The sequence below is a fragment of the Paraburkholderia elongata genome (genome assembly GCF_013177735.1).
Taxonomy (GTDB): domain Bacteria; phylum Pseudomonadota; class Gammaproteobacteria; order Burkholderiales; family Burkholderiaceae; genus Paraburkholderia; species Paraburkholderia elongata.
In genome coordinates this window covers 115343-168462 of the sequence record NZ_WOEZ01000040.1, presented here as the reverse complement: position 1 = coordinate 168462, position 53120 = coordinate 115343, and the positions used below count along the sequence as shown (strand labels likewise).

Here is a 53120-nt window from a genome sequence, read left to right as displayed (position 1 = left end):
GACCGGACCAGATGCAGATATCTTACTTGGCGTGGCTGCTGAGGCGGCCTTCACTTCGTCACGGCTGCTGCGCAATGCCCAATGACCGGCGAAGGCAACAGCCAGCACGCCGACGACAACGAAGACTCCATTACGCAAGGTACTACCCATTTCTGATACTCCGTTGCCAGTGTGTTGCCAGTATTCGTAAGAGCCAAACAAAATGAAAGCTACCCACGCCAAAGCCGCTAGCAAAAGGATGACTAGATAGGGCCTCATCCGCGGCCGAGTTGATTTCGCGAGCATCATCATTGGCGCTTCTCGCGATCCCGATATGTTTCTGCATCCACCAACTTCGGCGGCCTTTGAGAGATCAACGCAGTGGGGAATACTCCCGCTGAGTAATACCTTGCGTTCGCTTCCACGAGTTTCTGCGCCTTATTACTGAGACTTTGGAATTTGGGGTTGTTCTGAATTTTTTTCAGTCCCTCTGCGTCTGTTTTCCAATCAGCGATCGCAATGAGCAGCACTCGCCAGTCTTTATCGTCCAGTGCTTTGGCCTGCCCTATTGCCACATCCATTGCAGCAACCCTTCGCAAATTGTCTGAATCACGAAGAATCGCTGAATGGTAGGAGTTCTCATCCCAAGATTTTTTGTCGGTTCCCATGCGTTGCCGTGCTTCGTTCGGCGTTTCCTCACGATAGTAGATAAGCCCACGACCGTCAGCAACGCGAACGGCGTTCGTGTGATTCTCTGGATCTGGGGAACGTGCGTTGAACCACGCCATCATTCCTGAGGAATTGCCACGTAAGTTTGCAGGCATATCCGGGGGAAACGGCTTCCACTGCAACCCGGCATCCGGATTGCCCAAAACAAGATCTCGAGAAACATCGTCTGGCTTGTCCTTGCCAGCCTTTTTTGGCGAACCTTTGATTGCTTCGCCGCCGTACAGATTCGGTGCATACGGAGGTGTGATTGGTTCACCATTGATGAATCGCCGCTCGTCGTCTATCACAGTTAAGTATGCTGGCGGCGCACCGACCAGCCTTGGCTTACCGTCCCAAGAGTCAGGTTTTTTTGTCCATAGTCGTTGTTGAAATCGAATTTTCTTAAGCGCGTTCATTGCGTCGAGCGACACTTCCGATTTCCACGGCATACCAAGCACCTTCTTTGAACCCTGCCACTTCTCCACTATGGTGTCGGGCACGCCGTGTGTGCCGATACCCTGTACGTTCGGCAAATCGACTGTTGTGTCCTCCGTGCAGAAATACAGATATACCTTACCGCGATTATCCCGTTCCGCGAACACGACATTCGTACCATCCTTGTCCAGCCTATGCGCTTGATTGGGGGACCAGCCGGGACCGGTACGACCACCGTGGAGTGGATCAGTCGTCTGCAATTCAGTCAGTGCCGGAACGCAATGCTGCGGAGCTTTCGTCACTTGGTTGACAATGTTGATCAGCGTATTAAGTTTTCCACGCGTTGTGTACGGGATGGCGCTCGGCTGTGCGATGTCTGCTGCAATGGGCTCGCCGAGACTATACGGTGTATCAACCATGATCACGCAATCGGCACACCGGTCGCCGCTTTCTGCCAACAGCGCTTGGGCCAACAGCGTGATGACGGTACCTTGGCTGTGCCCCATGATGGAGACGGTCTCGTTGGAATCAATGGCTCGAATCTCTCGCACTAGCATCGCCAACCTTTCGGCTGCCAGAACGAAATAGTGTCGATGTGGACTTTGTCCACTGTACTGATAGTCGCTCATTTTCAAACTGGCAATCGAATTCGCCGTGTTCGCCATCCAGCCCGGGTCGTAGACAGCCGGTATATTAGTCGTGGCATTGTTGAACATGCCGCCGCCTTTGGCGAAATGCTTACTTAGTCGGTTGCCTGCTTTGTCCTGGTACTGTCCGCGTAAAGTCACAGGACTTTGTTCGCCGCCTTGAATCTCGCCTGGCGCGGCACGATAGCCCCAGTAGAAAGGGATGAACATGCTGTGAGTCGCCGTCGCCTGATCTTCGGGCACTTCCGTGCGCTGATAGAGGTAAGTGTCGGGGTCATACTTGATCTTGTTCCATTGATCAAAGTCTGGATCGCCAGCCTTGTACTTTTGTGCTTTTTTGTAATCAACGCCATACAATCCGGGACGCAAATCCTTGCGGCTCAAGCGCTCGTTAAGCCCGTCACAAAACCCTTGTTCGATGACGTCGTAATTTGCGCCAGGGTCATTGACGCCGTGCAGAAATATCACGACGCCCGGCCGATCAGGAGGCACCAAGGCAGGTCTATCCGCAGCGCGATTCGACATAGTAGTTGCCGCGGCACTGCTGACTACGTGGTGAGTTTGGTCGGTTTCAGCCATGAATTTCCCCGCTACATCCCATCAAAGCTTCGGTTTGAGAATGTCGATCTTTAGGACGCGCATCGCATCATCTTTGACCAGTTCAGTCATGCCGTTCGCATCGCTCTTTCCTTCAATTACGCGACCGTCGTCCGTCGTAATGCGGTAACTCTGGTTTGCTGCCGGAGCAGGCGAATTCGGCGAGTCGCCTGGATAGTGCAAACGGAAGCGCTGGTCTGTCGGCGCGTTCGTGAAGGAAGTCTTTGTTGCCTCTTGCGTGGATGGTCCGCCCCACTGGTGAGATGCCGCGAGAATTTTCGCGTCACCTTTCGTGCCTAGCGTCACACCGCCGCCGATCTTAAGAAAGCTGCCGTCTTCGGCAACGATTCGTATCGACGGTCCGGTGATCAACACTTCGTCGTCGTTTGTGCTCATCCGGATACCTTTCTGCGCGTTAGCTGTCAGCGCGTCGGCTTGGGCCTGCAGCACGAATGGTCCTTCGTTGGCGATAGCTGTGATGCCCTGCGCACGACCGAACATTTGTATACCGTGCCCCGCCGTCACGTTGAAACGCTGACCACTGACCAACTGCATATGCTGCTGGGCGACTTTGTCGATGTTCACGCCGGCGTAGGTGACGTGGGTTTTCGGCGTCACGTTGATGGATCCCGCCGCCGATCCGAAGGCCATGATCGCTTGGGAATTGGCCGCGCCAGACGCAGATGTCTCAGTAGCTCCGCTGCCTGAGTCATCCCAAGTCTTTAGCGCAGCGGCGAGCTCGCTTTGAGAAGTCGCATCTGCTGCCTGTCCGCCGTGCTGACCAACATACTCGCCGAGCGCTTTAAAGAGTTCCGTGCACTCGCCAAGCAGTTGATTTAGCTCGTCGCGATCAAGCTGCTTGCCCGTCGCCTTGCTTCGCGCATAGGTGGTGAGCAAAATACCCTTGGCAGCACGCAGTGATGCCGCAGCGTCCGTGCGCAACTCCGCGCCCTCGCCTCGCGCCTGCCCCGTGCCGTTATTCCTGGGCTGCGTCAGAAACCCGAGGTTGAGTTCAGTCGCTGCGTGTTCACTAGCCAACTGGCTACTGATCTCTCCAGCCGTATCGTCAAAGCGCAACTGGTTATACCGGCTGCCTTTAATCTCCTTCGTCTTCACCCCAGACAGAAACCGATTCCCCGGCAACGCCCCGGTATGACTGAACGTCGCCGGCATATTCGGCCCGTTGTGCAGCACACCGGTCACGAACATCTTGTCCGGATCCCCATTCAGGAAATCCAGCGCAACCTCCATCCCGATACGCGGCAACGTATCGTGCCCATAGTTCGTACCGGCCCAGCTGCTGCTCACCCGCACGAACGCGCTGTCCTTATCCGTCCCGCTAGTACCCGCCCCTTGCGCATGCGCATGATCATCCGGATCCAGGCCCTGAAGCTGCACCTTGATCCGCCCAAGCGAATCGCAATACACCTCCTCGCCCTCCGGCCCAACCACCAGCGCGGTAATCGGATAAACCCGCGGCAAATCGATCCGCGGATCGTAGGCCGGCGTGAGCGGCACGCCGCGTCGCACGCAACTGAAGGTGTTTTCATAGCGGCTCTCTTCCTCATCCGCACTACTCGCCGCCCTTCCCCGCCCAGCCGACGGTGAAGACGAAGCACCCGTTGAAGGCCCCTCCACCCTCCACCGATTCGCCTCAAACAACGCCTGCGCGCGTTCATTCAACGTTTTGGGAAGACTATTCTCCCCACGATGATGCAGCGTGGTGACGATAAACTGCCGCTCCTCCTGCGGATGCGTGTCCACCTCCGGATGCCCGGTCAATTCGAACCATCTGCCCACAGCCAGATCCCGCACCCCGCTCACCGCATCGACATTCGCCGAGCGCAACTCATGGGCGAGCATGCGCGCCTTGCTGACGCGCTCATAGTCCGACCACGAATCGCCCGCGTGCGGCACGTCGATGACCGCATCGCGCAGCAGCTGCGCGAGGTCATTGCCGGCTTCGCCCTGATCGACGATGCTCGTCTCCGACGCCTGCGCCACCGTCGCGCTCTTGTAGTCCCAGCTCGCGCGCTGCACGTTGCCCGGCACGAGTTGACGCGAGGCCGACCACAGCGTGATCGAGTCGCGCGCTTCGGTGGCCGCGTCGCGGTGATAGCGCACCGTGCCGGCCGACGACTTCGGCAGTTTCATCGGGTCGTCCAGCAGCACCAGCGTGTGCACCGGCGACTCACCGGCGCCGTCGGCCGACGGCGCCGCGCCGCGCTCACCCGCCGCCGTGAACCACGCGATGCCCTCGCGACGGCACAGCCGTCGGATGAAATCCGCGTCCGACTCGTGAAACTGCAACAGCGTCTCGCGCACCGGATACTTCGCGCGATCCAGCGACGACAGGTCGAAATCGAACGCGCGCGCGAGCGCCGGACTCTTTTTCTGCCATTCGCCCAGCAGCTTCTCAATCACATCGGGCACACTCAGCGTGCGAAAGATGCGCGTATTGGTTCGCCCCTCCAGCACCGATAACGCATCGCGCATGGTCAACTGGTAGGTCGCCAGCGACCCGTCCGACTGGCCCGCGCGCGCGTCGGTGACGATCGCGCAGATCGGGTGCAAGGCGCCACGGTCGGTGACCATCTGCACTGACAGCGGCAAGCCGATGAACGCATTGAGCGGCAAGTCCGCGCGCGTCGACAGACACGTCACGTGACCCACAATGCCTGAGCACAGGCCCTCGCTGATATCGATGCGATGCGCGATCAGCACTTGCTCAAGGCTCGACTGGGCGGAGCCCCAGTGCAGGCGAAAGGCGCGATTGGCTTGCGTCAGGGACGGGGAGGCAAAGGCGCGCAACAGGTCGGCGGAATTCACGGTAGTCTCTTTTGATGTCGCTGGGTCGCTATGGTTTGTTCGGCTCGCGGGTTCTTCTGGCGGTTTGTTTTTTGGTTTGCTTTTGCGTTATTGATCGGTTTTATTTTCCGATTCAAACGGAAAAATTTTCCGGTTAATGCGTTTGGCTTGAAGCCCTTGAGATTGACAATTAATGACGGCAATGAGTGGATCGAGCATGCGGGCTTCGCCGATAGCGCGGCTTCCGATTAGCCAATTGCTCAATGGACTCAGCGGCCCACGGCCCTGCTGACGCCGCGCGCCAAGGTGTGACAGACGCTCTCCCCGCGCGGGTCCGCCATTAACGCTGCCGATTATGTGACGCATTCCTATACCGCCTCTTTTAGTTTGCGTTGCTTTCACGCGCCCCCGCGTAATCGCGCGATTCTACAAAACATTTACGGGATAAGGCAAATCGATTTATTGGAGAATGTTAAATGCCTCTTATATTGGTCATCTAGTATGCATTGGGCATTGTTGGCGGGTTTTATTGAGGCGTTGCTGGGGCGGCTTTGTGTGGAAAGTTGGGCGATGCGGGGCGTCGGTCGGGCTTCGACATGCTCGATCTCATGCGACGTCTGTGGACAAATAAGCGAGACGCGTGGCCTCGATGGCAATAGGTGGGCAACTCTTATTTGGCCACTACAACGGCGATAGACCAACTGCGCTATTAGGCAAAATTGCTAGTTTCTTGCGCGGCAGGTTGTTTCCCTAGGCCGTTTTGGAGCGTTAGACGCATTGAGGTATTCGGCGCCCCCTGTGCAACAACAACCTGCCCACGTCCTTGAGCCAATACAGCTTGCTCGCGCATTGCGTCATCTGCGACGCGAAGCCTCGCGCCAGCGTAGCCAGCTAAATAACGCACGCATCAAACCCGCCCCCTCTTATATCATCACCTCTTATCGAGATAAGGTCGACGCGGCCCACTCGAGCAGGCGCGCCTCTAGAGCCCTATTTCACCCGGCAAGACCGATCCGATTAGTTATCCCCAGCCGTCTGGGGAGCCATCACCCGAAGAGATTTTGAGATGCAAAGTGACCTTGCTAGCTTGCGCGACCTTGTTCGCCAGTTCGCGGATGAGCGGGACTGGGACAAGTTTCACACGCCAAAGAATCTCGCGACGGCTTTAAGCGTCGAGGCAAGTGAGCTACTGGAGCCGTTTCAGTGGCTGACCTCGGGAGATAAGAGCGAACTGGACGACGGCAAGCAAGTCGCCATTCGTCACGAAATGGCGGACGTATTGCTATACCTCGTCCGCCTTGCAGACAAGCTTGATGTCGACCTCTATCAAGCCTGTTTGGAAAAAATGGATGTCAATCGGACGAAATATCCCGCCGAAAAAGTCCGGGGAGATTCGCGCAAGTACTCCGATTACCAGGACTAAGAATCAAACTTTCGCGCGCCGGGTTGACCAACCAGGGCGTCATGCTGGAATTTCAACTGCCGACGAACTCGAAGCGTATCGACTGCTTGCTATGTGGCTTCGCGAAAGATGGAACGCCCACGACCGTAGCGATCGAGCTGAAGCAATGGCAGACATGCGAGGAGTCGGCGGGGAACAACGAAGTCTCAACGTTCATCATCAATGGTTGCGTGCGCGACGTACTGCATCCCTCTGCTCAGGTAGCACGATACGCGTCCTATCTTCGGGACAATCATGAGGCTTGCTACGCGGACGAGACTCCGATTGAAGTCGCTGCTTGCGCCTATTTACACAACTACCATTCGCACCCAGCTGATCCGCTCCGGGCGCCTAAATTCTCGACGTTGCTGGAGATGGCACCGACGTTCAGCGCCGACGACATAGACGAGTTCGTCAAGTTTCTGGTGGAGCGGGTTGGAGGCGGCGACGGTCTGGAAGTGCTGCGTCGCATGGAAGAAAATCGCTATCGCCCTAGCAAGAAGCTGATGGACTATGTGGCGTCCGTGATCAGGAACGACCCGGAGTACACGCTGCTTGACGAGCAGCAGGTGGCATTCGACGCCGTGATGACCGCTGCGCGTCGCGGGGTGCATGAGCGTCAGAAGCAGATCATCATCATCATCATCAAAGGCGGCCCAGGCACCGGCAAGTCTGTGCTGGCGGTCAACCTCGTAGCGAGTTTGTTATCAAGTCACTACTCGACGCACTATGTGACCGGCGCCAAAGCGTTCACCGAAACGCTGCGGAAGATAATTGGTTCACGAGGTCAGGAGCTGTTTACGTACACGAACGGTTACGTAGGCGCGCAGGCTGATTCGGTCGACGTACTGGTCACTGACGAAGCACATCGTATCCGAGACGTGAGCAGAAACCGCTTCACGCCGGCGAACAAGAAATCTGGTCTGAAGCAACTGGAGGAATTGATCGCGGCCGCACGTGTTTCGGTATTTTGCATTGACGATCATCAGGTCGTACGCCCGGGGGAAATCGGCTCCGTCGCCTACATTCGGGAGTACGCGGACAAGCACAAGTGTGCGGTGTACGAATCTGAACTCGAGACACAGTTCCGCTGCAACTGCTCAGATGCGTTTGTTCGCTGGATAAACACGATGTTGGGCATCGATGACCGTCCGCGCTTCGAATGGAACGATCACGACGCTTTCGATTTCCGGATTTTTCAGTCTCCGGAAGCGTTGGAGAACGCGATCAAGGATAAGGTGCAAGCGGGCGCGACTGGGCGGCTGGCGGCCGGCTTCTGTTGGCCTTGGTCCGATCCTAACAAGGACGGTACGCTTCAGGCCGACGTCGTGCTCGGAAACTTCAGCCGTCCGTGGAACGCAAGGCCCGATTCGGGGCGGCTTGCTGCAGGCATTCCGAAATCGTCGCTTTGGGCGTATCACCCGAACGGGATTAACCAGGTCGGATGCGTGTATACCGCCCAAGGTTTTGAGTTCGACTACGCCGGGATCATCTTCGGACAGGACCTGCGCTTCGATCCATCTCAAGACGCGTGGGTCGGAGATAAAACAAAGTCGCACGACACGACTGTGAAAAAGTCGAAGGACGACTTTACACGGTTGGTCAAGAACACATATCGCGTCCTGCTCTCTCGCGGCATGAAGGGCTGTTACGTCTGCTTTGCGGACGCTGAAACCGAGGCCTCCCACGGCGTCCCATTCCTTACGGCAAAGCTGCTCTGCGACGGAAAGATCGACATTGATGGAGCTCCGCGTTTGGCAGACGATAAAGCCGACAAGCTTCGTCTGGGCTTTGTGCAACCAGGTGATGTTCTTCTTTCTCACAATGCAACTATCGGACGTGTGGCAATAGTGCCGCCCTTTAGCGCATTGACGACCCAGGCCTGGATGCCGGCGCGCTCGAGATGGGCATAGATGCTTTTCCAGTAGATGCCCGTGCTTTCCATGACGACCAGTTCGACATTCAGATCAAGAAGCCAGCTCGTCAGGGCATGGCAATCGCGTTTGAAACCGCCGAATTGACGGCTTTGCTGTTCGATGGTGCCGTCAGGATGTTCAATGACGGCGGTGACAACGTGCAGCATCTTATGGACATCGATGCCGGCAACGCGTCGGTAGAGTGGAGACAGTCCTTCCATGTCACTCTCCTATGGCTAAAATAAAGGTGGCGCACAGGGCATCGATGAACTGGAAAACGCCTCAGACTCAATCAGCCTGGGTCTCTTTACCGTTCGTGCTGCGGCGACAAGCCGCGCAACTGTTGGGGGTGCGGGCCAGTTCGGGTAGGCCTGGTTATACACGGGGTCGGGCCACCATTGAGATTGCGGTCTTTGGTGTCCTGTGCACCATCGCTGATTCTCTGCCTTGCGGAGCTTTCATGCTTGGGGGCGATGCCGATCTGAATCATCATTTCGTCAAACATGTACCGGGCAGAAAAACGGACATGAACGATTCGCAGTGGCTGGCCGTGCTGGCGCGCTTCGGGTTGGTGCGCGGCAGCTTCATCCCACCTCAGGATTTGCGCGAACTGCGCCTGCTGTCCCGCTACCGGCGCAAGCTTGCTGCCATGCGCGCCAGTGAAATTAACCGGCTACACAAAATCCTCGACGATGGCGGAATCAAACTTGGCGGCGTCGTCAGTGACATCAACGGCTTGTCGGCACGCGCGATGGTCACCGGCCTGATAGAGGGCAAATCGATCGCCGCGCTGCTCGATATGGCACGCGGCAGACTCAAACTCAGACGCGAGGACCTGCAAGCCGCACTCGATGGCGATCTGAGCGCGCGGCACCGGTACATTCTCGAACACATTCATGAGCACATCGAAATACTCGAGCGTAGCCTGGCCAAACTCGATACCTATATCCTTGCCGCCATGGCCCCCTACCAATGGGCGCATCGCCTGCTCCAAACCATACCTGGCATCGACCAGATTGCGAGCGCCCTGATTCTGATCGAAATTGGTGACGACATGACGCGCTTTGGTAATGCAGACCGTATCGCGGCCTGGGCGGCACTTTGCCCCGCCAACAACCAATCCGCTGGCAAACGCAAATCGGGCCGAATCGGAAAAGGCAGTTCGGTCATCCGCTACATCATGTGTGAATGCGCCAACTCGGCATGGAAGACCAGGAGTTCGCTGGCGTCCAAATACAAAAGTCTGATGGTGCGCAAGACACACAAAAAAGCGATCATCGCCCTGGCTCACAAGATGATACGGTTGATCTTCCTGCTCCTGACCCGCAAAGTTGCCTATCACGACCCGCAGATTGACTATGAGGCCATCAGTGCGAAGAAAAACGCGCCGCGCTGGATCAAACAACTGAAAGTCATAGGCCAATGGCCCGATAACGCATCGACGTCTGCTGCCACGTAACGATCGCCACAACGAGGGGTCGGGCCTGGCGACATTCTTAAACTCGCGGCAACGCGAGCGGAAAACGCTTGCGCCCGCGCCAGCCAGCTTTCACGGTAACCGAATGCCTTTAGCGGACGACTGTTGATAGGAACTTCGCTGACCTATTTCCGCCTCGACGAATCGAAATTACTTCCACGCTACTTGGCGGCGTATTTCAGGGGCTCAGATTTCCAAAACCAGTTGAAAGCGGTGATGAGCCAAACCACTAGGAATCAAGTGCCAATCACTGCACAGAGATCTCTACGGGTGGTGATACCCCCCATGGCGATTCAGAAGTCTAATGCAGCGATACTCGGCGCTCTTGACGACCGCATCCGCCGTCCTCCGAGAAACCAACGCCACCTTGGAAGCTATCGCGCAAGCGCTGTTCAAGTCGTGGTTCGTCGATTTCGACCCGGTGCGGGCGAAGTTGGAAGGACGGGAGCCGGAGGGACTCGATGCTGAGACGGCGGGGCTGTTCCCGGGAAAGTTTGAACAGTCGGAACTGGGGGCAATACCGAGGGGCTGGAGCATTAGCTCGCTTGATGCAGTGGCGGACTATCTTAGCGGATTAGCCTTGCAGAAGTTTCCACCCGAAGAAGATAGCTGGCTGCCCGTCATCAAAATCGCGCAGCTGCGCAAAGGCGACACGTATGGCGCCGATCGGGCCGGACGAAACCTGAAACCTGAATACATCGTTGGTGATGGCGATGTACTGTTTTCGTGGTCTGGCAGTCTGGAGGTTGCTATCTGGTGCGGTGGAAAGGGCGCATTGAATCAGCATTTGTTCAAGGTTACGTCTCGCGACTTTCCGAAATGGTTTTACTACTTTTGGACGAAACATCATCTTGCGAGCTTCCGGCAAATTGCTGCGAGTAAGGCAACCACGATGGGACATAGCGTTCCGATCTGTTCATTCGAAGGCGTGCGCGCCCTGCAGCCTTCTCACGTCTATGTAACGGATTTTTCATCGGCATCGATCCAATCCATGACCTTCAATACCTTCGCTGCGATCGCAACGCGAAACTTCGCGCTGCGACGGTCTGAATCAAGGTGTTCAGAAAACAGCATCAACCTTGAAACAGGGACATCGAACATGAACCGAGGGTACCGACGTTTCGCATTCTATCCTTAGTCATACTAAGGAGGCCGCTCAGGCCCAACGTTCAGCAAATCCGGTGCATCGTGGTTAAGATGAGTCCGGAAAACTAAAAGGGTTACAAGCGAATCGCTTGTAACCCTTTCTACTTCTTGGTGGGGCACGGATGACTGGGACAGTCGTGCTAGGAATTAACAGACCGCCGCTCTTGTTTGACCTTTCGCCCCGTCCGCCAGTCGCAATAACTGACGTCCGCGCGTGCGGCCACTCAGCTCGATCAAAGTCTTGAGCGGTGAGTACCAAGGCTCACGAAAACTTGTCCGATTTTTTCACTTACTTGGCACAGTTTTCACTTTCTGCGGCACCCGACAACAGCCTCAAACATCAATATTCCCCGCCCTCAACGCATTCGACTCGATGAAAGCCCGACGCGGCTCCACATCATCTCCCATGAGCGTCGTAAAGATGCCATCAGCCGCAATAGCATCCTCAATCTGCACACGAAGCAAACGACGCACGGCCGGATCCATCGTAGTCTCCCAAAGCTGCCCAGGATTCATCTCACCGAGGCCTTTGTATCGCTGCTTCGAGATGTTGCGTTCAGCATCAGCCAGCAACCACTTCATAGCGGTCTTGAAGTCGGTAACAGCCATACTCCGCTCACCCCGCTTGATCACCGCACCCGTCCCAATCAACCCCTTAAACGTATTAGCGGTATTGATCAGCTGTTGGTAATCAGCGGTCAACTGAAAATCCTGATCCAGCACAGAAATCTTCTGATTGCCGTGATGAGTCCGCGCAACGCGCAGCGAGCGCAACTCACGCACCGGGTCATACATCGTCGTGACCTTAACCTCAGGCTTCAACGCATCGTCACGCAACTTGGCTTCGAGAGCCGCCGCCGACACTTCAGCCGCTTCCTCACTAGACAGGTCAATCACAACCCCATCCATCACAGCCTCAAGCGCCCCAGCGTCATACAACCGGCTCAACCGATTAACCACAGCCTGCGCCAACAAATAAGCCCGAGCCAACTCACCCAACGCATCCCCAGTAATTGGCGTAGAACCTTCAGAAGCCAACAGCTCCGACCCCTGCAACGCCAGCTTCAGGATGTGAGCATTAACCTCAGCCTCATCCTTCAAATACCGCTCATCCTTACCCGCCTTGATCTTGAACAGCGGCGGCTGCGCGATATAGATATACCCACGCTCGATCATGTCCGGCATCTGACGATAGAAGAACGTCAGCAGCAGCGTCCGGATGTGCGCGCCGTCCACGTCAGCATCGGTCATGATGATGATGCGGTGATAACGCAGCTTGTCGAGGTTGTAGTCTTCCTTGCCGATCCCGCAACCCAGCGCCGTAATCAGCGTCACAATCTGCTCCGAAGAAAGCAGCTTGTCATAGCGCGCCTTCTCCACGTTGAGCACCTTGCCGCGCAGCGGCAAGATCGCCTGAAACTTCCGGTCACGCCCCTGCTTCGCCGAGCCGCCTGCCGAGTCGCCCTCGACGATATAAATTTCCGACTTCGCCGGGTCTTTCTCCTGGCAATCCGCCAGCTTCCCAGGCAAACCAACGCCATCCAGCACGCCCTTACGACGCGTCATTTCACGCGCCTTCCGAGCCGCATCGCGCGCCCGCGCCGCATCCACAATCTTGCCGCAAATGATCTTCGCGTCGTTCGGCGTTTCCAGCAGGAATTCTTCGAGCGCCTTCGCGACCACATCCTCCACCGGCGCGCGCACTTCCGACGACACCAGCTTGTCCTTGGTCTGCGCGCTGAACTTCGGCTCCGGCACCTTCACCGACAGCACGCACGAGAGCCCTTCGCGCATGTCGTCGCCGGCCGTCTCAACCTTCGCTTTCTTCGCGACTTCGTGATCGGTGATGTACTTGTTCAACACGCGCGTCATCGCCGCACGCAAACCGGTCAAGTGCGAGCCGCCGTCGCGCTGCGGAATGTTGTTCGTGAAGCACAGCACGTTTTCGTTGTAGCTGTCGTTCCACTGCATCGCGACTTCGACGGCAATGCCGTCCTTCTCGCCGCTGACGTGGAAAATGTTCGGGTGCAGGACGGCCTTGTTCTTGTTGATGTACTCAACAAAACCCTTCACACCGCCCACAAACGCGAAATCTTCCTCCTTGCCGCTGCGCAAGTCGTGCAGGCGAATCCGCACGCCGTTATTCAGGAACGACAGTTCGCGAATCCGCTTGGCCAGAATGTCGTAGTGATATTCGACATTGCCGAAGATCGTCTCGTCGGCCATGAAGTGCACTTCGGTGCCGCGGTTTTCGGTGTCGCCAATCACCGGAATCGGCGACACAGCCACGCCGTCGATCTCTTCGATCACGCGGTTCTGCGGTACGCCACGGTGGAATTCCATGAAGTGCTTCTTACCGTCACGGCGCACCACAAGGCGCAGCCACGACGACAGCGCGTTCACGCACGACACACCCACGCCGTGCAGGCCACCGGACACCTTGTAGCTGTTCTGGTCGAACTTGCCGCCGGCGTGCAGTTCGGTCATCACGATTTCAGCGGCACTGCGCTTCGGATCGTGCTTGTCGTCCATCTTGAGACCGGTCGGCACACCGCGGCCGTTGTCGGTGATCGAAATCGAGTTGTCCGCGTGGATGGTCACCTGGATGTCGTTACAGTACCCGGCCAACGCTTCGTCGATCGAGTTGTCCAGCACTTCGAACACGAGGTGATGCAGGCCGGTGCCGTCCGATGTATCGCCGATATACATCCCGGGCCGCTTGCGCACAGCCTCCAGACCTTCGAGGATCTGAATGGACGAGGCGCCGTAGCCGCTGTTATCGGGTTGCGAATTGTTCGTTTCAGTCATGGATTTTTTCCGGTTCTGCGTTACTGCAAGGTTGCTGCTCGGGACTTTTCAAAACACCATAAAAACGCCAAAGGGGCGCTGCGCCCCTTGGTGTGTTCTTGGTTTTTGGACGCGTTAGATGCGCATCGGCATCACGACGTATTTGAATTCGTCGTTCTCGGGAATCGTGATCAACGCGCTGGAGCTGGCGTCGCCAAGGCTCACTTGCAACATGTCGACCTTCAGGTTCGCGAGCACGTCGAGCAGATACGTGACGTTGAACCCGATATCGACGCTGTCGCCGTCGTACGCGATTTCCAGTTCTTCCTGCGCCTCTTCCTGATCGGCGTTGGTCGACATGATCTTCAACTGGCCCGGCTCGATGATGCAGCGCACGCCCTTGAACTTGTCCGACGTCAGAATCGCGGCGCGTTGCAGCGAACGCTGCAGTTCTTCACGGCCGATCAAGAACTGATTCTTGTGCGACTTCGGAATCACGCGCTGGAAGTCGGGGAATTTGCCTTCCACCAGCTTCGACACCAGTTCGACCTGGCCGAACGTGAACTTCACCTGCGTCGGCGCGATGTCGATCTTCAGCGTGTCGTCGATGTCTTCCAGCAGACGCTGCAATTCCAGAATCGTCTTGCGCGGAATGATCACTTCCTGACGCGCGAACGAGCCTTCGATCTTCATCGACGAGAACGCCAGACGGTGGCCGTCCGTTGCGACCGCCATCAGCTGGTCGCCGTCCACCACCAGCAGCATGCCGTTCAGGTAGTAGCGGATGTCCTGCTGGGCCATCGAGAAATGGACCATGCCGAGCAGCTGACGGAACGTCTTCTGGGGAACCACCAGGTTCGCGCCGTAGTCTTTAGCCTGAGCGACGGTCGGGAACTCGTCGGCCGCCAGCGTTTGCAGCGCAAAGCGGCTCTTGCCGGATTGCACGGTCAAACGCTTGTCGTTCAGCGTGAGCGTGACCTGCCCGTCGGGCATGGCGCGCAGAATGTCGAGGAGCTTTCTTGCTGCCACCGTGGTCGCGACCGAATCGCCGCCCACGCCGAAATCGGCACGCGTGGCGATCTGCAACTCGAGGTCGGTCGACAGGAACGACACGTCAGGGCCGTTCTTGGTAATCAGCAAATTGGCGAGGATCGGCAACGTATGGCGGCGTTCGACGATGCCGCTCACGGTTTGCAGCGGCCTGAGGAGGTTATCGCGTTCGGTCTTGACCAGTTGCATAGAGTTCCTTCGTTGATATAACGGCCTGCGCGCCTGACTTGCCAGCCTTACAGCGCGCAACCGCGGCTCCCCGCCGGCGCCACGCAGCGCCTGTCACGGCGTGAATTCCGCCCGCGGCCGCCGGGCGGTTAAACCTGTATTGTGCCTGAAAACGGAACCGCTCCCCTAAAATGGGGGCGAGTTTGGAAATAAACAGGTCGAATTTCCCATCCGACCTGCTTAACCTTTCAGCGTTTGCTCCAGCACGTGTAGTTCGTGGTTCAGTTGCGCGTCCGTGCCACGCTCGGCGGCAATCTTGCGCACCGCGTGCAGCACGGTGGTGTGATCACGCCCGCCAAACAGCTCGCCGATTTCCGGCAAACTTTTCTGCGTCAGCTCCTTCGCCAGATACATCGCGATCTGCCGCGGCCGCGCAATGTTCGCCGGACGCTTCTTCGAATACATGTCCGCGACCTTGATGCTGTAGAAGTCAGCCACCGTCTTCTGGATGTTTTCCACCGAAATCTGCCGGTTCTGCACCGTCAGCAGGTCTTTCAGCGCTTCTTTCGTCAGTTCGATGGTGATTTCACGGCCGTGGAACTTCGAGTACGCGAGGATCTTGCGCAGCGCGCCTTCCAGTTCACGGACGTTCGAGCGCAGATGCTTGGCGACGAAGAACGCGACGTCTTCGTTCAGGCTCACGAACTCGGATTGCGCCTTGCGCATCAGAATCGCGACGCGCATCTCCAGCTCGGGCGGCTCGATCGCCACCGTCAGGCCAGAGTCGAAGCGCGAGATCAGGCGGTCGTCGATACCGGAGATTTCCTTCGGATACGTGTCGCTGGTGATGATCACCTGCGCCTTGTTCGCGACCAGCGCCTCGAACGCGTAGAAGAATTCCTCTTGCGTGCGGGATTTGCCGGAGAAAAACTGAATATCGTCGATCAGCAGCAGGTCGAGCGAGTGGTAGTAACGCTTGAAGTCGTCGAACGCCTTGCGCTGGTAGGCCTTCACCACGTCGGACACGTACTGTTCCGCGTGGATGTAGCGAATCCGCGCGCCGGCCTTATCCATTAGAAGCTGGTTGCCGATCGCGTGAATCAGGTGGGTCTTGCCCAGGCCCACGCCGCCGTACAGAAACAGCGGGTTGTACGAGATGCCGGGGTTGTCCGCGACCTGAATCGCCGCGGCGCGCGCCAACTGGTTGGCCTTACCGGTCACGAAGTTGTCGAAAGTCAGCACGGGGTTGAGCTTCGAACGCTCGTACATCGAGTCGTTCTCGCCGTTGCCGTTCGAGCTCGCGCTTTGGCCCGGACGCCACGTGCGGCGTGCGGCCGCGGCTTCATTCGCGTCGAGGCTAGGGAGATCGAGGTCGGCGGCATCTTCGGCGGCCGCGCGTGCGTTCGCGTTGTGGTCAGCCGCAGCGCGTGCATTCGCGTTGAGGGTCGCCATCGCGCTGTTCGCGCCATTGGCGCGCGCGGCCTGCGACGCTTGCACGGCGCCGACGGCAGCGTCCACCGCGGCACCGCCGCCGTTCGAACTAGACGAATGGCCAGCGCCCATTGCGCCAGACGGTCGCGACGGAGCCGGCGCCGACGTCGCCGCGGGGGCACGCATGCCAGCTTTCGGGTCCAACACAAATTGCACATCGACCGGCGCGTGCCAGAAATCACGGGCCATATCCGAGATCCGGCCGGAGAACTGGCTCTTGACCCAGTCGAGCTTGAAGCGGTTCGGCGCAGCGATGCTAAGCGTGTTCGCAGCGGCGTCGAAGGCGACCGGGGCCAACGGTTTGATCCACGTAACGTACTGCTGGGGCGTAAGCTCACGCTCCAGCAATGCGGAACAGTGTTGCCAGAAATCGTTCATCGAGTTGCTGTCGTTATGGTGTGCACGGCGGTTCGCCGCTGCCCCTGTCGCGCATACGCAACAAGGCCCTGAGCAGCTAGGCCGAACCAGGCGCAATGGCTCCAGGCGCTTGTGCCACAAGGGTTTGCGGGGCAAGCGAGCCGGAGCGGCGTGCAGAATTTTTGGGAAGTAAGGCGAGATTCTACCGCCAAAACGTCGGCGAAAGGGAGTTATCCACAGGGACCGATCATCCGACGAAGTCTTCTTGGGGCCAGCCCGAACCAGGCTAAACTATTGACGGCCAAAAGAAAACCGGTTTAAATAGCGGGTTCCGCGAAAACCAATTCTGTAAACCTCCGGCCATTGCCGCTTCAGCGATGATCGTGCGGTTAATTTTCGATCAGTCGATCAAGTGAGAGCAACATGAAACGTACTTACCAACCTTCCGTTACCCGTCGCAAGCGCACCCACGGCTTCCGCGTTCGCATGAAGACCGCAGGTGGCCGCAAGGTCATCAACGCACGTCGCGCGAAGGGCCGCAAGCGCCTCGCCATCTAAGGTAGCGAGCGGATTGCGCGCTCCGTCTGTGGCAGGCGATGCCCGCGGTGAAGCGGGAGCGGCAGGGGCGCCGCGACAGGGCTCGGTTCCGTTGCGAGCGCAAGCCGCCTTCCCCAAAGCCGCAAGGCTACTGAAAACGGATGAATTTTCATCCGTTTTTCGTTTGCGTCCGTGGCGCCGCACCGCACACTTCGTGGTGTACGGCCGGCCTACCGGCAATGACGCTCGCTTAGGTCTCGTGATCGGCAAGAAGTATGCGCCGCGCGCGGCCACGCGTAATCTGGTACGTCGACTCGCGCGTGAGGCCTTCCGGCTGCGTCGCGCGGAATTCGGCGGTTGGGATGTGTTGCTGCGTTTGCACACGCGCTTCGACAAGAAGGCTTTGCCGAGCGCCTCGTCGCCACCGTTGAGGGCGCTGTGCCGCAGCGAGATAGAGGCGCTGCTCGACAAGGCAGCGCGCGAAATTGTCCGTCGCGAGGCGCCGCCCGCGGAAGCGCCCAAGACGGAATGACGCTCAAGTGAGCGCCCACTTTGCAGTTCAGGCCGCTCCGGCGGCCCTGCTGGGTGGGCGTCACCCGGTACTCCACGTTGCGCGGCGCCGTTAGGCCGCACCAGTCATGCAAACGGTACTCATCGCTTTACTGCGTTTCTACAAGGTTGCTGTGAGCCCTATGCTCGGCAACCGGTGCCGTTTTTACCCTTCCTGTTCTGATTACGCGCGCGAAGCAATCCAGTATCATGGCGCCGCGCGCGGGACTTATCTCGCCGCCAGGCGTATTTGCCGCTGCCACCCGTTTTCCGCGGGCGGCATCGATCTCGTCCCGCCTCCCACTTCTGAAAAGCGCTGACGCGCCGTTCCATCGACACTGAGACAACGCATGGATATCAAACGCACCGTCCTATGGGTCATCTTTTTCATGTCAGCGGTCATGCTGTTCGACAACTGGCAACGCGACCACGGACGCCCGTCGATGTTCTTCCCGAGCGCCAACCCGACCAAGACCGTCGGTAGCGCCGCACCGGGAACCACGACGCCGGGAACCCAGTCCGCCGATCTGCCGGCCACCAACGCAGCAGCAGCGCCGGGCAATGCGCCGGCAGCGGCCCAAGGCCAACTGATCAGCTTCAGCACCGACGTCTATAACGGCGAGATCGACACCCGCGGCGGCACGCTGTCGAAGCTGTCGCTCGTCAAGCAAGGCGACGGCAAGACGCCGGATCTGGTTATCACGCTGTTCGACCGTACCGCGAACCACACGTATGTGGCCCGCACCGGTCTGCTCGGTGGCGATTTCCCGAACCATAACGACATCTACACGCCGGTGCCGAACCAGCCGCACGATCTGACGGGCGACGCCAAGTCGTTCCAGCTCAGCCTCGAGTCGCCGGTGAAGGGTGGCGTGAAGGTCATCAAGACCTACACGTTCACGCGCGGCAGCTATGTGATCGGCGTCGACACGAAGATCGAGAACGTCGGTACCGCGCCGGTCACGCCGTCGGTCTATATGGAACTGGTGCGCGACGACACGCCGGTGGAAACGCCGCGCTTCTCGCACACGTTCATCGGACCGGCTGTCTACACTGACCAGCACCACTTCCAGAAGATGACGTTCAGCGACATCGACAAGAACAAGGAAGACTTCGTCAATTCGGCCGACAACGGCTGGATCGCGATGGTGCAGCATTACTTCGCGTCGGCGTGGATTCCGCAGCAAGGTGCGAAGCGCGACATCTATGTCGAGAAGATCGATCCGACGCTGTATCGCGTCGGTGTGAAGCAGCCGGTGGCGACCATCGCCCCGGGCCAATCGGCTGATGTGTCCGCGCGCCTGTTCGCCGGTCCGGAAGAAGAGCGCATGCTCGAAGGCATCGCCCCGGGTCTGGAGCTGGTGAAGGACTACGGCTATGTGACGATCATCGCGAAGCCGCTGTTCTGGCTGCTCGAAAAGATCCACAGCTATGTCGGCAACTGGGGCTGGGCGATCGTGCTGCTCACGCTGCTGATCAAGGCCGTGTTCTTCCCGCTGTCGGCAGCAAGCTACAAGTCGATGGCGCGCATGAAGGCGATCACGCCGCGTATGCAAGCCCTGCGCGAACGCTTCAAGGGCGATCCGCAGAAGATGAACTCCGCGCTGATGGAGCTGTACAAGACCGAGAAGGTCAATCCGTTCGGCGGCTGTCTGCCGGTCGTGATTCAGATTCCGGTGTTCATCTCGCTGTACTGGGTGCTGCTGTCGTCGGTTGAAATGCGCGGCGCTCCATGGGTTCTCTGGATTCACGATCTGTCGCAACAGGATCCGTTCTTCATCCTGCCGGTGCTGATGGCCGTCTCGATGTTCCTGCAGACCAAGCTGAACCCGACGCCGCCGGATCCGGTTCAAGCCAAGATGATGATGTTCATGCCGATCGCGTTCTCGGTCATGTTCTTCTTCTTCCCGGCCGGTCTGGTGCTGTATTACGTCGTGAACAACGTGCTGTCGATCGCCCAGCAGTACTACATCACGCGGATGATGGGTCAGTCGAAGACGAAAGCAGCCTGATTGATGTCTTGCCTGCAGCGGGCGGTGGTATCGCCCGCTGGCCGACAAGCAGAAGCTGGTTGTAAAAAAGCCGCCCGGTTTGCGCCCTACCCGTACCACAAAGGTGTTGGTAAACCGAGGCTGATTCCCTAGAATCCCCCGTAAACGTTACGTTTCGGGGGATTTGCTTTTGCCGGAAATATCTACGGGAGACGGCGAGCCGCCTTCTCCGCCCTCAGAAACCCCGCCTGCCGAGCCTCCAGCAGGCGGAGCGCGCGTCAATCGGCCCGTCGCGGGTACCGCTCGGTCCGGCGTGCCCCGCATTCCGCCCGAGGTCGACGGGATGCAGGTCAATTTCTGCAAGAACGCCGCCTGCGTGAACTTTGGCGTGCTGCCCAAGGAGACCAGCAAGCGAGGTCGAGGCTCCGGCAGTCACGACACCTATTTGCTAACCGGCGGCTCCAGTAAGCGGGGAACACCCAGACCGAGGTTGCAATGCAAGATTTGCGGAGATACGCCGCCTCTGAAGTCGAATCAGGCAATCGCTGAGGAGGTGCGGCGACTGACGGCTTACCTTGCGGGCGAGCAGGAGCCGTCATGCCCCAATGAGGCTTGCGCCAATCACGCCATCGGGGTTGGCACCCATCCACGGGCTTACCAGCGGCACGGTACGACCGCACATGGCTCGCCCCGATATCGATGCAAGGCTTGCCAGCGGACCTTCGCGGTCGGCGGCCCAACAACGCGTCAGAAGAAGCCTCACGAGAACCGTGAGATATTCATGGAACTCGTGAACAAGGCTCCATTCCGCCGCATCATGGAGAAGCGCGATATCAGCGCCTCCACGTTGTACTCGAAGGTGGATTTCCTCGCGCGGCAATGCGAGCGTTTCGTCGGGGAGCGCGAAGCGCGGCTTACGGAGGGCCTTCCGCTCGGCCGCCTGTCCGTGTCAGTCGACCGGCAGGACTATTACACGAACTGGACCCGGCGCGAGGACAAGCGAAGCATCCCGCTGCACGCCGTGGTGTCGGCCGACAACCGCAGCGGCTACGTATTCGGGGCCCACATCAACTTCGACCCTCGCTTCAACCCGGAAGACGTCGAGACCGATGTGCGTTTGGATGACGACGACAAGCACCCGCAGGAATACCGACGAAACGCGAGGTTCTGGCTGAAGAGCGATTATGAAGTCTCAGTCGCCGCCAGTCTGAGCCGGCGTCGCCATATCGGGCGCGAGACCGTTCTGGACGACGCAGCCGCCGCGTACGCCAACGTAGCGGACCGGGACGACGTCGAGGTCGCTGACGAATTCAACAGTCAGTTAAGGCTGCCCGAAACGGGGATGCAGGTCCACGGCCAGTACACCCTCTACGCTCACTTCCAGGTGCTCAAGCGCCTGCTTGGCGGGGCCAAGAGCATCACGTTCTACCTTGACCAGGACTCGGGCATCCGTGCAGCGTGCTTTGCAGCCTTCCGTGAGCGTATCCAGGCAGGTACCGCTCACGCCTTCTTCGTCTCGATAAAGAAAGACCTCACAAAGGGCCAGAAATTGAAGGCCTACAACGAGGCGCAGAAGCGTTTCTTGGACGCCGTGAATCGCATGGGCGGGGTCGCTAACGACTTCGACGCCAAGATTCAGCTCATCAAGGAACAGTTTCCACTGATGAAGGAAATCGGCAAATACGGCGACCGTTGGCTGTTGCACCCGCTGCCGACGATGAACGAACCCGAAAAGGCTTTGTGTCATCTGACCGCTCGACCCAACGCGCCCCTCCCCGAAGACCGATTGGCCGCCATGTACCTGTTCGGCTCCATGTATGGCGCGGACCGCTTCCTCGAACTGGTCCGGCGACGCCTCAGTCCGCTCGAACGAGCACTGGGCAGCTCAAGCGCGGCCGGCCGCATGTGGTACGGCTACGCGCCCTACAACCCGCAGATTATCGAGAAGCTTCTGCTTATTCTCCGGGTCTACTGGAACTATTGCTACGTGCCAAAAACCAGCAAGGACGGGAAGACGCCGGCCGAGCGGCTTGGTTTGGCCAAGGGCAAGGTCCGAGTCCAGGACATCGTCTATTTCGACCCGAACGCCGCGAACTGACGAAAAAAAGCGAGCCTCCGAAGAGGCTCGCCATAATCAGTCGTCCGGGCTCGTTTACCAACACCTTTGTGGTACGGGTAGGGTTTGCGCCGGGCGGCTTTTTTTTTATGACTCGGCCGATGGGCCCTTATCTTTCGACGCGTCTTCAGACGCGGCGCCGGTTTCCTGTTGCGTGCCGCCGTCAAATTCAGTGATCAGTTCTTCCACCAGATTGCGCTGCTTCGGCGATAAACCCGCGAACCGGTTAGCCATCTGCGTAACCAGCTCGACCGTTTCCGGCGTCAGCGGATACTTCTCGCCACGGGCAAGCGGTTTAGTCTTGCCGGATGGCGCGGGTCCGTAATGCAGCCAGTGAACGTCTTTTTGCAGCCATGCGGCTAAAACCTGCAACTTATCGCGCTTGGGAATCGTCGTACCCGCGAGCCATTTGTGCGCGGTTTGCGGTGAGACGGCAGGGCCACTGCTATAGAGCAGATTGAATTCCCTGGCTAAATCAGTCCCACCCTTAATGTCTTTGGGGAGTGAGTCTTTCAGCCGTTTGGCGAAAGCTGCTTTTTCTTTGGAGGTCGGCATGGGCCCGATTGTGCAATTCGGCGCATACTCAGTGGACAACCATTCGCGCTACTTTATAGCTCAAATAAGCTATTTTTAACCTGAAATCGCCACCGAATAACGCATTTAACGATTTCGCCGAATACCGTCTTTTCCTTGTGCAGCGTGCGTTTTAGGCATTCTGGCGCGTCCGTCTGTCGCAATTGTGTCTTAAGCTATCTTAGCTTGTGTAAGATAAATCTTCATTTGTCTTATGAAAATCACGCCACACTAGGAATCCGGCCCGGGTCCAGAGCCAGAGGATGCCCGCGTTACAATGCCCGGCGCCCGCTCATGCGCATTCAATCCCTTCTGATAGCCTCGTCCCCATGCTCGCCACCGATTCCGATCCCATCGTCGCCATTGCCACCGCACCTGGCCGAGGCGGAATCGGGGTCGTGCGGATTTCGTGCGGCCGTGCCGGGGAAGCCGCCGCGCAGCCGCTGATACAGGCACTCACCGGCCAGGCGCTCGCGCCACGGCACGCGAGTTATGTGGCCTTCCTCGACGACGTCGGCAACGCGCTCGACCGCGGCATCGCGCTGTACTTTCCGGCGCCGCACTCCTACACCGGCGAGCATGTGCTCGAGCTGCAAGGCCACGGCGGTCCGGTTGTGCTGCAACTGGTGCTGCAGCGGTGCATCGACGCCGGCCGTGCGTTCGGTCTGCGTCTGGCCGAGCCGGGCGAATTCACGCGGCGCGCGTTTCTCAACGACAAGCTGGATCTGGCGCAAGCGGAAGCCGTCGCCGATCTGATCGAAGCGAGCACCGAGGCCGCCGCACGCTCGGCGGGCCGCTCGCTCGATGGCGCGTTTTCGCGCGATATCCACGCGTTGGTCGAAGAGGTCATCACGCTGCGGATGCTGGTCGAAGCGACGCTCGACTTCCCGGAAGAAGAAATCGACTTTCTCGAAGCCGCCGACGCCCGCGGCAAGCTCGCGCGGATTCGCGAGCGCCTCGCGCACGTGCTGAGCGAAGCGCGCCAGGGCGCATTGCTGCGCGAGGGTTTGTCGGTGGTGCTGGCGGGGCAGCCGAACGTCGGCAAGTCATCGCTGCTGAACGCGCTTGCCGGCGCGGAGCTGGCTATCGTCACGCCGATCGCCGGCACGACGCGCGACAAAGTCGCGCAGACGATCCAGATCGAAGGCATTCCGCTGCACGTGATCGACACGGCCGGCCTGCGCGATACCGAAGACGAGGTGGAGAAGATCGGCATTGCGCGCACGTGGGGCGAGATTGAACGCGCGGACGTCGTGCTGCATCTGCTCGATGCGCGAACCGGCATGAACGCCGAAGACGAAACGATCGCTGGTCGCTTCCCGAGCGGTGTGCCGGTGGTGCGCGTGTTGAACAAGACCGATCTGGCAGGGCTCGCACCGACCGTGACACCGCTGGATGCGGATCTGGATCTCAGCGAAGTGCGGCTGTCGGCGAAACAGGGCGATGGCGTTGCGTTGCTGCGTGAGGAATTGCTGCGCATCGCCGGCTGGCAGGCCGGCGCGGAGAGCGTCTACCTCGCGCGCGAGCGGCATCTGATTGCGCTGCGCGCGGCCCAGGAGCATCTGGCGACGGCTGCGGCGCACGCCGATCAGAACGCTCAAGCGCTGGATCTGTTCGCCGAGGAACTGCGCCTCGCACAGGACCAACTGAACTCGATCACCGGGGAATTCAGTTCGGACGACCTGCTCGGGGTGATTTTCAGCCGGTTTTGTATTGGCAAATAACTGTCGCCAAGCGACGACCAAAGCTCCGCAAGCTATACCGTCTAATTCCGCGTACGGCGTCTGCGCGCCTGCGCAAGATAACCAACGCCTGTACAAAAACACAGTACTTGGGTCTACAATGACCCGCAACTATCGCCAGGCGATGGCAACCCAACATCTCTCGCATGACCAAGCCGGAGCCGCCTATGTTGAATAGCAAGCCCATCACGGCGCTGCACCACCGCACCTTTGAGAGCGTCAAACAGGTAACCGAGGACGACGCAGAGTTTTGGTTCGCACGAGACCTTGCGCCTCTGCTTGACTATCCGCAGTGGCGCAACTTTGTGCCGGTGTTGGAGAGGGCGCGTGAAGCCTGCCACCAAAGTGGACAACAGGTGGAATACCATTTTGCGGACATCCGCAAAATGGTCGAGATCGGCTCCGGTGCACAACGCGCTGTCGATGATGTGCGTCTGTCCCGCTACGCCTGCTACCTGATCGTACAGAACGGCGATCCGTCGAAACCTGTTATCGCTAACGGGCAAACCTACTTTGCGATGCAGACCCGGCGTCAAGAACTCGCGGACGATGCCAAGTTTGCACAGCTCGGCGAGGCCGAAAAACGCCTTGCGATTCGCAACGAGATGGCGACCCACAATAAGCACCTGGCCGCCGCCGCAAAGGGTGCAGGCGTCGAAACTCCGATCGATTACGCCGTCTTCCAAGATCATGGCTACAAGGGCCTATATGGTGGGCTTGGCAACAAAGAAATTCACGCCAAGAAAGGCCTGAAGAAAAGTCAGAAGATTCTCGATCACATGGGCAGCGCAGAACTTGCGGCGAATTTATTCCGCGCTACCCAGACTGAAGAGAAGCTGCGGCGCGAGGAGATCAAGGGTAAGCAGCGCGCTAACCAGACGCACTTCGAGGTTGGCAGCAAGGTGCGCCAGACGATCCAGGAGCTTGGTGGGGCCATGCCTGAAAATCTGCCGACGCCGGAAACAAGCATCAAGCAGGTTGAGCAAGCGCAGAAGAAGCTGAAGAAATGAAACCCGGCCTTGATGGCTGACGATCAAACCGCGCCTAGCTCGACGGAGCGAAAACCGGGTTCCCTTACCTGTGTCGACCGATAGCCTCAAGCAAGTTGCCGCCTCGTACCGTTTCATGTCTCAGTCGCTCGACTGGGGAGTTCAGTTCGGACGACCTGCTCGGCGTGATTTTCAGCCGGTTTTGCATCGGCGAGTAGAAAGCGTTGGCTACTTTTGCGTGAAAGGCTTATCTGGCATGCCCGGCGTGAACTTTTTACGCGGTCTTCTGAACGCCCACCGAACGCCATCTGTCGACCTAAATCTTCATATTTCTTTGGTACACAGAAGACAGCCGGTTTAAAATCGCCGCTGTCCGTGTATCAAACAATCCGCCATGCCCAAACTAGCCGCCCCCCTCACCGAAGCGCAGATCCGCGCGCTTGAACCGCGCGCCACCCGATATTGCGTCGCGGACGGCAACGGCCTCGTGATCGAAATCATGACGACGGGCACCAAGGTGTGGCGCTTCCGCTATTCGCTGAACGGCAAGCGCCAGCCGCTCGTCACGATCGGCGACTACCGGATGATTTCGCTGCGGGTCGCGCGCGCCAAGGCGCAGAAGTACGCGGAGATGGTCGCGAGCGGCGTCTCGCCGGTGGCGACGGCGCGCCGCGACCGCGGTGCGGAGAGCAAGATCGAGGTGCTGCGCGAGGGCGCGGAGCTCTATCTCACGACGGAGATGGCCGGCAAGTCGGCGGAGTATCAGCGCACCACTCGGCGCGCGCTCGAAAAAGATGTTCTCCCCGCCATTGGCGCCAAGCCGATCAAAGCCGTGACGGACGACGATATCCGCGCGATTTGCGATCAGATCAAAAGCCGTGGCTCGCCCAAGATGGCGCTGCACACGCGCAACGCGGTCAAGCGGCTCTATGAGTACCTGATCGCCCGGCAACTCGCCACGGCCAATCCGGCTGAGCTCATCCCGGCACGCTTCATCGCGACGCCGGACAGCCGCACTCGCGTGCTCGCTCCAGACGAAATGGGCGCCATGCTCCGCGCGATCTATGCATCGAACATTCGACGTCCGCTGAAATTGGCTTTGCACCTGCTTGTGCTGACGATGGTGCGGAAATCGGACATCGTCGAGGCGGCCTGGTCCGAATTCAACCTCAGCGCAGCGCGATGGACGATCCCCGCCGCGCGGATGAACAAGGGCCGCGAGCATGTGGTGTATCTCTCGCATCAGGCGGTCGCCCTGCTTCGCGAGCTTCGGGACACGAAGACCAGCCGGACTTTCGTATTTCCGAGCGTCAGGGGCGACGACCGGCCGATCGCAAAGAGCACGCTCAATCAGGCCGTCAAATCGCTCGGGCTCGACGTCGAGCATTTCGTCCTACATGACTTTCGACGCACCGCCGCGACCCATTTGCGCGAAATGGGGCAACCTTCGGACGCGATTGAAAATGCGCTGGCGCATACCATCAAAGACGCCCCGGACGGAGACGACCACGCTGAGCAGCATGCCGCAGAACAGCGTCGAACCTTGCAACTGTGGGCGGATTTCGTCGACGCCCAGATCGAGAGCGGCCGAAAAGGCATGATCGGCTAAGTGCGGCAGGTATGGCAAACGCGGCAGGTGTCAGACCGGTTGCCGCGGCTCACCTGACCCTTTGCCAACGACACGCTTGATGGTACACAGTTAAATAAACATCATCCGCAAGCACCCGTCTGAACAAAGAAAAATATCTTGTTCACTAGGTTCTCAATCGCCCTGCATCGCGCCCCATCAGCCCATTCACGTCAATCCCGCCGCGCTGGCACCCAACCCATCACGACGTCCTTTTTTCCCGCCGTTCATCGTCTAAACTGAAGCATGGATGCAAGCCGGGACGGAGGCTCCCATGTCTGAATCGTTGATGGCTTATTTGTTGGGACCTTTGGTGATGCTGGTCGTCGGCGTAGCTATCTGGGCCGCGTCCCACTATCGCGAAAAGACGAAGCCGGAGCGCCTCGAGCGCTGGCTCGACACGCACTATGCGGAGTGGCTGCATCACAAGCACTGAGTAGAGACACCCAACAAGACAAGGCCGTCGCAGCGTGCGACGGCCTTTTTCTCTGGTGCGCGCGAACATCGAGACTGCGCGCGCCCGCGCATTTCATTTACCAGCCCGGTTGAGGCTGCTGCGGGTACCCATCATATTGGGCGGGCGGCGGCGCACCGCACGCGACATACGCACGCTGGTACTGGTCATAGCAGTATCCCGGCGGCGGCCCCGCATACACGGGCGCCTGCTGATACACCGGCTGCGCATAGACCGGCTGCTGGTAAGCGACCACCGGCGCCGGATTCAACACGGACGTCACCACCGCGCCCAGCAAAGCGCCGCCGATCAGCGCACCGACCACGTCGCCGCCATCGCCATGAGCCGACGCCTGACCCGCCACGCTCAGGCTCCCAACCACCAACAACGCCACCGCAATCTTTTTCATGTTTCGCTCCCGCCGTTCAGGCATGGAACAGATTGTGTAGGGCACGCGCGGAAATAGATGCTGCAGTTGGTAACCGGGCATTACGGGCGTAACGCCAAGGTGTGAACAGGTGCCACGCCGACCGCCATCCATTCCCACGATCAATGTAAAATTCGCCGCATGACCCGTCGGACAAATCCGACGACCCGCAAAGCTTTCCGATCCTTCGACCCCGAGACCAACAAGTCGACATCGGACGTCGAGACCAAGCCAAAAAGTTAAGGGGCGTGCGCGTGAAACAATGGACCATCCGGCAACGGATTCTGTGCAGCTTCGGGATCGTGCTGATCGTGATGCTGGCAATGGCAATCGTCACTTTCGAGCAACTCGGCGGCATCGACCGCGACGCGAAGAGCCAGCAGCAGGACTCGATGCCCGGCCTCTACTACGCGACCGCAATGCGCTCGGCCTGGTTCGAGAACTACACCGTCACGCAGCGTCTCATCTATGTCGATGAGGACCCGGATTCCGTCAAGCGCGACACCGCCCGTTTGCAAGAGACCCAGCAGACGCTCCAGAAGCTCCTTAACGACTACGGCGGGACCATCTTCCGCGAGGACGATCGTGAGCTCTTCAACGATTTTCGCCAACAACACGCACAGTACCTGCCAATCCAGGCATCGCTGTTGAACGTCCTGCCGGGTTCGAAAGAGGGCGCCGTCCGTATCTCCAACGCGCAGCTCACGCCGATCTGGGAAACGGGCCGCCTCTCGTTGCGCAAGCTGGTCGACAACAACAAGACTTACGCCGACCAATCCGCCGAAAGCATCCGCAGCTCGGTCGAGACGACCCGTATCGTGCTGCTCGCGACACTGCTGATCACCGTCGTCGCCGCCGTACTGGCGGGTTACTGGCTGCTGCGCGCAGTCACCACGCCGATGGCGAAGGTGCTGCAAGTCGTCGACGTAATGCGCACGGGCGACCTCACGCAACGTCTGCAACTGAACCGCGCGGATGAAATCGGTGCGCTCGAAGCCGGCTTTAACCGCATGACCGACGAGCTCACCGCGCTGGTCGGCCAGGCGCAGAAGTCGGCAGTCCAGGTCACCACGTCGGTGACGGAAATCGCCGCAACGTCGCGCGAACAGCAAGCCACCGCGAACGAAACCGCGGCGACGACCACCGAAATCGGCGCCACATCGCGCGAAATCTTCGCGACCTCGCGCGATCTGCTGCGCACCATGAACGAAGTCTCCGAAGTGGCCGGCCAGTCGGCGGCACTCGCGGGCACCGGCCACGCCGGTCTCGCCCGCATGGAAGAGACCATGCGCCTCGTGATGGAAGCGGCCGGGTCGGTCAACGCGAAGCTCGCGATCCTCAACGAGAAAGCCAGCAACATCAACCAGGTCGTCGCCACCATCACCAAGGTCGCGGATCAGACCAACCTGCTCTCGCTGAACGCGGCGATCGAAGCGGAAAAAGCCGGCGAATACGGCCGCGGCTTCGCGGTCGTGGCAACCGAGATTCGCCGCCTCGCGGACCAAACCGCCGTGGCGACCTACGACATCGAACAGATGGTCAAGGAGATCCAGTCGGCGGTCGCTGCGGGCGTGATGGGCATGGATAAGTTCTCCGAAGAAGTACGGCGCGGCATGCTCGACGTGCAGAACGTGGGCGGCCATCTCACGCAGATCATCCAGCAGGTGCAGGCGCTCGCGCCGCGCTTCTCGATGGTCAACGAAGGCATGCAGACGCAAGCCACCGGCGCCGAGCAGATTACCCAGGCACTGACGCAGCTCTCGGAGGCCGCGCAGCAGACGGCGGAATCGCTGCGCCAGTCGACCCAGGCCATCGACGATCTGACCCACGTCGCCAATAGTCTGCGCACCGGCGTATCGCGCTTTAAGGTGGTGGCCTGACGCGCCGCGGCGGGCTCGTTCAGGCACGCACGCTGAAGCAAACCACCCCCACGCCACCCGATCCCAGCCAAAGCCCATACCGATGCTCTTCATCCTCTTCACGCTCGATAGCGAACGCTACGTGATCGACGCGACGCAGGTGGAGCGTCTGATGCCGCTCACGCCGCAGTCGCCGCCGAAGACGATCCCCGGCGCGCCGTCGTGGGTCGCGGGTGTGCTCGATCACGAAGGCGCGCCGCTGCCGGTGATCGATCTGCCGGCGCTCGCGCTCGGCCGGCCCGCTGCGCAGTTGATGTCGACGCGCGTCGTGCTCGTGCGCTATCCGCATGCGGGCACGGTACGCTTGCTCGCGCTGCTGCTCGAAGGCGCAACACGCACCATCCGCCTCGCCGCCGACGCGTTTCATGATGCGGGCATCGACATGCCGCACGCGCGCTATTTGGGCCCGGTCGCGAGCGAAGCAGGCGGTCTGGTGCAATGGATTCGCGTCGAGCATCTGCTGCCCGACGATGTCAAAGCCCTGCTGTTTCCCGAGGTGCACGCATGAACGCGCACCACGACAACGCGCCGCTCTATCGACGCTTCACCGATCTGTTGCATCGAACCATCGGGCTCGATGCGGCGTCGCTCGGTCATAGCGCGATCGAACGCGCGGTTGATCAGCGCGCCGCCGCCTGGTGCGCGGACGGTCACGCCGACGCCACCCTTGCCGACTACTGGGAAGCCGCGCAAGCGTCGCCCGCCATGGTGCAGGCGCTGGTGGAAACGGTAGTGGTGCCGGAGACCTGGTTTTACCGCGACGCCGACGCGTTCAAAGCGCTCGCGCGCCTCGCGCACGAACGCCTTGACGAGCGCGGCACCGCGCTGCCACTGCGGATTCTGAGCCTGCCCTGCTCGACCGGCGAAGAGCCGTACACGATCGCGATGACGCTGCTCGATGCCGGCATCGACACCGCGCACATGCGCATCGACGCAATGGATATCAGCGAGCGCTCGCTGGCCGTCGCGCAGCGCGCCGTGTACAGCCGCAACTCGTTTCGCGGCAATGCGTTCCCGTTTCGCGACGCCCACTTCACGCGCACCGAAGACGGCTGGCGTCTCGCGCCGCGCATCGTCGACACGGTCCGGTTCTCGCACGCCAACCTGATGCAACTCGATGCAACGGCGCTCGGCGTCTACGACTTCGTGTTCTGCCGCAACGTTCTGATTTATTTCAACCGCGACGCACAACAAACGGCCTTGCATGCGCTCAACGACGTGCTGGCCGAAAACGGCACGCTGTTCGTCGGTCCTGCGGAAACCGGGCTGTTGATGCGTCATGGCATGCAGTCGGCGAAGATTCCATTGGCGTTCGCGTTCCACCGCCCTGCGCCCGCTGAAGTGCAGCTCAACGGCTGGCACACCGCGCCGCTCGCCACCGCTGCGGCACTCGCGATGACGCATTCGCCAGTGCCCACGCTCGCGCCTCTGCAAGTGTTCTCTGCAGAGCCTTTCGCGTGGCCCGATTCGGTTGCGCGCACACCGTTCAGCACTGGCTCGCCGCGTACGTTTTTCAACGGTACGCCGCAGCACGCGAAACTGAACGATATGCTGCAACACACGCCGCCTAACGGCATGTCGGAACGCATGGTCAACCCGTTGAAGGCCACGTCGCAATCGCACGATCCAACGCAGCCGCAGATCACCTCGCCGACCAACGCAGCCCGCGACACACTGCAAGCCGCGCACGCGCTGGCCGACGCGGGCCGTCTGACGGAAGCCGCGAACGCGATCAACGTCTATCTGGAACAGCACGCACCTCACGCCGAGGCGTTCTACCTGCTCGGTGTGCTGGCCGATGCCAGCGGCGATACGAACCTCGCGCGCGGCCAGTATCGCAAGGCGCTCTATCTCGACCCGCAGCACGCCGAAGCGCTCGCGCATCTGGCGACGCTGCTCGAACTCGAAGGCGATCGCAACGGCGCGCGTCTGTTGATGCAACGCGCGTCGCGCGCACAGGGAGCGCAACGTGGTTGACGACCGCACGGTCACCTTCGACGATTGCTGGAACCGCATCGGCGTGCGCGGCGATTCGTCGTGCGAGCGGCTGGTCGAATATGTGCGCTGTCTGAATTGCCCCGTGTTCGAAGCGGCCGCGGCCAAGTTGCTGGAGCGGCCGATTCCGCTCGTGGATCTCTCGCTGCATGACGCCGGCACGCCGGCGCTACAGCAACGACACGATCCGCAAGGTGCGAGTGAGTCGTTCCTCATTTTCCGCATCGGCGGCGAATGGCTCGCGCTGCCCACGCCGATCTTCAAGCGCATCGTGCAGACGCGGCCGATTCATACGTTGCCGCACCGGCAGCATCGCGCGGTGCTGGGCGTGGTGAATGTACAGGGCGACTTGCTGGTGTGCCTGTCGCTCGCGCTTCTGCTGGGTTTCGAGGCCGACACCACCGCGGGCGACGACAAAGCGCGTCACGATCTGCCACGTTTGCTGGTGGTCTCACGCGCCGAAGAGCACGCGGTGTTGCCGGTCGATCAGGTCGACGGCGTGCATCGGATCGCGGTGTCTAACTTTTGTCCACCGCCCGCAACGCTCTCGCAAGCCGCCGCTGCGCATACGCGTGCCGTGGCCCCGTGGCGCGGCATGACGGTCGGGCTGCTTGATGCCGATGCATTGTTCGACACTTTGAACCGGAGTCTCGGATGACGGACGACCCGCGCCGCCCGTCGCTGATCGATCTCTTCCGCGAAGAAGCGCGGACCCAGGCACGCGTGCTCAACGACGGCCTGCTCGCCCTCGACCGTACGCCGCGCGATGCCACCGCGCTCGAAGCCTGCATGCGCGCGGCTCATTCGCTGAAGGGCGCGGCGCGTATCGTTGGCGTGCAGGTTGGTGTCGAACTCGCGCACGCGATGGAAGATTGTTTCGTCGCGGCGCAGGAAGGGCGCGCGTTGCTCGATGCCGCCTGGATTGATGAGTTGCTGCGTGGTGTCGATATCGTTGCGCGCATCGGCAATGACGAGGACGAGTCGGCGCGTGATGCGGTTAGCGTGTGTGTGGCGTCGTTGCAAGCACGTATGGCGGGTGTTGTGCCGCATGGCGCGGCGATGCGGCGAGATGCTGTGCCGCCGGCTGCCTCTGCGCCTGCTGCGAGTCCTGCTCGCATCGCCGGATATACGTCTGCGTCTGCATCCAGCGTAGCCATCGAACCGCAAACCGCATCGACCAGCGCTGATCACGACGCTGACGCCGCATTCAATTTGCTAGCCAATGCCCTGCGCGCCGAAGCGACGCCTGCATCAACCGCATCAGTCAGCACGGCCGCAAGTGCCTCCGCGGCCGAGTCTGCTCCTGCAAGCGCCTCAGCGTCCGCCTCTTCAACCCCGTCTGCTCCTGCAAGTGCCTCAGCGTCCGCTGCCGCGACCGAGTCCGACTCTGCAAGCGCCCCTGCATCCACCGCCGCAACCGCATCCACCTCGAACGAAGCAAGCCTCCCAGCCACAGACCCCGGCCGCATGCTGCGCGTACGCGCCGACAACCTCGACCGGCTGCTCTCCTTATCCGGCGAATCGCTGGTCGAATCGCGCTGGCTCAAACCCTTCGCGCAATCGATGCTGCGCGTCAAGCGCGTCCAACGCGACGGCTCGCGTGCGCTGGATCAGTTGCACGAAACGCTCGCCGACCTGAAGCTCGACCCGCGCGCGCACGCCGCGCTCGAAGAATTGCGCCGCCTCACAGCGGAGTCGCAGCATCTGCTCGCCGAGCGTCTGGCCGATCTGGAGAGCTTCGACCGCCGCTCGACGCATCTGTCGCAGCAGCTCTACGACGCCGCGCTGCAATGCCGGATGCGCCCCTTCGGCGACGGCACCAGCGGTCTCGCGCGCATGGTGCGCGACGTCGCGCGTTCGCTTGGCAAGAAGGTGCGCTGGCAACTGGTCGGCGAATCGACTCAGGTGGACCGCGACATCCTCGATCTTCTCGAAGCGCCGCTCGGCCACATGCTGCGCAATGCGATCGACCACGGCATCGAAACGCCGGCGGTGCGTCTCGCGCACGGCAAGCCCGAAGAAGGCACGCTCACGCTCGACGCGCGCCACACCGCCGGCGCGCTGCTCATCACCGTCACCGACGACGGCGCGGGCATCGACGTCGACGCATTGCGCGCCTCGATTGTCCGCAAAAAACTGGCGAGCGCTGAAACGGCCGCGCGCCTGTCCGAGACCGAACTGCTCGAATTCCTGTTCCTGCCCGGCTTCTCGCTGCGCGATCAGGTCACCGAGGTCTCGGGCCGCGGCGTCGGACTCGACGCCGTGTACGACGTCGTCAAGCGCGTGCGTGGCACGGTGCGCATCACGCACGAACCCGGCCTCGGCACGCGCGTGCAGTTGCAGTTGCCGCTCACGCTCTCGGTGATCCGCAGCCTGCTCGTCGAAGTCGCGGGCGAGCCGTACGCCGTGCCGCTCGCGCATGTGAACCGCACGCTGCACGTGAGCCGCGCGGAGATCGAATTGCTCGAAGGCCATCAGCACATCGCCTTCGACGGCCGCCGCATCGGCGTCGTCACCGCGCATCAGATTCTCGACACCGCGCCGCCCGCCAACGAAGCCGACACCGTCAGCATGATCGTGATCGGCGACGGCGAAGAAACCTACGGCGTGGTGGTCGGTCGTTTTCTCGGCGAGCGGATGCTGGTGGTGCAGCCGCTCGACCCGCGCCTCGGCAAGATCAGGAACATCACCGCGGGCGCCTTGATGGAAAACGGCGACCCGGTGTTGATCGCGGATGTCGACGACTGGCTGCGCTCGGTCGAAAGGCTTGTTGCGGGCGGCGATCTGAAACACACGCAGCACGGCACGGCCCTCGCCGCCCGGCGCGTCACGCGGCGCGTGCTGGTGGTCGACGATTCGCTCACCGTGCGCGAACTCGAACGCAAGCTGCTGGCTACGCGCGGCTACGACGTGACGATCGCCGTCGACGGCATGGACGGCTGGAACGCGGTGCGCGGCGAGCGCTTCGACCTCGTGATTACCGACATCGACATGCCGCGCATGGACGGCATCGAACTCGTCACGCTCATCAAACGCGATCCGCAACTGCAGACGCTGCCGGTGATGATCGTCTCGTACAAGGATCGTGAAGAAGACCGCCGCGCCGGCCTGAACGCGGGCGCGGATTACTATCTGGCAAAAGGCAGTTTCCATGACGAAGCATTGCTCGACGCAGTGCGCGATCTGATCGGCGAAGCTTACGGTTAAACCCACGGGTAAAACGGATGAAAATCGGAATCGTCAATGACCTGCCCCTCGCCGTCGAAGCACTGCGCCGCGCGCTTGCGGTGCGCCACGACTACGAGGTGCTGTGGGTCGCGCAGGACGGCCAGCAAGCGGTTGATTTCTGCACCGCGCAGCGGCCCGACATCGTGCTGATGGACCTCGTGATGCCGAACGTCGACGGCATTGAAGCCACGCGCCGCATCATGGCGCAGGCGCCGTGCGCGATCCTGATCGTGACCGTCGACGTGGGCGCGAACGCGTGGCGCGTCTACGAAGCGATGGGCGCGGGCGCGCTCGATGCAGTGGATACGCCCTCCCTGAGCGGCGCGGACGCGCACAAGAGCATCGCCACCCTGATCGCGAAGATCGACAGCATCGCCGCGCTGGTGGCGGAGCGCAACGCGCCTGGTGCCGCGGCAGCGGCGGAGCCCAGAAGCGCGACGAATCGCGACACGCCGCTGGTTGCGATCGGCGCTTCGGCGGGCGGCCCGTCGGCACTTGCCACGCTGCTCGCCGGCTTGCCGAAGGATTTCCCGGCGGCGATCGTCGTCGTCCAGCATGTCGACGCGGCATTCGCCGCCGGCATGGCCGACTGGCTGAACCAGCAGTCGGCGCTGCCGGTGCGGATCGCCAGCGAAGGCGACCGGCCGGAAGCAGGCGTCGTCCTGCTCGCCGCCACCGACGATCATCTGCACCTGAAATTGCCTAACGTGCTCGGCTATACGAACGTGCCAGCCGAAACGCCCTACCGGCCTTCCGTCGACGTGTTTTTTCACAGCGTTGTGGCACGCTGGCCGGCGCGCGCGATTGGCGTGCTGCTGACCGGCATGGGCCGCGACGGCGCGATCGGACTCAAGGCGATGCGCACCAAGGGCTACCACACGATTGCGCAGGACGAGGCGACCTGCGCCGTGTACGGCATGCCGAAGGCGGCCGCGGCGCTCGACGCCGCCGCCGCGATCCTGCCTCTGCCCCGTATTGCCGCTGCGCTCGCCGCCGCCGTTGGCGCCAAGTAGCCGCACTTTAGCCCGCTACGATTCATTGACATTCATTCTGGTTGACCAACATGGACACTTCCAAACCGCTTCAGGACGCCGCCGCGCCGGACCTCGCAGAACACGACGCGAACGCGCAGGCGTACGCGGAGGACGCGCCCAACAGCGCCATCGACGACGCGTTGGCGCGCATCCTCGGCAATCCGCCCGCGGCCGAGTGCCCGATCATGGTGCTGCTGGTCGACGATCAGGCGATCATCGCCGAGGCGATCCGCCAGGCGCTGGGCGGCGAAGGGAGCGTCGACTTTCACTATTGCGCGTCGCCTGAAGAGGCGGTGCGCTGCGCGGAGGAAACCCGCGCGACGGTGATCCTGCAAGACCTCGTCATGCCGGGGACCGATGGCCTCACCCTCGTGCGGCAATACCGGCAGAATCCAGCAACGCGCGATATTCCGATCATCGTGCTGTCGACCAAGGAAGAGCCGCTGGTGAAGAGCGCGGCCTTCGCTGCGGGCGCCAACGACTACCTCGTGAAGCTGCCGGATCGCATCGAGCTGATCGCGCGGATTCGCTATCACTCGCGCTCGTATCTGAACCTGCTGCAGCGCGACGAGGCCTATCAGGCCCTGCGCCAGTCGCAACAGCAGTTGCTCGCGACCAATCTGGAACTGCAGCGGCTCACGCATTCGGACGGTTTGACGGGTTTATCGAATCGCCGTTACCTCGATCAGTACCTGGCCGCCGAATGGCGTCGCGGCACACGTGATAAGACCGGCCTCGGCTTTCTAATGATCGATGTGGATAACTTCAAGGCCTACAACGACACCTATGGACACGTCGCCGGCGACGAAGTGCTGAAACGCGTCGCGCACACCATCGAGTCGTGCCTAGGACGCTCGCCCGATCTCGCGGCACGGTTCGGCGGTGAAGAGTTTGCGGTGGTATTGCCGGGCGCGTCGTCGGGTGGACTGCGCTTGCTCGCTGAAAAGATCCGCATTGCAATCGAAGGGCTCGCCATTCCGCATGCAGGTTCGGCGAGCGGTGTCGTGACGATCAGCATCGGCGCGGCGATGATCGTGCCGTCCGCAACCGAACCGGTGACGACGCTGATCGAAGCCGCCGATGTCGGACTGTATCGGGCGAAGCGGGATGGGAAGAATCAGGTGGCGGTGAGCGGCTGATCAGCATTGCCACGAAGCTGCGCCTACGGGTGCATCGCCGCGATACTTGCTACGCGCTTGGGCGAGCACGTTTGCATCGATAGCACCCTCGTCCACCAGCGCCTTCAATGCCGCGATCACAATCGCTTTGCGGTCCACTTCGAAGAACTCGCGCAGCGCCTGGCGCGTGTCGCTGCGACCGAAGCCGTCAGTGCCGAGCGTCACATAGCGGCGCGGCACGTAGGCGCGGATCAATTCGGGCACCGCGCGGACGTAGTCGGTCGCGGCGATGATCGGGCCGCGCGATGCTGCGAGCGCTTTCGTGACGTACGGTGCATCTGTCGCCTCGCCAAGACGTTCCTTTCTCTCCGACGTCATCCCGTCACGCTGCAACTCGGTGAAGCTGGTCACGCTCCACACCGCGGCCTCGATTTGCCAGTCGTCCTTGAGCAATTGCTGCGCGGCGATGACTTCACCGAGGATCGCGCCCGCGCCGAGCAACTGCACCTGCGCTGAAACTGCTGAAGGTGCCGCCTGCGCTTCCCCGCCAAGCGGATAGATACCCTTAAGAATGCCCTCACGCAGCGTCTTCAATTCTCCACCCGGCACCGAAGGCTGCGCGTAGTTCTCGTTCATCACCGTGACGTAATAGAACACGTCGCGCTGTTCGTCAACCATCTCGCGCATGCCCTCGTCGACGATCGCGGCAACCTCATAGGCGAACGCAGGATCGTACGCGCGGCAGTTCGGAATCGTCGATGCGGCCAGATGACTCGTGCCGTCCTGATGCTGCAGCCCTTCTCCGCCGAGCGTCGTCTTGCCCGACGTCGCGCCGATCAGAAAACCTCTCGCGCGCTGATCCGCAGCCGCCCAGATCAAATCGCCGATCCGCTGGAAGCCGAACATCGAGTAGTAGATGTAGAACGGCAGCATCGGCAGGTTATGCACGCTGTACGAGGTCGCTGCCGCAATCCACGACGACACCGCGCCTGCTTCCGAAATCCCCTCTTCGAGAATCTGCCCTTTGGTGTCCTCGCGGTAATACAGCATCGAGCCGAGGTCTTCCGGCTCATACAACTGCCCGAGCGGCGAATAGATGCCGACCTGACGGAACATGTTCGCCATGCCGAAGGTGCGCGCTTCATCGGCAACGATCGGCACGACACGCGGCCCCACTTCACTGTCCTTGAGCAGCGCGGTCAGCATGCGCACGAGCGCCATCGTCGTGGACATTTCGCGGCCATTCGAGTCCAGCGCGAATTGCCCCCAGGAGGACATCGGCGGGACGATCAGCCCCGTCGATGCCACTCTCCGCCTTCTGGGCAGATAGCCTCCCAAGGCAGCCCGGCGAGCATGCAGGTATTGCATCTCCGGGCTGTCGTCCGCTGGCTTGTAAATCTTCACCTGTTCGACGTCCTCATCCGTGAGCGGCAGGCGGAAGCGGTCGCGAAACGCCTTGAGGTCGTCGAAGCCGAGTTTCTTTTGCTGATGTGTGGTCATGCGGCCCTGGCCGGAGGTGCCCATGCCGAAGCCCTTCATCGTCTTCGCAAGAATCACCGTCGGCTGGCCGCGATGCGCGAGCGCCTTCGCATACGCTGCATGCAGCTTGCGCACGTCGTGACCGCCACGGCGCAGACGGTCGATGTCGTCGTCGCTCAACTGCGCGGCGAGCGAGGCAAGCTCCGGGTTCTGGCCGAAGAAACGCTCGCGGTTGTACGCGCCGTCGTTGGCCGAGAAGGTCTGGAACTGGCCGTCGACCGTGTGTGCGAACGCGCGCAGCAACGCGCCGGTGCGGTCGCGTGAGAACAGCGCGTCCCAATCCGAGCCCCACACCACCTTGATCACGTTCCAGCCGGCCCCGATGAAATGCGCTTCGAGTTCGTCGATGATGCGGCCATTGCTGCGAACCGGCCCGTCCAGCCGCTGCAGGTTGCAATTGATCACGAACACGAGGTTATCGAGTCCCTCGCGCGCAGCCAAAGACAGCGCACCGGTCGACTCCGGCTCGTCCATCTCGCCGTCGCCGAAGAAACCCCACACCTTGCGGCCATCGGTCTGCGCGAGGCCGCGGTTGGCGAGATAGCGCATGAAGCGTGCTTGATAAATCGCGTTGATCGGGCCGATGCCCATCGAGCCGGTGGGGAATTGCCAGAAGTCCGGCATCAACCACGGATGCGGATACGAGCACAGCCCCGGCCCGCCGATCTCACGACGGTAGTGCTGCAGATGCTGTTCCGAGAGAAAGCCTTCGAGGTAAGCCCGCGCGTACACACCTGGCGACGAATGCGGCTGGAAGTACACGAGGTCGCCCGTGCCCTCCTCTCCGCCCGGCGCCGCGGCGCGAAAGAAGTGATTGAAGCCGACTTCGAACAGATCCGCCGCCGACGCATAGCTCGCGATATGGCCGCCGAGTTCGCCGTACGCCTGGTTCGCGCGCACCACCATCGCCAGCGCATTCCAGCGGAGCGCGCCGGCCAGGCGTTCTTCGAGTTCGAGATTGCCTGGATAGCGCGGCTGTTGCTCGACCGGGATCGTGTTCTGATATGGCGTGACGTTGGTCCGCGCCGATTCCACACCCAGCGACAGCGCATGCCCCGCGAGCTTGTCGAACAGAAACTGCGCGCGATCACGGCCGACATGCGCGACTACCGCATCGAGCGCCTCCAGCCATTCTGCGGTTTCCTGCGGGTCGGTGTCCGCCTGCTCCGCGCTTTCGCCACGCTGCGCGTTCACAGAGCGCAACTGCTCACTACCGCTGGACAAATCCGTCATGGCACTACTCCCGCATCGACGCGTTCGGTTCAAGATCGAGTGAGTCAATGGTAACCACGTGCTCGCAAAATGAGGCTCTCATTTGCTTGCGATCCCGCGCTGCGATAGGCTATTTATTCCGAATTTCGCCCCTGTCACGGAATATTTCATCTATGGCCACGCCACCCAGACGACTCGACCGCATCGACATCGGCATCCTGAGCCAGTTGCAGCAGAACGCGCGCATCACCAATGCGGATCTGGCCCGCGCGGTGAATCTGTCGCCCACGCCCTGTTTCAACCGCGTGCGCGCGCTCGAAAAGCTCGGCCTGTTCAAGCAGCAGGTCACGCTGCTGAATCCGGAGCCGCTCGGGTTGCGCATCAACGTGTTCATTCAGGTGAGTCTGGAAAAGCAGGTGGAAGATGCGCTGACTCGCTTCGAGCAGGCGATTTCGGAGCGCCCCGAAGTGATGGAGTGCTATCTGATGACGGGCGACGCCGACTATTTGCTGCGCGTGGTGATGCCGGATATGCAGACGCTGGAGCGCTTCATCGTCGATCATCTGACGAAAATTCCAGGCATCTCCAACATCCGTTCGAGCTTTGCGCTCAAGCAGGTGCGTTACAAAACGGCTCTGCCGCTGCCGTCGTCGGGACTGACGCTGGTCGATCCCGACGACATTTCAACCGATTGGCGCTAGGCGAATATCAGGCGTTACGAAGCCGCCGCAAGCGATCAAACGCGCAGCGCGCGCGTTGTAACTGTGCGTTGTAACAGAGGTAGTGGACAATATCGCCGACAGCATCTCCACCTTGCACCGTACGGCAACCTAGAGGACGCGTGATGAACTACGACGACAGCAATCCCTTCGCGAAGATTCTGCGCGGCGAACTACCCTGCATCAAAGTGGCGGAAAGCGACGCCGCGCTGGCCTTCATGGACCTGATGCCGCAAGCCGACGGTCACATGCTGGTCGTGCCGAAGGAAGCGGCGGTTGAGATTTTCGATTTGTCGGACGAATCCACGGTGGCCTGCATGCGCATGGCGCAGAAGCTCGCCATCGCCGTTCGCGCGGCCTTGCGCCCCGACGGTGTGTTCATCGGACAGTTCAACGGCGCTGCGGCGGGACAAACGGTGCCGCACGTGCATTTTCACGTGATCCCGCGCTGGGAAGGACAGCCGCTGCGCATGCATGCGCGCGAAGTCGCCGATGCGGCCACGCTCGAAGCGCTGGCCAAGCGCATTCGCGATCATTGGCGCGCTTACTGACACTGCGGACACTGCGGATACCGGGCGTGGCGCCACTAGTCACGCCCCGTAATATGTGTAAAGGCCGGTGAAACCAGCCGTACGCGCTGTACGGCTAGACTGGCGTCTGCCTTGTACCCGCAAGGCATTGAGTGTGGATCTCTTTTTAGCCTGCCCGAAACGGCAGGCTTTTTTATTTGCGGGTTTTTTTGCAGATCCAATTCGCGAACTGCCCTCGCCTCGCAGCAACGTTTGCAGCGCGACGATCCACGCGATTGACCCACGCCTACTCAAACCCGATGCCGCGAGCGGCGCAGTGGATGTCGCCAGTCGATACGACGGGGTTTCGCGGGCAAGGAATCCATCTCATGCAGATGCCGATGTTCTTGCCACAATTCGTCAGAGAAAAGAAACGCGACGATAAGAAGCGGGATGACCAGAAAGGCGCCTAGTATCAAGTGCTCGATCACGGTAGCCTCCATCGCAAGAGCATGAATTCATTGTAGAGCACCGCATGTGCCCACACAGTGCCGAGCCCCTCACAAATTTGCGATAAGCGGCCTGCGACAACGCGACGCCCCACCCTTGCCGAACCCGCGCGGCCCCTAACGCTTTGCAAGAACGCCCTGCGCCGGCGTCAGGTATTGCAAGAACTCCTCGCGCTGAGCCCGGACTAATAGGAAACGCGAGCCCCGGCTCTCACACTGAGCTTGCGCACTCAAACCAATAATTTTTGGGGGAATCCAATGAATATCGAACACAACAGCGAACGCAGCAGCGAACTGACCCTGCGTCCGCTCGAGCGCACCGATCTGCGCTTCGTCCACGAAGTGAACAACAACGCAAAGATCATGCGTTACTGGTTCGAAGAGCCGTATGAAACGTTCTCCGAACTGACCCAGTTGTACGACCAGCACGTGCACGATCTGCGCGAGCGCCGCTTTGTGGCGATCGACAATGCCGGCCAGACCGTGGGCGTCGTCGAGTTGATCGAGCTGGACTATATCCACCGGCGCGGCGAGTTCCAGATCATCATCGCACCGGATGCGCAAGGCCGCGGCTACGCCACCGTCGCCACGCAGCTCGCGATCAACTACGCGTTTTCGGTCCTGAACCTGCGCAAGGTCTACCTGATCGTCGACAAGTCGAATACCGCTGCCATCCACATCTATGAAAAGTGCGGTTTCCGGCACGAGGCCGAGCTGATCGAGGAGTTTTTCGGTAATGGCCGCTATCACAATGCGTTGCGCATGTGCATGTTCCAGTCCGAGTTCTTCAAGGGCAATCAGCGCGGCGAGTGACCTCAACCTACGTCGCCCAGGTGTGCCACGCTGCGTCACCTGGCACATCTGGCACAGCTGGCATCATTTATCTTCTGCAAACACACCGTTATTTCGTGATTTTTGATTAGTCGGTTGAATGACTTTGTGTGCAATGCACCAAATACACCCGCTAATTGTATTAATTCACTTAATTGGTGCCCCTCGTTTACGCGTATACGCACCGCAAAGCTTTACTGGTTAAAGCGGCGCGCCCTGCCCGTCTTTTAGTTATCCGTTTCAATCCGCCCTGTTTAAGCTGCTGCTCAAGGTTTAAGCGGGTGCGACAGGTGGTGCGACAATTCGCCGCTGTTGCGACCGCACACAAGATGTGCTTGTCGTTCTCTCGCGTTCTCCTAAAGTGCAAGGTGCGGGTTCGACGTTAAAGTTAAATACATAGCTAACCTGAGTATTCACCCGCACCGGAGGAAAATATGAAAATGCGAATCGCCGTTGTTTTCGCCATTGCGGGATTGGCTGCCGCTTCTGTCCAGGCGCAAGACGTCATGGTCAAGCCGCAGCAAACCATCCAGTTCAAGGCCAACGCTTATGGTTGCCTGTCGAAGGATAAACTCGACGCCGCCGATCAGCATGCGCGAGCCGGTGAACAGCAAAAGATGCAGGAATTCTTCTCGGGATATCAGTGCGTTTCCGCGCCGGAGAACTCGAGTTTCCGCGTGGTGCGCGTAGTCGGCCACGATGTCGAATTCGTGAATGCCGCCAATAGCGATACGCAAGGCCTCTGGGCAAACGATCGATTCATCAAACAATAAGCTGAACGCCAACGCTCCGGCGAAACGCCGGGGTTTGACGGTGTTTTCATTTACGCTGTAACCCCTCTGACTTTAAAAGCGAGGGGCTGGGAACCTGCGAGTTATAAAACGGCTGGGCGTGACGCGCCCGGCCGTTTTTATTTCCGCTCGCTTTTTCCATGACGTGAAGCCGATAAAAAAAGCCGATGCGGACTTTCGGTCCGCATCGGCAATACGCCTTCTCGCAAAGCGCAGGGAGAAACGTCCAGCCGTTCAAACGGCGATCAATGCGAGTCGCGCGGCACGGGCGCGCCGCTCGATCCAACAAGGAAGTCCAGATCCGCGCCCTGGTCCGCTTGCAGCACGTGTTCGACGTAGAGCTTGTAGTAACCGCGCGTGGGTGGTGCAGGCGGCTGCCACGCGGCGCGGCGACGCGCGAGTTCTTCGTCGGTAACGTCCAGATGCAGGCGGCGCGCTTCGACATCAAGTTCGATCATGTCGCCGGTTTGCACGAACGCGAGCGGCCCGCCTGCGGCCGCTTCAGGCGACACGTGCAACACCACCGAGCCATACGCCGTGCCGCTCATGCGGCCATCGGAAATACGCACCATGTCCGTGATGCCTTTTTGCAGCACCTTCTTCGGCAGCGGCATGTTGCCCACTTCCGCAAAGCCCGGATAACCCTTCGGCCCCGCACCCTTGAGCACCATGATGCAGTGCTCGTCGATGTCGAGCGATTCGTCGTCGATCTTCGCGTGCAATTCCTCGATGTTCTCGAATACCACCGCGCGGCCGCGATGCTTCAGCAGCTGCGGCGTCGCTGCCGACGGCTTGATCACGGCGCCGTTCGGCGCCAGGTTGCCCTTGAGCACCGCAATGCCGGCCTTCGGCTTGAACGGCTCGGCGAACGTCGTGATGACCTTCTGATCGTGATTCGGCGCATTGCGCACGTTGTCCCAGATCGTCTTGCCGTTCACCGTCAGCGCTTCGCGATGCAGCAAGCCTTGTTCGCCGAGTTGCTTGAGCACTGCGGGCAAGCCGCCCGCGTAGTAAAAGTCTTCCATCAGGTATTCGCCTGACGGTTGCAGATTCACCAGGCACGGCACGTTCGAGCCGAGCTCCCAGTCTTCCAGCGAAAGCTCCACGCCAATGCGCTTGGCCAGCGCGATCAGATGCACGACCGCATTAGTCGAGCCGCCAATCGCCGCATTGGTGCGGATCGCGTTTTCGAACGCCTCGCGCGTGAGGATCTTGTCCATCGTCAGATCCTCGCGGACCATATCGACGATGCGCCGGCCCGCCAGATGCGCGAGCACTTGCCGGCGTGCATCGACCGCAGGAATCGCCGCGTTGTGCGGCAAGCCCATGCCGAGCGACTCGACCATCGAGGCCATCGTCGACGCCGTGCCCATCGTCATGCAGTGGCCGCGCGAGCGGTTCATGCACGACTCGGCTTCGGTGAATTCTTCCTGCGTCATCGTACCGGCGCGCACTTCCTCGGACATCTGCCAGACACCCGTTCCGGAGCCGATGTTCTTGCCACGGAACCGTCCGTTGAGCATCGGGCCGCCCGACACAGCCAGTGCCGGCAGATTGCATGACGCCGCGCCCATCAGCAGTGCGGGCGTAGTCTTATCGCAGCCGACCAGCAGAATCACGCCGTCCATCGGATTGCCGCGAATCGACTCCTCGACGTCCATCGAGGCGAGGTTGCGAAACAGCATCGCCGTAGGCCTCAAATTGGTCTCGCCGAGCGACATCACCGGAAATTCGAGCGGCAAGCCGCCCGCTTCGTGCACGCCTTTTTTAACGTATTCAGCAAGCTCGCGAAAATGTGCGTTGCACGGCGTCAGTTCGGACCACGTATTGCAGATGCCGATCACTGGACGTCCGTCGAATTCGTCGTGTGGAATGCCCTGGTTTTTCATCCACGAGCGATGCAGAAAACCGTCGCGATCTTTAAGGCCAAACCACGCCTGGCTGCGCAGCGGCTTTTTAGTCTGGTTCGAATCAGCCATGAAATCTCCTGTTGGCAAGCATGTAGAGGGGGCGCCTAGCCCGGGGCGCGCGTCAGCATCAGTGCACGCGTTTGCTGCGGCGGTACTGATCGAACAGCACCGCAAGCAGCAGAATCCCGCCGCGAATCAGGTATTGGTAGAAGGTCGGCACATTCATCAGGCTCATTGCGTCCTGCACCGAGCCCATGATCAGTACACCGACCAGCACACCGGAAATCGTCGCGACGCCGCCCGTCAGCGAGACGCCGCCGAGCACGCATGCGGAGATCACGCCGAGTTCGAGACCGACCGACGTTTTCGGGTCGCCGAGACTCATGCGCGACGCCAGCATCACGCCTGCAAAGCCCGTTACGAGGCCCTGCAATACGAACACTGTGATCTTGATTCGGGTGACCGGCAAGCCCGCGAGCAAAGCGGCCTCGCTATTGCCGCCGACGGCCAGCACGTTCTTGCCGAACACGGTTTTCTTCAGCAGAAAACCGAACAGTACGAAACCGACGATGTTGCTCCAGATCGGATAGGAAATACCGAGGAACGCGCCGCCGCCGAGGTCGAAGAAACGCTCCTCCGAAATCATCACCGCGTCGCCGTTCGAGGTGATGTAGGCGAGGCCGCGCACGACTTCCATCATCGCGAGCGTGACGATCAGCGAATTTATCTTGTAGCGCGCGACCAGCACGCCGTTGACCAATCCGACCGCGCCACCCGCGAGCACGCCGGCGGCGATGCCAAGCATCACGCTATGCGTCGCGGTGATCAAGGTGGACGCAACCACGCCCGCGAACGCGACGATCGACGCCACCGACAAGTCCACCTCGCCCAGCGCGAGCACGAACATCATTGTTACGGATATCGAACCAATCAGCGTGACGGAGAGTAGCAGGCCCTGGATGTTTCGCGAGCTTAGGAAATCCGGCACGGTGAACGACAAAACCGCGAACAGGATGACGAACACCATCACGATGCCGGATTTGTTGATCAGGTCCCAGATGCGTGCGGCGCGCGCGCCGAGGCCCGCGGAAGCGACGGCTGGCGTAGGGGAGTCGGTTGAGGGTGTGTGCATGATGTCTATTCCGTTTTCAATGGCGCGATTCAGTTGCCTTCGGTTGCCTTCCGTTGCCTGATGAGTGCGGCGTTCCTAGCGAGGCAGCGCGAGCTTGATCAGCGCATCGGGCGTGGCCTGTGCCTTCGGCAGATTGCCGACGATGCAACCTTCCTTCATCACGATCACGCGATCCGCCACGCCGATCACTTCGGCCAGATCGCTCGACACGACGATGACCGTGCGGCCCGCTTCAGCGAGCCCATAGAGCAAGCCGTAAATCTCGCTGCGCGCGCCGACGTCGATGCCACGCGTGGGTTCGTCCATGAGGAACACGTCGATGTCTTCGGCGAGCCAGCGCGACAAAATCACCTTTTGTTGATTGCCGCCGGAGAGCGTGCCGATCGGCGTTTCGCCGTTACGCGTTTTGATCGAGAGCTTGCCGATGAACTCTTTGGCGGTCTGCGCTTCCTTGCGGCCGTTGAGCACGTTGAAGCGGCTAAAGTGGCGGCGGCAACTGATATTGAGGTTGTCCGACACCGAAGCAATCGAGACGATGCCTTCCTGCTTGCGATCTTCCGGACACAGTGCGACGCCTGCACGCACGGCATCGCGCGGCGTGGTGAAGCGCACGCGTTTTCCCTTGAGCGCGATCTCGCCGGCGCTCGGTTTGACGGCGCCGTAAATCAGTTTCATCAGCTCCGAACGGCCTGCGCCCACCAGACCGAAGAAGCCGACGATTTCACCTTTACGTGCGGTAAAAGAAGCCGGTTCGCGCAAACCGCGTCCCATCAGCTCCCTGACTTCGAGTTGCAGGCCACCCAGTTCGCGTGTGCGGTAGCCGTACACGTCGGCAATCGAACGGCCCACCATGCAACTGATCAGGCGATCGCGATCGAGTCCGTCGCCGGCTTCGAACGTATCGATGCGGCGGCCATCGCGAAACACCGTCACGCGGTCGCACAGTTCGTAGACTTCATCCATCCTATGCGTGACGTAGATGATCGCGCGGCCCTCGGCCTTCAACGCGCGAATGATCCGAAACAGCTGCGTGGTTTCGCGCGACGACAACGAGCTGGTCGGTTCGTCGAACGCAATCACTCGCGCATCGCGCATCAGCGCCTTGCCGATTTCGATCATCTGCCGCTGACCGATCGAGAGATTTTTCACCTGCTGCGCGGGGTCGATTTTTTCGCCGAGTCTTTCCAACTCGCGCGCCGCACGTGCAAGCAGCGCCTTTTCATCAAGCACGCCGAAGCGATTGGGTAGGGTGCCAAGCATCAGGTTTTCTGCAACCGTCAGCTCGGGCACCAGATGCAGTTCCTGATAGATGATTGCGACGCCCGCCGCGATGGCCGCCTTGGTGGTGACGAACTGTTGTTCGACGCCATCGAGCGACAAGGTGCCCGCCGCCGGCTGATTCACGCCGGACAGCACTTTGAGCAGCGTCGATTTGCCAGCGCCGTTTTCGCCCATCAAACCGTGTACTTCGCCGCGCCGCACGTCGAGCGACACCTGGTCGAGCGCGAGTACGCCGGGAAAACGCACGGTGATACCGTCGAGTTGTAGATACGGATCAGTCGACGTAAGCGTAGGCGAGGGCGCTTGCGCGGGCAGCGCCGCTTGGCCTGTTTCGCCAGTGTGGGAAACCGTCATCGAAAGCCTCTAGCGGGTGGACAACCTGTGCGGGCCGATCTCGCGTTGGCGTGAGCGTGAACGTCAACATGAAAAATGGCCCGCAGCGTGCAAACTCGAATACCGCTTAAATTCCGAGCTCTTTACGCACGTCCTGCCAGTTGCCGCGCACCATCAGCTTGCCGGTGGTTTGCGTGTCGGCAGGCGGCTGCTTGCCGTCCTTGATCCACTCGACGAGGTTCTCCGTGCTCTCCTTGCCGTGCATCGTCGAGCTCACGGCGATCGTGCCGTAGAAGCCCGTCGGTTCCTTCTTCTGGAACTCGGCAAACGCTTCGCCCGCACCGTTGATGCCTACGCCGATCACATCGGCCGCCGGAATGTGCAGTTGCTCGGTCGCGCGAACGCCGCCCAGAACGCTTTCCTCGTTGAGCGCGAAGATCACCCACTTCTTGATGTTCGGATGCTGCGCGAGCACCGGCGACGATGCGTTGAAACCGCCTTCGTCATCGGTGGTCTTTTGCGGAGCGTCGAAGATGTTTTCCTTCTTGAAGCCGCCGGCCAACAGCGATTCCGTTGCGCCGTCGGTGCGCAGTTTGGCGGTCGGCAATTCGTAGTTCGTGATGCGCAGCGCGCCGACTTCTTCCGGCTTCCAGCCGCGGCGCTTCATCTCTTCAGAGATCGCGGTACCGACCTGATTGCCGATCTTGAACGCGGACATGCCCAGATGCGGCACGTTCGGCAGCGGCTTGCCGGTGGAATCGACCAGTTGATCGTCGACGGTGACGAACTTCATGTTGTAGCGCTTCGCACGCGCCTCTATCGCCGGTCCGAGCCGCACGTCGGGCGCGCAGATCACGAAGCCTTTGGCGCCTTGTGCGCCGAGGTTATCGATCGCGGCCAGCACCTTTTCACCGTCCGGCGTGCCGATGTTGACCACCGAGAAGCCGTCCTTCTGGCCGAGCGCGGTGGCGGCTTTCTGTTCGTTGATGAACCAGGCCTGTTCCGGCATCTTCACGAGGAAGCCGACTTTGAGCGGCTGATCGGCGTGCGCGGAGAATTGCGCGGCAAAGGGTGCGGCGAGCGCCGCGGCGGCGATCGCGGATAGCGTCAAACGGCGAAGCTTGCTGGTCATATCTGTCTCCTGAGGTTTAAAGGCTGCGTTGATTTCGTATATTTGCAGCACGGGGATTCACGGCGGCGTCAGCCGGCGCGTGGATGAGCGTTGGGGTGAGTGGTCACAAAGTCCACGAATGGTATGAGCCGCCCCAATAACTTTCCAATCCATTTTTAGGCCATTCCGATATCAATTTCGATATGGCATCATGGAGACTTCACGACGGCAAATCGTCGAGCAGACGGCTTCAAGCCGCATAGGGAGACAGGCCATGACGCGTAGCTACTCGAACTGGTTCGTGCGAGCGCGGCTCAAGACGCGACAGTTGCAGCTGCTCGCGGCAATGGAGGAGGAGGGCAACGTCCGGCGTGCAGCCGACGTGCTCGGCATGACCCAGCCTGCCGCGTCGCGGCTCCTGAAAGAGCTGGAGGACATGCTGGAAGTGAGTCTGTTCGACCGCACACCGCACGGCATGCGCGCCACCCTGTACGGCGAAGTGATGATCCGTCACGCGCGCATGGTGCTCTCGAATCTCAGCCACGCGCATGACGAAATCTCAGCACTGCGCGCCGGTCTGGCCGGCCAGGTGCGCATCGGCGTGATCGCCGCGGCTGCCGCGACAATGGTGCCGCGCGCCATCGCCAGCGTGAAAGAACGCTATCCCCAGATGCAAATCTGGGCGGAGGTGGAAACGTCAGACGTGATGCTGCCGAAGCTCGCCGAAGGCGAACTGGACATCATGATCGGCCGGGTATTGGAGCGGCAAAACCAGTTCAAGGCCGACATCCGCTACGAACCGCTCGCCGACGAGCCGCTGTGCGTGGTGGCGCGTCCCGGCCATCCTCTCGAAAATGAAACAGGTTTGACACTGCGGGGAATCGTCAACGCGAGCTGGGTTTTGCACCCGCCCGGCAGCGTTTTGCGCCATCGCTTTGACCTGATGTTTTCGCAGATCGGACTGAATCCGCCCCAAAACGTAGTCAATACCAACAATTTTCTGGCGATTTCGAGTTTATTGCTCCAAAGCGACATGTTGGCGGTTTTACCTGATGAAGTGGCGCGCCAGTACCAACAGTACGGTGTTCTCAAGCAGGTACCGATCGATTTACCGTGCAGAATGGATACATTCGGTATCATCACGCGCCAGTCGCACCTGCTTTCGCCAGCGGCCTCCGTCGTGCTCAAAGCCTTACGGGAAGCCGCAGGCGAGGTCTACGGCACCGCTTTCGAGCCGGCAGTGGCGCGATAAATGCTTCTCCCATTGCGATAGTTGCAATAGCAGCCGGCGTTTCGGCTCGGGAGGAACACGCGATGTACACCAATCACCGAAAACGGCAACGCGCCGTCGACGATTCTTTTTCTGTTCGCTCCGGTGGAGCGAGCGCCTGGTTTAGTAACGGCATGGCTCTCAAATCGACGATTTACAAGGCAGAACTCCAGATCGCCAACATGGACCGGCACTACTACGCCGATCATTCGCTGACGATCGCCCGCCATCCCTCGGAAACCGACGAACGGATGATGGTCCGCGTCGCCGCGTTCGCGCTGTTCGCGCAGGAACGCCTCGAATTCTGTAAAGGTTTGTCGGACGTCGACGAACCGGACCTCTGGCAGAAGGACCTCACCGGCGCGATCGAAACCTGGATCGAAGTCGGCCAGCCGGACGAACGGCGCATCGCCAAGGCGAGCGGCCGCTCGAACGAGGTGATCGTGATCGCCTATGGCGGCCGTACGTCGGACATCTGGTGGCAAGGGGTGCGCAGCAAGGTCGAACGCATGCGCAATGTGACAGTCTGGACGCTCGGCGAAGACATCGCCGCCGCACTCGGCTCGCTCGCCGAACGGACCATGCGTTTGCAATGCACAGTGCAGGACGGCGAAGCATGGCTCGGCAGCGCCGACGCCGATGCGGTGAAAATCGAGTGGACGGTGTTGAAGGCGCCTGCCAACGCTTGATAGCGCTTGATTGTTACAGCGACGTCACACGCGCGGCTTCTGGCGGCCCTTTGAGCTCGACCATATTACCTTCCGGGTCAAACAGATACAGCGACTGCCCAAATCCATCCGCGCCATAGCGCAAAGCCGCCTCGCCAGGCCGCGCGCCGTGTTCGGCCAGATGCGCCTTGAGCGCCTCGGCGTCGAACGGTTCAACGCGCAAACACACATGATCCATATTCCGCCCCGCACCCGGCACGCCGTTTTCGGGGTGATCGAGCTTCGCGCCGACCTTTAACAGGTCGATCAGCGAGCGCCCCGCACGCAATTGCGTCAGACCCAGATCGGCCTGCTCCTTCTCGACGCTGCACCCGAGCACCTCACAATAAAAACGCGTCATCTCCAGAACGTTCAACGCCCGAATGACGATGTGATCGATCTCGCGAATGTGGATTTTCATGTCGAACGCCCCTTGGCTGGTTCGCAGAATGGATGAACAGCCACCAGTGTAGGAGAAAGGAGAGGGCAGCGAGAGCAGGCGATGAACCGGCCGCGAGGGACGGATCAGAAATGTTCAGACGAAAAAAAGCCCGCTCTATGTGGAGCGGGCTGAATCCATATCAGGAGGAGACATGGAGGAGACAGGTACTAATATACACATGGGGTTGATGCGACGCAATAACTTTTTAAGGGAAAACCCGATATCGGGCCAAATTGTCGCAGTTTGAGGCGAAACGAGCGCCTGGCGGGGCTCGAGGCCTACGAGGAAGCGCAATGACAGAGCAAGAACCGGGGCGTAGTGTGTCGGCATGCGGCCTACATTGGTGAGCATCGACACCGCCTTTCCGGGACCATCATGAACCGCACCGACCGTACCGAACGTACCGATACCGGCAGCGACACCGCTGTCGGCACCACCCACTGGAGCACCGACGCCGAGCGTTGGGACGCCGTCACCCGCCGCGAGCCGCAGGCCGACGGCGCGTTCTTCTACGCCGTCAAAACGACGGGCGTGTTCTGCCGCCCGTCATGCGCGTCGCGCCAGCCGCGCCGCGAAAATGTCGCTTTCTTCGCCGACGCAAACGCCGCGCGCGCCGCGGGCTATCGCGATTGCAAGCGTTGCCAGCCCGGCGGCCTGCCGCGCGAGCTGGAGATCGTCAATCGCGCTTGCGCCGCGCTGGATGCCGATCCGCAGCAACGCCTCACGCTCGCGCAATTGAGCGACGCGGTGCACGTCAGCCCGTTCCACTTGCAGCGTCTGTTCAAGCGCGTGGTGGGCGTGTCGCCGCGTCAGTATCAGGCCGCGCAGCGCGGCGCCGCGCTGCGCGATGCGCTGCAAAGCGGGTCGGACGTGACGCGCGCCACGCTCGACGCCGGCTTCGGCTCGCCGTCACGGATGTACGACAGCGCCTCGGCGGAATTGGGCATGGCGCCATCCGCGTTCCGCCGCAAAGGCGCGGGGCTCACCGTGCGTTACGCCAGCGCGCCAACCTCGCTTGGCTTCGTGCTGGTCGCCACAACCGACAAAGGCATCTGCAAGATCGGTTTCGGCGACGATGCCGCGATACTCGCCGACGAACTGCGCGGCGAGTTCGCCAACGCCGAGCTGGTCGAAGACGCCGCGCGGCTCGCACCGTTCATCGCCCAGATCGACGCCTATCTGCGCGGCACGCGTCAGGACTTCGATCTGCCTTTGGATATTGCCGCCACCGCGTTCCGGCAACGTGTATGGGACGCGCTGCGGCGCATTCCCTACGGTGAGACGCGCAGCTATTCCCAGATCGCGGAAGCGGTCGGCTCACCCCGGGCGGTGCGCGCGGTGGCGAGCGCGTGCGCGACGAATCCGGTTGCGTTGGCGATTCCATGTCATCGCGTCGTGCAGAAGGGCGGGGCGCTGGCGGGGTATCGCTGGGGCCTGCCGCGCAAGGCCGCACTGCTCGACAACGAAGCGCAGCACGCCGGCGGCGTGTCGCTCGATGAACCCAATCGCCGCGAGCGT

General features: G+C 60.6%; 44 protein-coding genes and 1 pseudogene (1 of these 45 cut by a window edge). 29 read left to right on the top strand and 16 right to left on the bottom strand.

Annotated elements, in window-relative coordinates; all coding sequences use genetic code 11:
* Positions 1-287: 287 nt before the first annotated feature.
* The 3 genes from GNZ13_RS08110 to GNZ13_RS08100 all read right to left on the bottom strand — a co-directional run bounded on the left by GNZ13_RS08110 (position 288) and on the right by GNZ13_RS08100 (position 5576).
* The gene (locus tag GNZ13_RS08110) at positions 288-2348 is read right to left on the bottom strand and encodes a T6SS effector phospholipase Tle3 domain-containing protein (RefSeq protein WP_172162147.1); all 2061 of its coding nucleotides are present in this window, start codon (positions 2346-2348) and stop codon (positions 288-290) included.
* 21 nt (positions 2349-2369) lie between these two features.
* Positions 2370-5195 carry a type VI secretion system Vgr family protein gene (locus GNZ13_RS08105; protein WP_172162145.1) on the bottom strand — a complete coding sequence of 942 codons (2826 nt, stop codon included), beginning with the start codon at positions 5193-5195 and terminating at the stop codon, positions 2370-2372.
* 87 nt (positions 5196-5282) lie between these two features.
* Entirely contained in the window at positions 5283-5576 is a 294-nt protein-coding gene (locus GNZ13_RS08100) for a hypothetical protein (protein ID WP_172162143.1), read from the bottom strand.
* Positions 5577-6240: 664 nt separating this feature from the next.
* Between GNZ13_RS08100 and GNZ13_RS08095 the strand changes: the two genes are divergently transcribed.
* Positions 6241-6597 (top strand): nucleotide pyrophosphohydrolase, encoded by a 357-nt coding sequence (locus GNZ13_RS08095; protein WP_172162141.1) that lies wholly within the window; start codon positions 6241-6243, stop codon positions 6595-6597.
* Between the two features lie 41 nt (positions 6598-6638).
* Positions 6639-8528 (top strand): DNA/RNA helicase domain-containing protein, encoded by a 1890-nt coding sequence (locus GNZ13_RS08090; protein WP_172162139.1) that lies wholly within the window; start codon positions 6639-6641, stop codon positions 8526-8528.
* On the opposite strand, the gene GNZ13_RS54170 is transcribed toward GNZ13_RS08090, so the two are convergent.
* Positions 8435-8698, bottom strand: a complete 264-nt coding sequence (locus tag GNZ13_RS54170) for a hypothetical protein (RefSeq protein WP_407945613.1) — start codon at positions 8696-8698, stop codon at positions 8435-8437. The genes GNZ13_RS08090 and GNZ13_RS54170 overlap by 94 nt on opposite strands.
* A 293-nt stretch (positions 8699-8991) precedes the next feature.
* Here GNZ13_RS54170 and GNZ13_RS08080 point away from each other — a divergent pair, with 293 nt between their 5' ends.
* From GNZ13_RS08080 to GNZ13_RS08075, 3 genes are all read left to right on the top strand, one after another.
* Entirely contained in the window at positions 8992-9990 is a 999-nt protein-coding gene (locus tag GNZ13_RS08080) for an IS110 family RNA-guided transposase (protein WP_172162135.1), read from the top strand.
* A gap of 123 nt (positions 9991-10113) precedes the next feature.
* On the top strand, positions 10114-10476 hold the full coding sequence (locus GNZ13_RS52110) for a restriction endonuclease subunit S domain-containing protein (RefSeq protein ID WP_328807197.1): 363 nt from the start codon (positions 10114-10116) through the stop codon (positions 10474-10476).
* Positions 10376-11146 carry a restriction endonuclease subunit S domain-containing protein gene (locus GNZ13_RS08075; protein WP_236001862.1) on the top strand — a complete coding sequence of 257 codons (771 nt, stop codon included), beginning with the start codon at positions 10376-10378 and terminating at the stop codon, positions 11144-11146. The genes GNZ13_RS52110 and GNZ13_RS08075 overlap by 101 nt, the downstream gene beginning before the upstream one ends.
* 341 nt (positions 11147-11487) lie before the next feature.
* Here GNZ13_RS08075 and gyrB read toward each other — a convergent pair whose 3' ends face one another.
* The 3 genes from gyrB to dnaA form a co-directional block, all read right to left on the bottom strand.
* A complete protein-coding gene (gene gyrB / locus GNZ13_RS08070; RefSeq protein ID WP_172162133.1) occupies positions 11488-13962 on the bottom strand; it encodes a DNA topoisomerase (ATP-hydrolyzing) subunit B in 2475 nt (824 codons plus the stop codon).
* 114 nt (positions 13963-14076) lie between these two features.
* Complete coding sequence (gene dnaN / locus GNZ13_RS08065) at positions 14077-15180, bottom strand: DNA polymerase III subunit beta (protein ID WP_172162131.1); 1104 nt, start codon at positions 15178-15180, stop codon at positions 14077-14079.
* A 219-nt stretch (positions 15181-15399) separates the two neighbouring features.
* Positions 15400-17028, bottom strand: a complete 1629-nt coding sequence (dnaA, locus tag GNZ13_RS08060; protein ID WP_216674750.1) for a chromosomal replication initiator protein DnaA — start codon at positions 17026-17028, stop codon at positions 15400-15402.
* A gap of 402 nt (positions 17029-17430) precedes the next feature.
* On the opposite strand from dnaA, the gene rpmH reads away from it, so the two are divergent.
* From rpmH to GNZ13_RS08035, 6 genes and pseudogenes are all read left to right on the top strand, one after another.
* Complete coding sequence (gene rpmH / locus GNZ13_RS08055) at positions 17431-17565, top strand: 50S ribosomal protein L34 (protein WP_004198824.1); 135 nt, start codon at positions 17431-17433, stop codon at positions 17563-17565.
* A 13-nt stretch (positions 17566-17578) separates the two neighbouring features.
* On the top strand, positions 17579-18076 hold the full coding sequence (gene rnpA / locus GNZ13_RS08050) for a ribonuclease P protein component (protein WP_172162130.1): 498 nt from the start codon (positions 17579-17581) through the stop codon (positions 18074-18076).
* A 106-nt stretch (positions 18077-18182) separates the two neighbouring features.
* Positions 18183-18413 carry a membrane protein insertion efficiency factor YidD gene (yidD, locus tag GNZ13_RS08045; RefSeq protein WP_007180115.1) on the top strand — a complete coding sequence of 77 codons (231 nt, stop codon included), beginning with the start codon at positions 18183-18185 and terminating at the stop codon, positions 18411-18413.
* Between the two features lie 30 nt (positions 18414-18443).
* On the top strand, positions 18444-20105 hold the full coding sequence (gene yidC, locus GNZ13_RS08040; protein ID WP_172162128.1) for a membrane protein insertase YidC: 1662 nt from the start codon (positions 18444-18446) through the stop codon (positions 20103-20105).
* A 322-nt stretch (positions 20106-20427) separates the two neighbouring features.
* Positions 20428-20802: pseudogene (locus tag GNZ13_RS54615) on the top strand (hypothetical protein); the annotation flags it as partial.
* 63 nt (positions 20803-20865) lie between these two features.
* Positions 20866-22182: a hypothetical protein gene (locus GNZ13_RS08035; protein WP_172162126.1), complete on the top strand. Its 1317-nt coding sequence runs from the start codon at positions 20866-20868 to the stop codon at positions 22180-22182.
* A 105-nt stretch (positions 22183-22287) separates the two neighbouring features.
* On the opposite strand, the gene GNZ13_RS08030 is transcribed toward GNZ13_RS08035, so the two are convergent.
* Complete coding sequence (locus GNZ13_RS08030) at positions 22288-22755, bottom strand: XRE family transcriptional regulator (RefSeq protein ID WP_172162124.1); 468 nt, start codon at positions 22753-22755, stop codon at positions 22288-22290.
* 347 nt (positions 22756-23102) lie between these two features.
* On the opposite strand from GNZ13_RS08030, the gene mnmE reads away from it, so the two are divergent.
* The 4 genes from mnmE to GNZ13_RS08010 all read left to right on the top strand — a co-directional run bounded on the left by mnmE (position 23103) and on the right by GNZ13_RS08010 (position 27567).
* Positions 23103-24497, top strand: coding sequence for a tRNA uridine-5-carboxymethylaminomethyl(34) synthesis GTPase MnmE (mnmE, locus tag GNZ13_RS08025; RefSeq protein WP_172162122.1), 1395 nt, complete (start codon positions 23103-23105; stop codon positions 24495-24497).
* 185 nt (positions 24498-24682) lie between these two features.
* Positions 24683-25525, top strand: a complete 843-nt coding sequence (gene dinD, locus GNZ13_RS08020; protein WP_172162120.1) for a DNA damage-inducible protein D — start codon at positions 24683-24685, stop codon at positions 25523-25525.
* 373 nt (positions 25526-25898) lie between these two features.
* On the top strand, positions 25899-27113 hold the full coding sequence (locus GNZ13_RS08015; protein WP_172162118.1) for a tyrosine-type recombinase/integrase: 1215 nt from the start codon (positions 25899-25901) through the stop codon (positions 27111-27113).
* A 292-nt stretch (positions 27114-27405) separates the two neighbouring features.
* A complete protein-coding gene (locus tag GNZ13_RS08010) occupies positions 27406-27567 on the top strand; it encodes a hypothetical protein (RefSeq protein WP_172162116.1) in 162 nt (53 codons plus the stop codon).
* A gap of 97 nt (positions 27568-27664) precedes the next feature.
* On the opposite strand, the gene GNZ13_RS08005 is transcribed toward GNZ13_RS08010, so the two are convergent.
* Positions 27665-27994 (bottom strand): ecotin precursor, encoded by a 330-nt coding sequence (locus tag GNZ13_RS08005; protein ID WP_172162114.1) that lies wholly within the window; start codon positions 27992-27994, stop codon positions 27665-27667.
* A 272-nt stretch (positions 27995-28266) separates the two neighbouring features.
* Here GNZ13_RS08005 and GNZ13_RS08000 point away from each other — a divergent pair, with 272 nt between their 5' ends.
* From GNZ13_RS08000 to GNZ13_RS07970, 7 genes are all read left to right on the top strand, one after another.
* On the top strand, positions 28267-29892 hold the full coding sequence (locus GNZ13_RS08000; RefSeq protein ID WP_172162112.1) for a methyl-accepting chemotaxis protein: 1626 nt from the start codon (positions 28267-28269) through the stop codon (positions 29890-29892).
* Between the two features lie 82 nt (positions 29893-29974).
* Complete coding sequence (locus GNZ13_RS07995) at positions 29975-30439, top strand: chemotaxis protein CheW (RefSeq protein WP_172162110.1); 465 nt, start codon at positions 29975-29977, stop codon at positions 30437-30439.
* Positions 30436-31908 (top strand): CheR family methyltransferase, encoded by a 1473-nt coding sequence (locus GNZ13_RS07990; RefSeq protein ID WP_172162109.1) that lies wholly within the window; start codon positions 30436-30438, stop codon positions 31906-31908. The genes GNZ13_RS07995 and GNZ13_RS07990 overlap by 4 nt, the downstream gene beginning before the upstream one ends.
* A complete protein-coding gene (locus GNZ13_RS07985; RefSeq protein ID WP_172162108.1) occupies positions 31901-32584 on the top strand; it encodes a chemotaxis protein CheW in 684 nt (227 codons plus the stop codon). Before GNZ13_RS07990 ends, GNZ13_RS07985 begins: the two co-directional genes overlap by 8 nt.
* Positions 32581-35133 (top strand): hybrid sensor histidine kinase/response regulator, encoded by a 2553-nt coding sequence (locus GNZ13_RS07980; protein ID WP_172162107.1) that lies wholly within the window; start codon positions 32581-32583, stop codon positions 35131-35133. The genes GNZ13_RS07985 and GNZ13_RS07980 overlap by 4 nt, the downstream gene beginning before the upstream one ends.
* Before the next feature lie 17 nt (positions 35134-35150).
* The gene (cheB, locus tag GNZ13_RS07975) at positions 35151-36167 is read left to right on the top strand and encodes a chemotaxis response regulator protein-glutamate methylesterase (protein ID WP_172162106.1); all 1017 of its coding nucleotides are present in this window, start codon (positions 35151-35153) and stop codon (positions 36165-36167) included.
* Between the two features lie 50 nt (positions 36168-36217).
* Positions 36218-37327: a diguanylate cyclase gene (locus GNZ13_RS07970; RefSeq protein WP_172162105.1), complete on the top strand. Its 1110-nt coding sequence runs from the start codon at positions 36218-36220 to the stop codon at positions 37325-37327.
* On the opposite strand, the gene mdeB is transcribed toward GNZ13_RS07970, so the two are convergent.
* Positions 37328-40078, bottom strand: a complete 2751-nt coding sequence (gene mdeB, locus GNZ13_RS07965; protein ID WP_172162104.1) for an alpha-ketoglutarate dehydrogenase — start codon at positions 40076-40078, stop codon at positions 37328-37330.
* A 152-nt stretch (positions 40079-40230) separates the two neighbouring features.
* Between mdeB and GNZ13_RS07960 the strand changes: the two genes are divergently transcribed.
* Together GNZ13_RS07960 and GNZ13_RS07955 are read left to right on the top strand one after the other, a co-directional pair.
* Complete coding sequence (locus GNZ13_RS07960; RefSeq protein ID WP_172162103.1) at positions 40231-40758, top strand: Lrp/AsnC family transcriptional regulator; 528 nt, start codon at positions 40231-40233, stop codon at positions 40756-40758.
* Positions 40759-40901: 143 nt separating this feature from the next.
* Positions 40902-41327, top strand: coding sequence for an HIT family protein (locus tag GNZ13_RS07955; protein WP_172162102.1), 426 nt, complete (start codon positions 40902-40904; stop codon positions 41325-41327).
* A gap of 269 nt (positions 41328-41596) precedes the next feature.
* On the opposite strand, the gene GNZ13_RS07950 is transcribed toward GNZ13_RS07955, so the two are convergent.
* Entirely contained in the window at positions 41597-41776 is a 180-nt protein-coding gene (locus GNZ13_RS07950) for a hypothetical protein (RefSeq protein WP_172162100.1), read from the bottom strand.
* 276 nt (positions 41777-42052) lie between these two features.
* On the opposite strand from GNZ13_RS07950, the gene speG reads away from it, so the two are divergent.
* Together speG and sap1 are read left to right on the top strand one after the other, a co-directional pair.
* On the top strand, positions 42053-42607 hold the full coding sequence (gene speG, locus GNZ13_RS07945; RefSeq protein ID WP_172162098.1) for a spermidine N1-acetyltransferase: 555 nt from the start codon (positions 42053-42055) through the stop codon (positions 42605-42607).
* Between the two features lie 452 nt (positions 42608-43059).
* A complete protein-coding gene (gene sap1 / locus GNZ13_RS07940) occupies positions 43060-43398 on the top strand; it encodes a surface attachment protein Sap1 (protein ID WP_172162096.1) in 339 nt (112 codons plus the stop codon).
* 263 nt (positions 43399-43661) lie between these two features.
* Here the strand turns inward: sap1 and GNZ13_RS07935 are convergent, their stop codons facing one another.
* From GNZ13_RS07935 to GNZ13_RS07920, 4 genes are all read right to left on the bottom strand, one after another.
* Positions 43662-45395 (bottom strand): IlvD/Edd family dehydratase, encoded by a 1734-nt coding sequence (locus GNZ13_RS07935; protein ID WP_172162094.1) that lies wholly within the window; start codon positions 45393-45395, stop codon positions 43662-43664.
* Positions 45396-45453: 58 nt separating this feature from the next.
* Positions 45454-46458 carry an L-arabinose ABC transporter permease AraH gene (gene araH / locus GNZ13_RS07930; protein ID WP_172162092.1) on the bottom strand — a complete coding sequence of 335 codons (1005 nt, stop codon included), beginning with the start codon at positions 46456-46458 and terminating at the stop codon, positions 45454-45456.
* A gap of 75 nt (positions 46459-46533) precedes the next feature.
* A complete protein-coding gene (gene araG / locus GNZ13_RS07925) occupies positions 46534-48093 on the bottom strand; it encodes an L-arabinose ABC transporter ATP-binding protein AraG (protein ID WP_172162090.1) in 1560 nt (519 codons plus the stop codon).
* A gap of 106 nt (positions 48094-48199) precedes the next feature.
* Positions 48200-49204 (bottom strand): arabinose ABC transporter substrate-binding protein, encoded by a 1005-nt coding sequence (locus GNZ13_RS07920; protein ID WP_172162088.1) that lies wholly within the window; start codon positions 49202-49204, stop codon positions 48200-48202.
* A 253-nt stretch (positions 49205-49457) separates the two neighbouring features.
* Between GNZ13_RS07920 and GNZ13_RS07915 the strand changes: the two genes are divergently transcribed.
* Positions 49458-50435 (top strand): LysR family transcriptional regulator, encoded by a 978-nt coding sequence (locus GNZ13_RS07915; RefSeq protein ID WP_172162086.1) that lies wholly within the window; start codon positions 49458-49460, stop codon positions 50433-50435.
* Between the two features lie 152 nt (positions 50436-50587).
* On the top strand, positions 50588-51142 hold the full coding sequence (locus GNZ13_RS07910; RefSeq protein ID WP_172162084.1) for a YaeQ family protein: 555 nt from the start codon (positions 50588-50590) through the stop codon (positions 51140-51142).
* A 13-nt stretch (positions 51143-51155) separates the two neighbouring features.
* Here GNZ13_RS07910 and GNZ13_RS07905 read toward each other — a convergent pair whose 3' ends face one another.
* On the bottom strand, positions 51156-51581 hold the full coding sequence (locus GNZ13_RS07905; RefSeq protein WP_172162082.1) for a VOC family protein: 426 nt from the start codon (positions 51579-51581) through the stop codon (positions 51156-51158).
* A gap of 396 nt (positions 51582-51977) precedes the next feature.
* Between GNZ13_RS07905 and ada the strand changes: the two genes are divergently transcribed.
* A protein-coding gene (gene ada / locus GNZ13_RS07900) for a bifunctional DNA-binding transcriptional regulator/O6-methylguanine-DNA methyltransferase Ada (protein ID WP_172162081.1) crosses the window boundary here: on the top strand, positions 51978-53120 show its 5' portion. 42 nt of this gene lie beyond the right edge of the window; only the first 1143 of its 1185 coding nucleotides appear in the window; the start codon lies at positions 51978-51980; its stop codon lies beyond the right edge, outside the window.

Coding starts and splice junctions, on each gene's coding strand:
- araH (WP_172162092.1), bottom strand. CDS start 46,458: ATGCACACACCCTCAACCGACTCCCCTACGCCAGCCGTCGCTTCCGCG.
- GNZ13_RS08015 (WP_172162118.1), top strand. CDS start 25,899: ATGCCCAAACTAGCCGCCCCCCTCACCGAAGCGCAGATCCGCGCGCTT.
- yidD (WP_007180115.1), top strand. CDS start 18,183: ATGCAAACGGTACTCATCGCTTTACTGCGTTTCTACAAGGTTGCTGTG.
- mnmE (WP_172162122.1), top strand. CDS start 23,103: ATGCTCGCCACCGATTCCGATCCCATCGTCGCCATTGCCACCGCACCT.
- GNZ13_RS07915 (WP_172162086.1), top strand. CDS start 49,458: ATGACGCGTAGCTACTCGAACTGGTTCGTGCGAGCGCGGCTCAAGACG.
- yidC (WP_172162128.1), top strand. CDS start 18,444: ATGGATATCAAACGCACCGTCCTATGGGTCATCTTTTTCATGTCAGCG.
- GNZ13_RS08030 (WP_172162124.1), bottom strand. CDS start 22,755: ATGCCGACCTCCAAAGAAAAAGCAGCTTTCGCCAAACGGCTGAAAGAC.
- GNZ13_RS08035 (WP_172162126.1), top strand. CDS start 20,866: ATGGAACTCGTGAACAAGGCTCCATTCCGCCGCATCATGGAGAAGCGC.
- GNZ13_RS07910 (WP_172162084.1), top strand. CDS start 50,588: ATGGCTCTCAAATCGACGATTTACAAGGCAGAACTCCAGATCGCCAAC.
- dnaA (WP_216674750.1), bottom strand. CDS start 17,028: ATGAACGATTTCTGGCAACACTGTTCCGCATTGCTGGAGCGTGAGCTT.
- speG (WP_172162098.1), top strand. CDS start 42,053: ATGAATATCGAACACAACAGCGAACGCAGCAGCGAACTGACCCTGCGT.
- GNZ13_RS08095 (WP_172162141.1), top strand. CDS start 6,241: ATGCAAAGTGACCTTGCTAGCTTGCGCGACCTTGTTCGCCAGTTCGCG.
- rpmH (WP_004198824.1), top strand. CDS start 17,431: ATGAAACGTACTTACCAACCTTCCGTTACCCGTCGCAAGCGCACCCAC.
- GNZ13_RS08005 (WP_172162114.1), bottom strand. CDS start 27,994: ATGAAAAAGATTGCGGTGGCGTTGTTGGTGGTTGGGAGCCTGAGCGTG.
- GNZ13_RS07970 (WP_172162105.1), top strand. CDS start 36,218: ATGGACACTTCCAAACCGCTTCAGGACGCCGCCGCGCCGGACCTCGCA.
- GNZ13_RS07935 (WP_172162094.1), bottom strand. CDS start 45,395: ATGGCTGATTCGAACCAGACTAAAAAGCCGCTGCGCAGCCAGGCGTGG.
- GNZ13_RS07980 (WP_172162107.1), top strand. CDS start 32,581: ATGACGGACGACCCGCGCCGCCCGTCGCTGATCGATCTCTTCCGCGAA.
- GNZ13_RS08090 (WP_172162139.1), top strand. CDS start 6,639: ATGCTGGAATTTCAACTGCCGACGAACTCGAAGCGTATCGACTGCTTG.
- GNZ13_RS54170 (WP_407945613.1), bottom strand. CDS start 8,698: ATGCTGCACGTTGTCACCGCCGTCATTGAACATCCTGACGGCACCATC.
- GNZ13_RS07955 (WP_172162102.1), top strand. CDS start 40,902: ATGAACTACGACGACAGCAATCCCTTCGCGAAGATTCTGCGCGGCGAA.
- GNZ13_RS07920 (WP_172162088.1), bottom strand. CDS start 49,204: ATGACCAGCAAGCTTCGCCGTTTGACGCTATCCGCGATCGCCGCCGCG.
- GNZ13_RS07995 (WP_172162110.1), top strand. CDS start 29,975: ATGCTCTTCATCCTCTTCACGCTCGATAGCGAACGCTACGTGATCGAC.
- dinD (WP_172162120.1), top strand. CDS start 24,683: ATGTTGAATAGCAAGCCCATCACGGCGCTGCACCACCGCACCTTTGAG.
- GNZ13_RS07960 (WP_172162103.1), top strand. CDS start 40,231: ATGGCCACGCCACCCAGACGACTCGACCGCATCGACATCGGCATCCTG.
- mdeB (WP_172162104.1), bottom strand. CDS start 40,078: ATGACGGATTTGTCCAGCGGTAGTGAGCAGTTGCGCTCTGTGAACGCG.
- sap1 (WP_172162096.1), top strand. CDS start 43,060: ATGAAAATGCGAATCGCCGTTGTTTTCGCCATTGCGGGATTGGCTGCC.
- GNZ13_RS08010 (WP_172162116.1), top strand. CDS start 27,406: ATGTCTGAATCGTTGATGGCTTATTTGTTGGGACCTTTGGTGATGCTG.
- GNZ13_RS07905 (WP_172162082.1), bottom strand. CDS start 51,581: ATGAAAATCCACATTCGCGAGATCGATCACATCGTCATTCGGGCGTTG.
- GNZ13_RS07990 (WP_172162109.1), top strand. CDS start 30,436: ATGAACGCGCACCACGACAACGCGCCGCTCTATCGACGCTTCACCGAT.
- GNZ13_RS08110 (WP_172162147.1), bottom strand. CDS start 2,348: ATGGCTGAAACCGACCAAACTCACCACGTAGTCAGCAGTGCCGCGGCA.
- gyrB (WP_172162133.1), bottom strand. CDS start 13,962: ATGACTGAAACGAACAATTCGCAACCCGATAACAGCGGCTACGGCGCC.
- cheB (WP_172162106.1), top strand. CDS start 35,151: ATGAAAATCGGAATCGTCAATGACCTGCCCCTCGCCGTCGAAGCACTG.
- GNZ13_RS08080 (WP_172162135.1), top strand. CDS start 8,992: ATGCTTGGGGGCGATGCCGATCTGAATCATCATTTCGTCAAACATGTA.
- dnaN (WP_172162131.1), bottom strand. CDS start 15,180: ATGCAACTGGTCAAGACCGAACGCGATAACCTCCTCAGGCCGCTGCAA.
- araG (WP_172162090.1), bottom strand. CDS start 48,093: ATGACGGTTTCCCACACTGGCGAAACAGGCCAAGCGGCGCTGCCCGCG.